Below are 57,671 nucleotides of genomic sequence, written 5' to 3' on the forward strand. Positions count from 1 at the left end.
CGAAGGTCGTAGGTTCAAATCCTGCTCTCGCAACCAACTCCTAGAACACCTCAAAATCAAAACATCTCCTATATAGAATCCATTTGTTTTTAATAAAACTACTGCAGTTAATTTATCTATTTGCTTTCAAGCAAAGCTCGTCGGGCTCAGTTCTTTATAAACACTGGCGAAGGTCGTAGGTTCAAATCCTGCTCTCGCAACCAATTGATTTAAAATCTAAAAAACACATTTCCTCTCGTATTCTCCTTTTAAAACCTCCTATAGATAATTTTTATTTCCCTTATTTATTTACTACTATGATTGTTTTTTGTCTTCCTTTATTATACCAATCACAATAAATTGCTGATCTATTTTTCTGGTTAAAATGACTTATTTATACGTTATAAGTTTCATTAAGGGAACAATCATTTAGATCAACTTAGGCCTTGAATTAAGCCATCTTTCCTATAAAAAATATAGATCATATTATTAATGTAACTGGTATTAAACTAGGTGTCGAAAATGCGAAATTAAAAAATTTGAATTAAATTACTGCAGAGTATCAATAATTTGTTTAATTTCTGTATAAAGCCACTCAGAGAGTGGATCCGCACTATTTCTTTGATTAGTAAAGAAAACGAGTGGTTTTTTGAAAAGCCTAGGATTCATTTCTGGTGGAAGGGGTTCACAGCGGATACCGCTTGGTAGAGCATTTTTATAAAGGCTGGAGGTTGTTCCAATAAACTCAGAGGTGCTGAGTAATTTAAACATTGAGTTCATATCACTTAACCTCGCATTCACTTGTTTATCCATTTTGTATCGTTTAATCAGCATTTCCATTCTAGACCCTTCTGTAAATCCGGGAATAATGGTGACACAGACTGGATAATTGAGTACTTTATTTAAGTGATTAGAGGTAAGCGGGTGATCTTTCCCCATGATAAACATGAAGTTATCTTCATATAGATGCTTTTCAAGTAAATTTTTGCTTGAGCTCACTGGTAAATAGCTGACGCCCCAAGAGTGCTTATCTTGTTCTAGTGCTTGAATGGTATCTGATGTCCAATTTGCACACTCTACGGTTAAATTAGGAGCATGTGTACAGAGTTTGTTTATAAGAAGGGGGGCAATAATGTCGATCAAAGGGGCGGGTAGATAAAGCTGAATTTCACCCGAAAGGTTCGCGATACTCCAATCTGCTCTAGAAGAATATAAAGCTGATATCTGGTCGAAAATACCGGGAAGCTGCAATAAAATTTCTTCGCATTTTGGCGTGGGTTCAAGGTGGTTTTTATTGCGAAGAAAAAGCTCGTCATTAAATTCAATACGTAATTTTTTTAACATTGCACTGATTGTTGGTTGGCTTAATCGAAGGTATTTTGCGGCTAGTTTAGTTTGACGCTGTTCATTTAAAACCATCAATAAACGCAAGAGATTTAAATCTTTATCAACCACAATGATGCCCTAATTTATGACTCAAAAAAGCAGTATAACATTCCCCTAATAAGATTTTTAATCGAATTTAATGACAGGCGTCATTACAAACTGTACTAACCACTTGTTCGTCTTGAACGATTATATCAAAGGAACGGATATAGAAAATATTATCGACACTATATGAATTTAGCTGCAAAACGGCCATCGCATTATTGCTACTGAGGATTCGATATGTTTTATCTATTATCAACCCTCTAACCAGTTCTTTCGTTGACATGGACATTATTGATATTACATGTCCTTCTCTTAGCCATTCATCTAACTGTTTTTTTAACTGCGGAGTAGTAAAGACAGGTTTTTCTTCGCCTAATCTAGCTTCAATGGCGTTTGTAATACATTGGCTTCCATTCCCTGTTTCAGCTGCTAGACATGTTTCTATTTGCATCTCAAATTCACTGATAAACTGATAACCCGTTGCCATCACTGTCACTGAATAAGTCATTGTGAGCAATACCATTATTAATTTATGAAAACTCATATTTGCTTACCTAAACTGGGAAAAATAGGTGCACTAAATATTGAGTGCACCTTATTAACAATGAAACTAAAAAGGTGTTCATCCTTGCTGGTTAAAACTGCCCTTAGCTGCATTGTTCGTTTTGAAGTGAAAGCATCGACCTCCTGCAGCTCACGACTTGCTAGCCATTATTTAACAGGGACTTCGTAAATAATGGTTGGTTTCATTGTATCTATTTCTCTTACATCCTGTGGTGGACGCCAGGTATACACTGAACAAGTCAGTTTATCTGGAGTAATATCAATAATAGTAAAGCCATTTTTTTCAGTAGGATCTAATGCACTGTCTATACCAATCAACCCAGAAGACTGACTTTCGATACTACGCTGGAAAGAAGGGTATCCGAGATCACCCGTTCCTAACGCACCCGATGTAATGACATGTACAGGGTTATCTGACAGATCTAAGCTTCCACTACGATGTATTTTACCGGCGGCACTTGCATGAAAATCCCCCTGTACGATTAGTGGTGTTCTTTGTTTTTGCTTGCTCATTGCTTCAATGAGACGTTGGTGTTGAGCAAACCAACCCGACTGCCAGCCCATTTTTTGTTTATACAGAACTAGGCGGTTTGCTTGGGCATCTAATACGTCAGGGTACCAATCACCAAGCTTGCCACTTGAATAAGCGAAAGGTAAAGAGGGGCAATGCATAAAGTGCTTCGTGTCTTCTGCCAGTGTTCTATTAATCAGCCAGTCTTCCGTCCATTGCGGTAACAGCTTGGCATGGTTTCCTTTGTAATCAGCGTAGCGGCGACAATCATAGAGAACCGCTTCTATTAGGTCGCCATAGCGAATGGTGCCGCACACGGTATTCGCGCCCCTCACTGTATGTGCGTCATTACCGCCTTGAAGCCATTCTGGGCGGTTAGTATCAGGCAAAAATTCAGGGTAATACAACGATTGTGTTTCCATCATGCCACGTAAACCATAATCATCTGGTGGCATCACGGCGAGATCATTTGTATATTCATCATTTTCAAAATAATCATGGTCATCAGTAATAAAGAACGAGGGGGTAGAGCGCAAAGAGACGCCGTAGAGTTCACAGATCTGATAATCACATATTGCTAAAAAGGTATCTCTATTCTCTTCGGCTAACATTGGTTTTGAGTAATCAATCGGTGCACCGTATGTAGGCCAAAACTCTTTTTGTAAATAGTTAGCTGCAAACTCTTTATTTAAAAAGGTTTTAAGATCCCAATATATATGGTCACCGTTGGCGATGACAACATCGGGGTTGAACGACATGCCTCTGTCTAAGAGCTGACGACGTGCCCCCATATCCAGCCAACTTGTTTTACCTGGAATAGGTGACATTTTTTCATCTCCCCCAGCACATGTATAAGCCAAGATAGTCATTTTTTTAGGAAGAGTACCTGCTGCTGGGAATGTCTTTAACGGCCAAGCATCGCATAGAACGCTGCCGTCTCCGTCAATAAGCTGCAGATTATAACGGGTATCTGGTGTTAATCCCTGCACATCAAAACGCCAGAATCGGCCAATGGGATCTGTTTGCTCACCTAAGATTCGACGGCCTCCAACACTCAGTTCAGGCACGCTTTTACGGCGACTATTAAACGATACTTTGATTAAAAAACGATTATGATTAGAGGTTGGAATAATATGTGCGATATCGCCTTCATTCCAGTTTTCATTACCTTTGACAGCATTGCTTGCTTCTGCTTGATTTGGTAATGCAGCACCAATGACAGCACTACCCGCAGCTAGCCCTGCTAGTTTCAATATTGAACGTCTACTCGTATTGATATTTTCATGTTCTTTCATTACTTATGTCTCCGATTTTTTGTACAAAATTGCTCAACCGTCAGCAGAGCAGTTTTAAAAATGCCATTATGCAAATATTAGAAGCGTATATTGCTGCGAATTCCCATCAGAATATTTGTATCATCGTGGTTAACAGCTGGTTTTATAAACTGAATATCAGTCGTGATGCTTACAGCAGGTGTTAAGGCATAGCTGTAATAAGCTTCAACACCTTGTTCGTCAGCAAGCTCAAAATTAGCGTTCTGCTGCTTAATCGCGCTTTGAAAATCATCAGAAATATCATTATAGAAATACCCCACTCCCCATTGATCATTCGCTCTAGAAGCAAGTAGGGCATTACCACCAATACCGGCGCTAAACGTGCCGTTTAGTGCATTCGGATTACCATCAGCGACCGCCGCCCGCATATAGACACCCCAAGCCAAACTTGGATCTGTTTCCGATTGATAAATATTGTGTGAAGCTTGTACACGAAGGTTGTATTTACCGGATGAAATCGCTTGTGTATCGGTAGGGTTACTTAAGTCTCGCCCTTCAGAGGTACTGTATGTCCCGCTTAAAGATATGTTACTTTTACGGCCTGCGATGTCCCTTGTATGTGAAGCGGTTAATGACATATTTAGGCCATTAGCGAAAGGATCGGAAAACCCGCTATCGGTATAGCGGTCTTTAGGGTCAAAAAGCATAAACGTCCAGTTTATGCTCTCTGAACGCCAGTTAACTAAAGCACCTAAAAAAGCAGGGGGAACAACGCCGCTAGGAGGAGCCGCCAAGGCTAGATTCATGAAGCCATATCGTCCTGCACCACCGTAGAAGTCCGCATTTTTTAATAGTTCAAATGCATCTATTTTACCAATCATGAGTCCTGCGCTTTCAAACTGATGCAGGTAATAAAGTGATGATAAAAACAGGTCTTCACCCATAAACCCTGCTGTGTTAGGGGCAATATACGGGGTGCCTAGGTAGTCAAAATCATTACTTTGACCATGGTGTGCTTGCATTTGAGTATGAAAAGAACCGCCTTTCCAAAGTCCGAGCTTTTCCGTATCAAAACTTGCAAAAATATCAAAGCGGCCAAAGTTGTCACCACTTTCATCAGTTGATGCAGCACCTTGGTAAACAGAAGTGTATTCAGCGTCTAGTTTAATACCTTTATTCTCAGCAGCAGATCTGTGCCCATTTACATCACCAAGCAATTTACCCCTTTCTAAAAATGACTCTTCCTGAGCTGTGACAAATGGAGCAATCAGCAAAGAGGCTAATATGCTTTGTTTTAATTTCACTATTTAGTATTCCAGTTGAACAGATTTTAATTAGGGAATAATGCTAGCATTAAGCTGGTGAAATTAAGCAAATACAGAGAATCAGGTTACTTGATACAGAAGTGAAGGACTGTTAACTTTTCTCCTCAGTTTGGCAGAGTCGCCATTGGACTCTGCTCTTAATAAACACTAGCAAAGGTCATCGGTATAAATTCTGCTTTCGTAACCAATTTATAGAATACCTTCAAAATCAAAAACTTTGCCATGCAGAGTTTATTAGTTCAGTTTTTAGAAAGCTGATTTAGTAAATCGATCTCTTTGCTTTCAAGTAAAGCTCGTCGATTTATTATTAATGGTCTTAAACTACGAAGGGGAAATGAATAAGAGCAAGACGTCTGATTGAGCGATAAGCAAAGCGTTAGTTTGTTTTGCACCACGTACTGTTAGTCAAATAGAATCGCTGGTTATTGAGATTGAAAATAACGAAACGAGCATTAATTTTAAGCAGTAAGGCTGAGCAGATATTTAAGCGGGCTGATATTATTTCACATGCGGGTCAGAATAGCGAAAAGCATGCTTAATGAACTTTTCTATCTCTAATGGACTGGTTTTTGAGGTGACCAGTTTAAACTCACCGGAATAGACCACTGGAACTAACTCTTCTTTTTTCTCAAGTACAAGTTTGACAGCTTCTGCCATCGCGACGCCGTTGTCATCATTCATGCGCATTACTGTGACATCTAATTCTCCTTTAGCTAACGCTTGTAATTCCATTGAGCCGCCTCCCCAGCCGTTAACTTTAATATCTTCTCTGCCGAGTCTCTGCAGCGCTTTGCTTGTGCCGATAGCAATATCGGTTGCGCTGGCGTAAATAAAATTAAGTTTCGGGTAAAGATCGACCAAATTCAAAGCATTACTGCGCGCTGAGCCCTGAGTAGCATCTGTGTAAACGTGGCTTAGCAGTTCGAAACGGGAATTTTTCTCCAGCATGGTAATAAAACTATGTCCGCGTACATCACTGATATAACCAGGATAGAAATTGTTAACGGCATATTTAGTTTTGCCGGGAAAGGTTTTTTTAAAGTATTCTGCAAGTATTTTGGTGCCGCTTTCATGGTCAAACCCGACATAAAGCAGCGGTGGATTTTCATGCCAGGATTTTACTGGATTAGTCACATTCTGAACGATTATACGCGTCTTTTTCTGGTTTAGAATCCTGCGGATAAAGTCATGCTCCGGAGCCGTATCCAGCGTCAAAATAAGAAAGTCAGGGTTCTCTGCCAGGGCCCGCTGCATTAGCTTACGTTTTTGCGCTTCCTGACTGGTTGCTTTTGTATCATAACTTTTTATTTTGTATTTTATGCTTAGCTCGTCCAGACGCTCTGTAAAAGCCGTTCTGCTTCGGCGCCAGTAATCGGAAAGCTGACGACTGGGAGTGATAAAGTAGATAAAAACCGGGTTATCTTGTGTAAAAGATAAAGGAGTAGGGGGATTTTCGACTATATTTGAAAATGATTCGCTGAGTTCCTGTTGATATGGGTATTTCTGCCAGTATTCTTCAAGGCGCCAGAAATCAGAACGGGAATGAGCTTGTGCAGTGCACAAGAAGAACAGAGATAATATAGTAATACGCAGCATATTCAGCACCTTATCTATTATTCATCAGATCATAGCTTAATATGGGACTGTTGCCATCGTAGAGTTAGTATACTTTGAAAATTAAGAGTCCGTTCCTGGGTGTAAAGGTTATGTGATAAATTTGTATTTAAAATGACTGTGTATGGATTACAGTAATGGTATCACCTGTTTCAGGTGTTAAAAGGGGGATGGTTAATTACTTTTGGAAATTAATACTGTCTGGACAAGATAAGCAGTGGAAAGGGAATTACCATATCAGAAAGGGCGACTGTGTATGATGATAATTACCCTGAAAATAAGCCAGATTAATATTAGAATTAACCCGGCTTATTATATTCTTTTATTACTAAGCAGGTTTAGCGTCTGCTTTTAAGCTGCCTGATTCATTACCAATGGTTGCTAGGTAAGCTTCCATATCTGTTTTTAAGTTATCAGACTTAGTACCGAAGATTGCCTGAACACCGTTACCAGAGATAACAACACCAGCTGCACCTAGTTTCTTCAGCTCAGCTTTATCAACTAAGGCAATATTGTGAACACTGATACGTAGACGTGTAATACATGCATCTAAGTTTTCAATGTTGGCTTTACCGCCGAATGCCGCAACAAGAAGAACCGGGATTTCAGAGCTGCCTAGTTGTACAGCTTCTTCAGCTTCTTCTTCTTCACGGCCTGGCGTTTTAAGGTCTAGCGCTTTAATGACAACACGGAATACTGTGTAGTAAACAGCTGCGTAAATAAGGCCGATAACAACGAAGTAAATCATTTTTTCAGCGTTTGCAGAAAGCACTAAGAAATCAATTAAACCATGTGAGAAAGAAGTACCGTGAACCATACCCAGCATGTTAGTTACAACAAATGCAGAGCCTGCAAGTAGAGCGTGCACTGCGTATAACACTGGTGCTACGAATAAGAATGCAAATTCAATCGGCTCAGTAATACCTGTCAGGAATGAAGTTAACGCGGCAGATGCCATGATACCCATTACTTTAGCGCGGTTTTCCGGCTTAGCTGCGTGCGCAATTGCGATTGCAGCGGCAGGAAGACCAAACATTTTGAACATGTAACCACCGGCTAGTTGACCGAAACCGTTACCCGCAGCACGGGTTGTATCATCAGCAGACAGGTAACAAGTTAAAATACCGTTAAGCTGTTCGCCTGTTGCACTTGTACAAGAGCCTGCTTCAAAGAAGAAAGGTACGTTCCAGATATGGTGAAGACCAAATGGGATTAATGAACGCTCAACTACGCCGTAAATACCAAATGCAACCGTTGGGTTCTGATGTGCAGCCCAGTCAGAGAATGATGCAATAGCAGAACCGATTGGAGGCCAGATAACAGCAAGAACAGCACCCATAATGATAGCTGATAAGCCGGTCATGATTGGAACCGCACGTTTACCAGCAAAGAAACCTAAGTAATCAGGTAATGTGATGTTGTAGAAACGGTTGAACATGGCAGCCGCGATACCACCAGCGATAATACCGCCTAGTACACCTGTGTTTGCACCTGGTGCAAGTGTTTCAACTGTCTGCATCATGATGTAGTAACCTACCGCAGCAGCAAGACCGGCAACACCGTCATTTTTTGTAAAACCTAAAGCAACACCAATGGCGAATAATAATGCCATGTTACCAAATACAGCACCGCCGGCTTGTTCCATTAGTTGTGAAACAACGTCCGGTAATACGCTGAATTTAGCAGCACCTACACCCAGCAGAATACCAGCTATCGGTAGTACTGATACAGGAAGCATTAATGACTTCCCTACTTTTTGCAAACTTCCAAATATGTTCATAACAACTCTCCAGTTAGTTTTTTTAGTAAAATTGAACGTCTATAAATTTAGTGGGGCAAGTATATCGGAGCTAAAAACAGTTTTTTGATGGAGTTATCATGTTATTCATTAAGTTACAATTGTTTACATACTCGGGGGCTTTGTTACTTTTTCTTACGAACTTATGGTTGAAAATTAATCATTCCTGTTCTATGGACAGCAGCTAAATAATGAAAACTCATTATTTAGCTGCTGTTGTCCTACTTTATTATTCTGCTTAGATTTCAGTATTTATAGTCTTGCTGATTTTTGTATATTGAGACCGCCTGGTTATAAACCTTCCCATGCTTGTTTTTTTCGATAGATTGTCGACGGGCTGACATCAAGCAGGGCGGCTGCTTTTGGGATATTCCCGTCACAAAAATTAATTGCATTTTCTATTGCATCTTTTTCTACATCCGCCAGCGGTTTGACTGCTGAAAACGAATTATCATCGCTAATTTCACTTTTATCGTAGGACCGCGAGATTTTATTGACAATGCCCTTATCCTGCACCGTATTTAAAGGTGCGGGCAGGTGTCTTAAATTAACCATCTGATCGTTATGTAAAACGACAATATTGCGAATGACATTCTGCAGCTGCCGGACGTTACCCGGCCAATCGTATTGATGGACTAGGAAGTTTTTGACTTCAGGTGAAAAAGCAGCAAATGCTTTGCCTTCCTCTTGTGCATAGTCAGTCAGGAAGCTGGATGCAATTTCAATAATATCATTACCGCGCTCTCGTAAAGGGGGAAGCTGCAGTGGCAGTACATGCAGGCGGTAGTATAGATCTTCCCTAAAGCGTCCGCTGCTGACATCATCCAGAGGATTACGGTTAGTGGCGCAGATAAAGCGTGCATCCACTGTTTCTAGTTTATTGCTGCCGACTTTTTTAAAAGTGCCGGTTTGTACAAAGCGTAATAGTTTGGTCTGCAGATCTAAATCCATTTCGCAGATTTCATCTAAAAACAGACTTCCTCCATCCGCCTGCGATGCTGCTCCCTGGCGATCTGAAAATGCACCGGTAAACGCGCCTTTTACATGGCCGAATATTTCGCTTTCCATCAAGTCGCGTGGAATTGCACCGCAGTTTAATGCAACAAACGGTTTTTTAGCCCGCGGCCCTTGTGCATGAATAGCTTCAGCGCAAACCTCTTTACCACTGCCGCTTTCGCCTGTGATAAATACCGTGGCTTTACTTGGCGCCGCCGCATCAATGATTCGATATACGGCCTGCATCGGCAGGCTGGAACCGATAAAGCCGTGATAATTCTTACGTTCAAATGTACTCTGATAGTTATTCAGCAGACTCTGCAGACGCGCCTGTTCAAGCAGATTTTTCACGGAGGTTTTCAGTCTGCCGGCAGTGACCGGTTTTTCCAGAAAGTCATCGGCTCCGCTGCGCATCATATCGACAGCGACATCAACAGAGCTGTGTGCAGTGATAACAATGACAAAGCAGGAAAATTTTTCCTGCTTCATCCATTTGAGAATATCCAGCCCGTCCATGTCGGGCAGTTTATAATCAAGCAGTATTAGATCCGGCGGTGTTTCTTTAATAAACTCCTGCATCAATAGACCGGTACACACTACCGACAGTTCAATGTTCTCGTTTTTTAAATATTGTTCATACAGCCTTGCCTGGGGAGCCGAGTCCTCTACGATTAATACTTTAGGTTTATCATTCATTAATACCGCCTGTATGCTTAAGTTATTTTAAAATCCCTGCCGGGCACACTCTGCCAGCCGGCTGAATGATTTATCTGCCGTCTCTGACAACAGCATTGCCTGCTCAACTGCCTGCTGGTAATCCTGGTTCCTGCAAAGTTGTTCAACGTTTCGACACAACGAGTGCAGCTTCGTATTGCCGTGTGCGGCTGCACTGCTGCCGACGGTATGTGTTTCAAATTCTAAGGTGCTGAAATCTTGTTTACTGAGAGCTTCCAGGATCAGCTTCATTCTTATCTGGCTGTCTTCTATATACATTTTTATTAATTCCGGCACTATCTCTGCACTGGTATCCTGCACCAGCTGCTCCAGTACGGCTTGATCCACATAATCATTTTGCTTATCCTGCATGGATGTCTCGCTGTCAGAGCCGCTTTGCTGCTGTGCTGCTATGCTCTCGGTCCAGTGTGCAATACAACTTAAGACCGCGGCTCTGTCTATCGGTTTGCTTAGATAGTCATTCATGCCGGCCTGTAAAAAACGATCTTTATCGCCGCTTAAGGTGTGTGCAGTGAGTGCGACGATAGGAATACTGCATGCGTCACATTTTAGTTTGCGGATCCCTGCTGTTGCTGTCATGCCGTCCATTTCCGGCATAGAGATGTCCATTAAAACAATATCGTAAGGCAGGTTTTGTACCGCCTCTACAGCTTCATAGCCGTTAGAGACAACATCGACCTGAAGATCAGCAAACTCAAGAATACTCTTAATGACCATCTGGTTAGCCGGGTTGTCTTCGGCCAGCAGGATGCGGGTATTGGCCCGCGGCTGTATCTGCGTTTGTATTAATGTATCTTTACTGTCGTCTTTATCGGCGCTTTGTAGTTCGATAGTAAATTCAAAGGTACTGCCTTTTCCAAGCTCACTGCTGACTTTAATATGGCCGTTCATCAGTGTTACTAGCCGTCTGCAGATAGCCAGACCTAAGCCTGTTCCTTCATACTTTCTGGAATGGGTCTGATCAACCATGGTGAACTCGTCAAATAACGCGGCCTGGTTTTCTTCCCGGATACCAATGCCGGTATCAGTTACCTGAAAGCGTAGAATGATTACTTCGGCGCAGATTGAATCAACAGAGGCGGCAACACTGATGCTGCCTCTGACGGTGAATTTAATCGCATTATTAATCAGATTGATTAGAATTTGTCTTATCCGGTCCGGATCGCCTTTTACAAACTGTGGAAGATCTGCAGACTGCTGCAGGGTCAGCTGCAATGACTTTTTATCTGCAAGGTGCTGGAGCAGTTCATTGCAGTTTGCCAGTAACAGATGTAAATCAAATCCGCTATTTTCCAGCTGCAGTTTATCAATATCCATTTTAGTGAAATCGAGAATATCATTAATAATGGTTAGTAACAGCTCGCCGGAGTCGCGTGCTGTTGTAACCAGCTCTAGCTGTCTGCCGCTCAGACTTGTATCTTTGAGCAGTCCAAGAATACCCAGCACGGCATTCATAGGGGTGCGAATTTCATGGCTCATCGCCGCTAGAAAGCGGCTTTTGGATTCATTACTTGCTTCTGCTTCAAGGCGCGCTTTACGTAAATTTTCTTCGTTTTGCTTTTGTTCACTGATATCCATAAAGTGAGCAATATAGTGAGTGAGTGTACCTGCTGTATTTTTTACTGAAGAAATGTTCAGGTACTCTGGATATATTTCACCGTTTTTACGTTTATTATAAATCTCGCCGCTCCATTTACCCTGTTCAGCTAAGGTAGCCCACATTTTTTGATAATACTCTGGCGGGTGCTGGCCGGAGGATAAAATGCGCGGATTTTTACCTACAACATCTGCATTGTCATAACCGGTTATACGGGTAAAAGCATGGTTGGTGCGGATAATACTGCCGGCAGCATCACAGATAAAGATCGCTTCACTGGATTCAAAGGTTTGAGCCGCCAGGCGTAATTCTGTTTCAGCTTGTAAACGTCTGCTGATATCGCGAATAAAGGCGGTAAACATAGTACCCTGATCGGTTTCGATGGGGGAAATATTAATTTCAATGGGAAAACAGTGACCGAACTTATGTAGTGCTGTCAGCTCTAATCGTTGATTTAGAATCGATGAGTTTTTAGTAATAAGGTAGCGCTCCATACCTTTATGGTGAGCATGGCGCTTGTCAGCGGGAATAATGAAGTCCGCTAAATTTTGTCCGAATATTTCATCATAAGACCAGCCGAAAATATGTTCAGCGACTTTATTGTAGTCAGACACTTTACCTTGTTCATTAATGGTTATTAAGGCATCCAGAGAAGCTCTGAGAATAGCATTGTTTTTTGCTTGATTGCTGTTGGCTATCGTGCTCATTTTTCTTTCTGCCTCGATACTTCTGGACAGTTCTGAGTAACTTACAGCCAGGGTTGACGACATACTGTTAAAGGCATGAGCAACTTCGGCTATTTCATCTCTGCCGGCGACCTTTATCTGATGACCGGGACCTGACTGGGCAATGGTTTCTGATGCTTTTCTTAACTGCAGCAGCTGCCGGGTCAGATAGGTACCCAGTACAAATGAGAAGATGGCAACCAGTGCAACTTCGAGGCTGGCAATTGCGACAGCCCAGCGCTGCGCTTTTGACAGGGTACGTTCAATAGGTTTAGTGGACAGTCCTATTTCAACAATACCGTAGACGCTACTGCCTTCTGTTATTTCAATACTGATATCAAAGACTCCGTCCGTGACATCGGCAAGTCGATTGTCGGGATCATGTAGGCGGTACAGGGATTCTGGGTCACCGCCTTCTGCTAATATATGCTTGTTGCTGCTGATCCTGGTATAGACAATATCAGGTGTATTGAGGATATCTTCAACAAAGCTCTCCAGTGTCGCAAGGTCGGTAGAAAGAACCGCATTTTTAACTGCTTTGCTGAACAGTATCGAGGTTGTTTCTGCACGTTGTATTAACTGCTCTTCGTTAGAGACGCTGAGGAAGTTCAGGCCGCTAAAAACTAATACAATAAGCAGCATTGATTCGATCAATGCTATGCCGAGAATTGTTTTTAAGCGGAAGCTCATATTAATAACTTAACAGGCTAAGTTTCAGGGCGCGGATATCATTCCAGTCGGAATCCTCTGCGCTTTCAAAACCTTTTATATTAATAGTGTTTAATAATTTTTTACCCGTTTCCTGCTGCTCCATTGCTGTTAAAGCCTGCTGGATTTTTTGTGCATTTTCGGCTTTTACTCTAGGATGAATCGCGACTGCATGCGGTGTATAACCCTTAGTTGTCCATATAACTCTTAACTGCTCGCGTATTTCCGGCGCAACATTTTTAAATGTCCGTACAACACCGCCGCCTGCGGGGTAAATACCTTTAGCAACGGTGCGGTAAACAGAATCATGTGAAGAAACATATTTTGCAGTGAAAGTGACTTGATCTGCAGCCAGGTCAGACTGAGTCAGTATTGTGGCTGCAAAAGCTGCCGGTGCCGGGAAGGCTAAGGTGCTTTTTTGTAAATCATTGAGTGTTTTGATGTCACTGTTTTTAGCGACAACAATGATGCCCTTGATCGATTTATCTCGTGCTTTTGCTAATGCCTGATAACCAAAAGATTTATTAAAAACAACATAATGATAAGGATTCATATAGGCAATATCATACTCACCGGCTGCCAGGCGTTTTTCAAAGGTGGGAATATCCGGCGCAGTGGCAAAATGTATTTTTACACCGCTTTTACGGCTGATTTCTTCAAAAATCGGGTTCCAAAGCTGCGCCAGTTTACTGGCTGACTGCTGCGGTACTATACCGAAGGTAAGGCTTTGCTGTGCGCTAATGAAGGCCGAATAAAGCAGCAGAAAAAAGGGTAAAATAATCTTTTTCATGGTGACATCCTTTTATGGCTTATTTTTTAATCTATTGGAAGTTCCTGTTATTTCATTAATCCTTTTGATTTTTCACCCAGCTTCTGTAATGAGAAGGGTTTGTACATATAAGCGTCGGCGCCTCGTGCGAAGGCATCTTCTACGTCACCGATTTTGTTGTGCCCGGTGAGCATCAGAATAGGAATGTTTTTGGTCTTTGGTGCTTTTTTAAGCGTAATTAACAGATCGATTCCCTGAATATCCGGTAGTGTCCAGTCGAGAATAATCAAATCTGGACGCTGCTTGACAGCTTCAAGTAACCCGTCTTCACCATTATCTGAAATGACGATATCGAACCCTTTGTACTTTTTCAAGTGGAAAGCAATCTGTCTTAGCAGAGTGCGATCATCATCAATGATAAGTACTTTTTTGTTATTATTTCTAAACAGCATAGTTGCTCCTTAACCATTGGTAAACACTTGATCTATATTTAATATTTAAGACTCAATGGGTTCGATTAAAAGTAACAGGGCATCGTCGCAGGGCTGCGAATCTGTTATCTGGTCAAATAATTTCATTACCTGCTGCAGCGCCTGTGCAATAGGAATATGAAGTGTATCTAACAGAGCCTCGGTTATTCGAGCCTGCAGTCTGTTCCGTGTTTCACTGCTGTCTGCTGATTCAAAAAGGCCGTCTGTATACAGGGCAATACGTTCGCCCGGATTAATGGTCAGCTCGGTATTTTTATAATGAACATCTGCAAGTAATCCCGGTAAGATGCCCGCTGTTTTCAGTACAGTGATCTTTTGCGGCGAGATAAGCAGCGGGGCAGGGTGTCCTGCACTGGCGACACTTATACTGCCTCCTGCAGAAAGTTGTACCGAGCAGCAGGTTAATGTCACCTGTGAGAGCAGCTGATCGCGCATCGCACAGTTAGACAGTTGTTCAAGCAGGCGCGCCGGACCATTGCTGCTGTGCATCGCCTGGATTAACCCGTGCATATAACCGCCGTATGCATGAGAAAAGAATTTTGCGCTGTCGTCATGTCCCATAATATCGGTTAACAGCAGCTGAGTTTTACTTTCAAAGCGCTTATGCAGGAGCAGATCTCCACCACCGGAACCGGTGTCGCGGCTTGCCGCCTGTAAGCGCCAGCCGTGAGAACTCTCGGGCAGGCAGGGTTTTAATGAAGCGCTGATGCGTTCATCAATACGCTCGGTCAGGCGCTGATAGACCTGTGTTGACCGTCCTAGAATCCGCTGAATAACTTTCATCAACTGCGGTTTATTGACCGGCTTTATCAGGTAATCATCAATACCCAGTTCAGCAGCCTGCTCTTGAATCATTTCATCCTCTTCCCCGGTAAGAAAAATAAAAGGAATTAATTCACAGCGGCTCTGCTGATTAATTTTCTTACGTAAAGATAATCCGTTCATCTGCGGCATTTTTATATCGGATAATACTAAGTCTATTTGTTGGGTATTCAGCTGTTCAATAGCCTGATAACCGTTAGCGGCAGTCAGCACATTGAACTTATCTGCAAGGTAAGCGCTATAGAGTGAACGCAGGCTGTTATTGTCTTCTACTATCAGAATAGTCTGCTGTTTATTTTGTCTAGGATATTTCCACAGCAGGCGCAGCTGATTGGGTTGATTGCCGTCACCTTGAACATACCGCCCTGGAATGTAGCTGATTTTATCACTCTGAGCATGGATCAGAGCAATGCCCCGGCCTTGCTCTACTTCACTAAATTCGGTTAGAAGAGCATCATTGAGGTTTTCTGTCGGATCCCATGCCCGGCTGTCATCAAAAATATCCAGCACCCAGCCTTTAGTATTACTGCTGAAAGTCATGCTGATTTTAGAGGGGATCGGCTGTGCATGAAACAGCAGGTTTGTTACGTGTTCAGAAAGGCACAGCAGCATATGCTGACCGATTGAGGCATGTGCAACAGACTCTTTTATTACCGCTTCCAGGGCATGACGAAGCTGACGCGGTGTTTCCCGGGTAACGGATGTCTGCATTTCTAATAGAAGATTATCCATAGAGTTAGATTTCCAGCGTTAATAGACGGTTGTTAACAATAAATTTTTTCAAACGGCATCGCAGTCCGCGGAACAGTGCCGGCAGCCGCTGAGTTTCACGCAGTAATTCATTTTTTAATGACGGATTATCACGGTCATTAAGCACGCATCCCAGCAGCTGTGCACCTGCTGTATTGAGCTTATTCACTGCGCTGCTTACCGCTGCTTCATTAGTATTGCCGGCAAGTACAATTAAAACGGCGCCGTCACAGGCGGCTGCCGCGCGCTCTGCGGGAATGTTTTGTGCGTTAATGCGGTTAATTGGAGAGGTATCAAGGATCACCGTATCGTAGTGTTCCAGCCAGGCGCTGATACATTGTTCAAGCGCACCCGTCTGGCGTAGTTTAATAATATTCTCACGTTTCAGCGGTGCAGTAATACCAGTCAGAACAACAGGGCTTTGACTGGTGCTGATAAGCTGCGGCGCCGTTAACAGTGTTGTATTTATCGGCTGAGTTGATATTTCCCGACTGTCAGAGAGGTTTAACGGGCTGTTTTCAATGCCCAGCAGGCTTTGCAGCGCAGGACGATAGAGGTTGAGATCCACCAGTAGTGTTGAATGTCCAGCCAGCAGATTACGCTGTGCTAATGCGCAGGCAAGGCTGGTTACTCCTTCTCCTGATTCCGCAGAGCAGACCGCAATAGAGCGTCTGCAAGTGCCGAGAACCTGCGAGTAAATCTGTTCTATTTCAATGTTCTGGTAAGGTATATTCATTTTAGCACTCCTGCTGCCGGCTCTGAGCCGCTAGTAAATGCTGAGTAAATCAGTGCTGCTTCCGAATTTTTTATATTCCGGCATTGTATATTCATTACAGAAGTCCTATTAATGCACCGAGTGCAACAACCTGGATCACGTCAGTCAGGCCGTTACGGATTTTTTCATAAGTACTTTGGCTGCGGTAAGGAATATATACTGTGTCTCCTGCGCGTAGAACAGGCAGATCAGCAAAGGCGGCGCTGCGGCTGAATTCACCGAGATCAAAGCTGCGTGCCTGATCCTTACAGCAGGACAAATTAACCACGGTAATATTTTCAATATGTGCATCTTCCACTGTACCGCCGGCTTCTGCGAGCAGATCCAGCAGGGTCATTGTGTCATCGAAACGGTAGCGGCCCGGTTTATTAACCGCACCGAGTACCCGTACCGTGCTCTCCTTTGACTGATCTAACCAGATACGGTTTTTTTCCGGGATATAGATGGTATCGCCGGTTTTCACGACAGGCAGTAAGTGGTCATCACCGGTTTCAAAATACAGTGCCAGGTCTAGTTTACTCACCCCTTTTTGCATATCATCACGATGATTGATACGAATATTGCGCAGATCGGCCTGGTCAGTGGGGCCGTCTGCCGCAGCGAGAATATCCAGAAAGTTCATTTCATTGGAAAACATATAGCGGCCCGGTGCACCGACCTGACCGAAGATATAAATCGATTTTTCAGATGACTGGCGGACCCACTGAGATTTGTTGTTGCTCGGGTCCTGCGGCAGCTCCTGGATCATGATAGTGCTGCCGGCCTTGATAACAGGCAGATCCTGATCACTTTGTCCTTGTTTAAGAAATGCGTTTAAGTCAAAGTTATAAACTTTACTGCCGCCGTTATTTTGTGGAATAACAATCTCAATATTATTAGTATCCGCACGTGGTGTCGGGCCTCCAACGTGGGCGAGCAGATCCAGCAGCGACATTTCATCGGACCACTCAATGCGGCCTGGACGAACAACTGCCCCGAGCACTCTGACTGCACGGTTGGGAGTTACTTTCAGCCAGGATTTTTCATTCATATCGGTTTTTTCGGGAACAAATATCGCATCACCAGGAGAAATCGCTGGTGGTTTGCTGCCCCTGCCGCCTTCGGTATAAGCGCTAAGGTCAAAAGCAACAATGCTGGTGTCTGCTTTAATAATGCGGATCTGGCGGGATTCGGCAAAGCGAGTCGGGCCACCTGCATTCGCCAGAATATCCATAAATGTAGCGCCGTTTTTACTTTCGTAAGCGCCTGGTTTAGCGACTTCGCCCATCACATAAACCATATGTGCACCGCTTTTAATCTCTTCCTGCTGTTTAGGCACAAAGATAGTGGCGCCTGCCGTAATCTTAGGCAGGTGCTGTTGATCGCCTGTATCAAGATATTTTCTAAGATTAAACAGAGCTGGTCTGCCCTGGGTAATAACGCGAATCTGTTCAACACCGGCGTAACGTGTAACGCCGCCGGATCCCATCAGCAGATCAACAATATCCATTGATTCGCGATAAGCAAAACTACCTGGCCGGTTAACTTCGCCGAACACTTTAATCGCATCACTGTTATTGGCGGAGTCTCCGGCATTAGCCATGTCTGCCGGATTAAACTCAACTTCCACATTGCCGGTCATCGGAGAAGCGGGAATAAACAGGGCATCCATCGATTTAAGCTCCGGAAGCAGTGTTCTGTCCCCGCTGTCCAGATATTGTTTATAGTTAAATACCGTGGTGTTTTGACCGCGTATTAACTGTATGCGGTCCAGCTGGGCGCCGCTGCGCAGTCCGCCGGCCGCATAAATTGCTAACTGTATCGAGGCATCGGACTGCAGTGTGAATTCTCCGGGTTGAATCACATAGCCGCGTACATTAATTATTAACTGCTTTTTAAGCAGATAGATATTGAGGTTGTCTAAATCCAGAAACAGCTTATCTAATTTACTACTGACCAGAGAGGTGATCTCTTTGATCGACAAACCGCCAACCTGTAGTGCACCAACTTCAGGCAGGATAATTCGTCCCTGCCTGTCCACCTGAAAAGGTGTTTGTAATGTCTCTTCTCCGGGCAGGGAAATCTGCAGCAGATCGCCGTTCTGAATTTTGTAATCCAGTGTCTCGGCCGATGCGCTCTGCTGCAGAATAAGCACAGCAATCAGCAGTAAGCAGCTTTTTAGCTTCAGAATAATCATTGTTGAATCTCCTGCTGTGAGTTATTTGTATTGATTAACTCAATACTGACTCGTCTGTTAACCAGTCTTACTTGTGGTTCACTGCCGGCAAACAACGGATCCGCCGCGCCGCTGCCGTCAACCAGGATATTACCGGGGGCCAGTCCGAATATCTGCAGATAACGCTCTACCTGGCTGGCACGTTCCAGGGACAGTTTCAGGTTGGCGGATTTACTGCCTTGTGAATCTGCATGACCGGTGAGTTTAAGGTGATATTGCGGGTGAGCGCGAAGCATCAGTGTCACTTCGGCCAGTTGAGCAATGTATCTTGGGTTAAGCTGTGATGAATTAAAGACGAACTGATTGTTATTATTCAATAATGACATTATCAGCTCCAACTGCTCTTTACTTAGGGCTTGTGCCTGTACAAAATCCGTTGTCTCCTGAGGCTGCTTTTGGTTCGGCAGGCAGGTTTCCTGCATCTGCACGTAATTAAGGCGGCGCTCCAGACGGTTCAGCTTATCGCGCTGTATAATCAAATCGTCGGCGGCATCGCTGTCTAGCCCTCCCTGTAGTTCTCGTGCAATACGCGTCTGGCGTATCTGTGCGGTGCGCACCGCTGCCGGAAAGCAGATATTTGCGCCGGCTGCCAGCAGTGCATCTAAATGTCTGCGGCTTAACTGCTGTTCAAAATACAGTGCGCTTTCTAAACCAACCGGATGCTCAGGCATATTACTCAAATTATGCTCCGCAAAACCTCCCTGTCCTTTCGGGGGGCTGCTTGTACAGCCTGAGACCGCCAGTAATGCAGCCATAGATAAAACGGTCATTAATGCGCGCATCTTATGCTCTCCTGCTGTGCATTGGCCAGTGATAGAGGGATTGCAGAATCAATACGCAGCAACTTCATTAATTCCTGCGGCTGGCCCTGCACGCCGATGATTTCCATTGAACGCTGTTGTTCTTTAAGGCGTTTAAACAGAAATACAATGGCGCCGATACCCGAGGAGTCGATAAAGCTGATGCTGCTGATATCGAGAATTATATGGCGATGCGCCAGAGTGGTTATCTCTTCCAGATTCGGACGTATTTTACTGCATCCGAGGGCATCCATTTCACCGCTTAACTTAATCATGAGATTATTTTTAGTTGTATCAAACTGTTCAATATTCATAATTCCATCCATTTTCAGAGAAGATATATGAGTTATTGCAGAGTTCGTGCCTAATTTGTTTTATTTAATTAAAACAAGTTGTTACCTGTTTTTCTATGTGTGTTTGTGGTGTTTTTTTTAAAGTTTTTTGCATAATGCAAATCCTTTTGCAAAGTGCTCAGTGATATACCCGTTATCATTCAAGATGCAAAAATCAGCAAGCCGTGAGGTGAACAGTTTCTAGGCGTGAAGGTGAAGATCTAACGGGTTAAATCAATACTTCACAACAACGAAAATGTTTGCCTCACGGCTTGCCCCGTGGGTCACTAGCTCGAAAACCAATACTGCGTTGCAACATTCGATAAGGGCTAGCCATTGTCATCATGTTACGCCTTGTCTTGGTGTCCGAGCTAGCGACTGATAAATGCATTTTGATTGGTAACGGGTATAGCTAATTCAGTCAGCAGCAGCAGGTGATCTGAACCCTGGATCGTTTTATATTGTTTGTTTAAAACTATAAATGCATTACTGATCAGGCAGTGATCGATATATGCGCTGCTAAGCATGTGCATCACATAATTATCCTTGCTGTAGGACCAGCTGGCAATGTAGCCGAATCCTTCGGCGCTGTTTTTTAAACGACTGTTTTGCTGTAAAGATTTAAATTCACCGGACCAGGGCGTACTGTTGAAATCGCCTATAACAATTTTATAGGGTAAAGAGGAAGCGGAGACCTGCTCAGCTGCATAAGTAAGCACGGCATTTCTTAGCCGCCATAGTTTTTCTGTGCGCGGGGAGGCCGGATGCAGCGCATAGATCTGCACAGGTGCGGCATCTTTCGGGCTTTGGATAATAACTTCAAGAATATGACCGCCTTTATAACCTAAATTATGAATCTTTTTTTCAACAATCGGCCACCTTGAGAAAAGTGCCAGACCGGAAGGCGTGGACTCTAAAGGGTCTATGCCGAACGAGTAGGGATAATATTGTGACAGAGCCTTTATCTGCTTATGCTGATGATCTGCTGCTTCCTGAACTACCAGCAGATCAAAATCAGGATCGCTTAATGTTGATATCAGCATATCCAGATGCGGATTTTCATAGCGGAGATTTAACTGCGCAATTGTTAACGCTGTCATTTTAGATAACAGTTGATTCTGCTGCTGTGCTTTAGATGACAGGTATAACGGCAGCTGGTTATAGGCGATTATCATTAAATATAAAACTGCACAGGGCAGTGTAGAACTGTGCATATATTGGATATTTATTAGTATTAATACTATCGCCAGTAAGGACCACTGCAGCTGCAGACTGATCTAACCACCACAGTGAAATATCGGCTGACAGGGCCGGCATCAGGAGCAGGATAAAAACGCTAAGGTTAAGCAGGTAAAAAGCATAACGGACCGCTAGAGACCGGCTAACCTCTGCGTCTTTAACCATTGCACTTTATTACCGTTAATATCGTCTTTAAAAAAATCTGCGCATCTGTTTTCAGCCATGATAAAGGTGTGCTTATTGCCAGGGAATAAGCATGATCAAAGGCGAGCTTTTGATCGAGATTATTAACACTGCCTAAATAGCTCTGGTTAATCTGCGCAAGCCCGGTTAGGCCGGGTAATACCTGATAGGTTCTTTCGCTGAAAAACGGCATTTTCTTTTCTATTTCGCTGGTTAATTCTGGCCTTTCTGGTCTCGGGCCGATAAGCGACATATCACCAGATAAAATATTAATCAGCTGCGGTGTTTCATCAAATCTTGTTTTGCGTAAAAATTTACCGACCCGGGTGATGCGTGGATCTGACTTTGCGGCTAACAGTGCGACGCCGTCAATTTCAGCATCTGTATACATGCTGCGAAATTTGAAAATACTGAACTGATGGCGAAAACCGAGCCGGGATTTACCTAAGCGCTGCTGCTGGTAGAAAACCGGGCCTTTACTGTCTATTTTTATCAGCAGCGCAATAAACGGCAGTAAAGGCAGCAGCGCAAACATTGCGCTTAATGAGAAAACTACATCAAATAAACGTTTTCCATATTTTACCGTCGGGTGAATATAACCGCCGGCATTGCTTTTATAACTGTTATTTACAGTTGTTTCAGAGATATTTGCAGACATGATCTGTTCCTTATTTAATTGATTTTTGTCCAGCGGCCTTTATCCAGACGTAAGGCGTAGCGCAGTGTGCCGATCAGTCCGGCGATATGTCCGCCGACTAAATAGGCGAGTAGTTTACTGATCTTGTTAGTTCGTTGTGGTTTGTATAAAAGCTCCCATGATGCCAGTAAATAAGCGAGCAGCTGCAGGCCCGCCAGAAGTGTAAAAAGAACATAATCTGCCGCCAGCAGCAGACTGCCCAGCAGCGCACTGATCATTAAAAACGGCATTAAAACCCGCAGTCCTTTCCCGGAAATAAAAGCAAATGCGACGCCGCCGTAACGTGGTAAAAACAGTTGTTTTAATCTCAGCAGCTGTTGAAAATTACCGGCTGCAATACGACGGCGGCGCAGATGGTCCTGACTGCTGCTGGATTTTTCTAGTTCAAGCGCATTAATGTTGTTTTCATAATCAGCGCGGTAACCTGCCGCCACAATTTTCATCGGTAAGATAAAATCATCATTAATAGTGTCGGGTGCTAACGGCTCAAACAAGGCTCGTCGGAAAAGATAGAAAGCGCCATGTGCGCCAAGCGTCGAGCCCAGTGCTGCTTCGCTGGCTTTTATGCTGCTTTGATAATTCCAGTAAGCAGCTTCTCCAGCTGAACCGGGTGAGAGCAGGCGGTAGTGTCCGTTAAGCACGCCGATATCAGGATCTTCAAAACGCTGTGCGGCAATCAGAAGAGAATCAATGGAGAGCAGGGCAGAGGTATCACTCAATGCGATTAACTCACTGTCGAGTGAGGCTATCAGCTCGTTAAGCACTGCAACTTTGCCTCGGTTGCCGCTGAAATTAATTATTTTAACTCTCAGGTGAGCGCACTCCGGCTCTTTAACGGCAGCGGATGCGGCTGCAAAAGTCTGATCGCTGCAGCCGTCACAGCCGATAATTATCTGTACACGGTTACTCGGATAATCGAGCGCAGCCAGGTTACGGATTTTCTCTGCAATCCACTGCTCTTCGTTATAAGCCGGTATTACAATCGCGATTGACGGCAGGGAGCTGTCTTGCGGCGAACTTGTATAATGGCGCAGAGCGGTTGGCTGCGTATTTTTCGGCTGCTGTTTATGAAAGGCGCGTAATATCAGCGGGTATCCGAAGTGATGATAGATAATTAAAAAGCCGCTGAGCAGGGTGATGCTGATCACAATGATATCATTCATAGTATTCTCCTGAAGTGACCAACGGCCCGCGTAATCCAGCATAGGATCTGGCCATTGCGCGCACATCGCCATGCTGTTTAACAAAAGCACGAGGTTTGTTATTACTGGGGTTGTGGAGCATTTTCAACAGTGTTTCAGCCATGCTGGTGCAGTCATCGGCGGCTATAAATTCACCGCTGTCCGGGCAGAGTGTTTCTTTTGCGCCGCCGACATCGGTGACTAAAGCCGCAATATTGCAGGATTGTGCTTCTAGTGGAGAAAGCGGCAGCCCCTCATTTAATGAAGGCAGACAAAACAGATCTAATGCCTGATAAAAGGTCGGCATATTATCAATATGACCAAGGAAATGGACGCGGTTATTAAGCCTAAGCAGATCAACTAAGGTCCGCAAAGCGGTTTCCGTACTGCCGCTGCCGGCAAGGGCAAGATGAACAGTCAGGGGTAATTTACTCAGAGCATGAATCAGTACACTTTGTCCTTTTACTTTTTCCATTCGCCCGCTGCAGCCGATCAGCTGTACATCTGCCGGTAAGCTGAAAAAAGCTCTAGCCATTATTTTATTGCCGGGAGTAAAGTATTTACTGTCAATACCGTTGCGGATAATGGTTATTTCATTCTTATATTGAAGAAAAACTCTCATATTATCAGCCACGTTTTGCGCGTCGGCGACCAGTATCGGGCGTAGAAGATTAACTGCGCAGCGCTGCACAAAACGGCGTTTACTGTTTTTAAGATGCCAGGCATCATGTTCGGTGTGAATCAGATGTTTAACACCTGCCAGACGAGCCGCTAGACCCGCATATAAAAGCGGGCCGATATGATGAGTGTGCACGGCGTCCGCCCCGGTTTTGCTGATGATACGGAGCAGCTGCATCACCAGTATCGGTCTTAAGCCTGGCTGTTTATTAAGAAATATCAGCTGCCTGGCAAAGGGTTTTAATTTAGGCCATGCCGCGACTGCGCTTTTTAGATCACCTTCGAGGCTGATAATGATGGTTTTTTCGTCTGCCTGCGCAAAAGAAGCCAGATCCAGGGCGATAATCTCGATGCCGCCGGGGCGCAGGTGCTGTACAACTTGTATCACTGTTTTCATAAAGCGTCTCCTGAACTTGTCGGGTATAGAATGTAGGGAATGCGGCTTAAAACCGGAACGCCGCTCAGTGCTGCCAGGTGGTCACGTCTGCGTAGTGTGCTGTCGCAGACTTCCTGGATAACTGCCAGTCCGCATCCTAGCAGCAGCCCGCCTAACAGACCGCTGATTAGAAATAGAATTAAAGGTTTGTTGGAAGGTGAGCTGGGAGTAAAGGGGCGATCAATCACCTTAACGCGTTTGTCGCGCTCAAAAACGCCTAATGAGGCGGTAATACTGGCTTTTTCATAGCGCAGTAAAATGTCGTCATAGAGATCCCGTTTTACGGCAAGATCGCGTTCAAGTTTGGATAACACACTGGCATTCGCACCGTATCCGGACATCTGTGCTTCTAACTCATTAATCATGCTCTGCAGACTGTTAACCTCTTCGCGCAGTCCGTCGACTTTACCGCTGGTCCGCTGCATATTTTCAAGCTGGGAAATTAACAGCGGCTGCTTCTTCGGGTCACTGCTCAGCTGGTAATTACTGCCGATAGCCCAGAGTTTTTCGATACTTAAATTTTCATCGCTGCTGCCGAGCAGGCTTTGTCTCTCCTCTTCCAGGCGTTCAAGGTTTTTCAGTGCGCCGAGCACTAGACTGTGCTGATCGGTGTAACGGGCTCTAAGTAACGCCAGTTCGCCCTGTAGTCTAATAATTTTCTGTTCGATAAGTCCGACAACCGGATTCGTTTTTGACAGCTGCTGATTTATGCCTCCTAGACTGCGGCTGGCACCGGCCATTTCCGCCTGCCGTTCTGAAAGGCGCTGTTTCATCTGCGCCAGACGAGAAATATTAGTAAGGTGCATTTCAGGTAATTCCGATGCGTACCTGTCTTTAAAATCGGCCATCGCTAATTCTGCTTTATCTAGTTCTATCTGACGACTGCGCAGGTGCTTAGATAAAAAATTACTTGAATCGGTCATGGATGAACGTTCGGGAGCCAGAACTTGTTCAACAAACTGCTTACTGACCGATTCAAGCATCTCCTTCATGCCCGCAGGATTATTTGCTTTGTAGTCAATACGGATAAGATCTTTGCCGAGCATCACAATGGTCAGTGCGCCGGACAGCTGATTTATGACCTGATCATGCTTTTCTGCTGTTGTGCTGCTGTTAACTAAGCCGCGTTCCTGTGCAACCGCCCCTAAAATATGACGGCTGTGAAGCAGTATTTTCAGAGAGTTGATACGCTCATTGAGCATTGAAGATACCGCTAGATCTTCTAGAAACGGGTTTAGTTTGGCTGTTTCCTGAATCAGCATACTGGTATGAGATGCATAATTTTTTGCACTCAGCATGCTCATTAATACAGCAAAAACAGGCAGTATTAATACCGGTATCAGAATGGTGTAGCGTCTGCGCCACGTGCCTGCCAGTATAATGTAAAAGCGCTGCTGCAGGCTGTTCATAATGCTTCCAGCCATGTTGACACTTCTGCTGCGCGTGCTTCCCAGCTTTTTGTGATCACAGTACTGCGCAGCACATCTGGGAAAAGGGCAAGGTCGTGAAGGTGTTCACTTGCTGATAAAGCTTCAACCATAGCGTCGCTGTTATTGGCTGTCTGTACTAAACCGCGGTAAGGCTCAACGGCAGCAAATGAGGTGCAGATAATTGGACTGCCGGCTGCCAGGTACTCGGTTAATTTGAGCGGATTACATGCCTGAATCTGCGCGTTGTCGATAAAAGGTAATAATGAGGCTGTCCAGTGCTGACTGTAGGACGGCAGCTGCTGATGAGGGCGCTCACCTAAAAAACTGACATTGTCAAAACAGCTTATTCTGCTGACATCTACAACTACTTTACCGATAAATACGAAATGCCAGTCGGGCATTTTCCTTATGGTGTTGCGCAGTAATTCAATATTTAACCACTCGGAAATACTGCCGTAAAAACCAGCAATATTACGACCGTCGTCGGGCAGATCCGGCGCGCGTTGTACCGGGGCTGAAAACAGTGAGTAATCAACACCGTGAGTGAGCAGGTGTGTGCGAGATACTGGAAAACTATATTCCAGGTGTCTGCTGGCCGCCATTATTAAATCGGCTTTATCACGCAGTTCATTTTCGCGTTTAACGACGGTATCGTGATCCACGCCGGCCAGCCCGGAAAAATCATCGCCGCAGTAGTAAACAAGTGCAGCTTCATCTAAATGACCCGCTAGGTCAACCGCAGTTGGTAGAGATGTCCAAAGTATGGGGGAGTTTAACCCTGCTTTTTTTATCACTGGTTTAATCTGTGAAAGCAGCAGCTGCACTGCAATATATCGTGCCGTCCGGCTGCGCGGTGCAGGCAGTGTGCGCGGATTAATAATATGAAAGCCGCTGTTTTCAGGCGCGCTGGTCAGCTCCGTTTTATCGTAACAGACCTTAGGGGCGGTTAATTTATGCCACAGACGTTTTAGATCATGCAGGCTTAAAGTAGGGCGGCGTAAACCAATTGAATTAACCCAGACAACTTTACGGGTTTTAGACAGCTGTTTTATCAGGTGCTGAGTACTGCTGGGTAATCCACCCCAGTCTTCAGCAAATACAATCAGATCATGAGTCATTTTATTTATCCTCCAGGTCAGGTGTGTCTGCCTGCTCAATAGAGCGGATCACGCAGGCGGGAATACCGCCGGCCAGCACCAGCGGAGGCAGGTCATGTGTTACTACGCTGCCGGCCGCCACGATACAGCCGTGACCAATGCGGACCCCTGCCATGACAGAGACGCCGGTTGCCAGCCAGACATCTTTTTCAAGAATGATCTCTCCAACCTGGTCATCACTCTCCGGCAGACCCTGAGCACGCGCCTGCGGGTCTAACGGGTGGCCGGGATAACCCGCTAATAAAGCCCGCCCGGCAATACGCACGTTATCACCAATTTCAACACGGGAGCCTGCGGCTATGGTAGTCATCCAGCCGATATCGACGTTATTGCCGACCACTAAAACCGGGGCCGTCTGCGCGCAGCTGCGTCCGCTGAAAGTCGATTGTCCTGAGACTCGGCAGTTATCTCCAATACTGATGACTAGCGGGCCGCTGATATAGGGCAGTCCGCCGTACAGGTTAAGATTACGCCCGACGCTTTGTAAGCGGCCTTTTAATAAAGGTGTCCAGCACAGGATGCGCATCAGTGTCGACAGCAGTGTGCGCAGCAGCAGGTACAAAGAATAAAAAATACGGAGCAGAAATTTAGGCGCCGGCAGCTCAAAACTAAGCAGAGTTTTAAGCTGCCTGAAGAGAATTTTAGCCAGTGGATTATCACTGGTTTTCAGCCATTGCTTAGTCTGGTTTAAAGTGAATGTTTTCATAAAATAGCACTCCACAGTTTTTAACTTATTAATAAAAACGTCATCTGTATCAGTGTGTTTGCAGAGATCAAGCCAAGTTTTTATATTGATAAAAATCAGTGGGTTAGTTGTTTTTTAAGTGCTGTTAACGCGTGCAGTTTAAGATGATTTGCAAAGTGCATTCGCAGAATGCGAATTGAGTATTATTTAACAGTCAGCGTTTGCGGCAGGTTGTTGTCACACCACTGTGCAATCGCGACGACCAGCGCAGCTAGAATATAAATCGGCCAGGTGAACCCCTGAGTTAAAAAAGTGGCTGAAACAATTGTCCCGACCAGACCCGCAAATACTGCTTGAGCCGCCACATGTACAGCAGGATTTACCTCACTGATATTTTGTTCAATTCTATTAAGGCTGCGCATTGCTGTTTTAATCAGCTGAGTCATGGTGATTATGAAGACCAGCAGGCCGACAAATCCGGTCTCTGCAAGCACGCCGAACCAGGTGCTGTGTACCGCATGATTGAGTCCGTCCCAGTGTGGACTGTAGTAATAATAATTAGAGTAAAAATTATTGATGCCGACTCCGCTGAACGGGTTGTGCACTGCCATACCGAATGCGGCTTCCCATGCATATAAACGGCCCATAGCGGAAGCGTCGATACCCGCTTCAGCTGCGCCCCCTGAAGCGCGGTCGGAAATGCCGGCAAAGACAAAAAGTGCGCAGGCGGCAATAACTGCAATAGTAATAAACAGTATTTTAGAGTGCATGCGCCGGTAGCCGTAAACTGCGAAGATAGCCATCATGCCGAGCAGACCGCCGCGGCTTTGGGTGGCGATAATCGCGAAAAACAGGATCAGCACACTGACCCCTCCTAACAGTTTTGCTCCGTGTCCGACGTTTGCGGTCATTATTAAGCTGGCGGCAAATGCAACGGGAAACATCAGTACCAGTGCGAGATCATTAGGGTCGCCCAGAACAGATCCTATATCCCGGCCGATGGTGACACGTGTCCCTTCGACTAAACCAATCGCATTAATCTGGTTGGAGATAGCGACTAGTCCAACCAGCATGCCGAAAAAGGTGATCAGCTTTGAGGCTAAAGCAAAATCTTTTTCACTGCGCGAAAGCCAGGCAATCGCAAAAGTCATAATGATTATTTTCCAGTAAATACCTTTAAAATATTCAATAGCGACAGGGCGGTTGCTTGCCAGTAATACCCCGACTACAACCAGCGTAAAAAACACACTGATAACGGTTAGTTCCGAACGCCAGTAAATATCCACCTTACGGGTTAACCCGACATGCCATAACAGGGCCCCGAGTGAAGCCATCGATAATAATAACGGGATTTTAAAATTATAGATTTGCGGAAAGACTTCATGAATACGGAAAAAGGAGAAAATAACAAATAACAGCACAAAAAAGAAAGGCTGGCGCAGCACTATTAACACTGCAAGCGGCACCAGTCCGATAACTATCATGATCAACGGATTCGGTATAAACCGCCATGCCAGACTAATCAGCACACAAACTGACAGGCACACAAACAGCGGCATTACTATCTGCCTGCTGTGGTTATTGCGCTCCGGATTCATTGCTCTGCTGCCTTGGCAAATAAGCTGATCGGCAGGTTGATTAATTTAAGCAGCTGCGCGCTAAGCACAATCGTTATGAATGCGCTGAACAAGGCTAGAATCAACTGCCACAAAGCATTTGTTTGTGAGCCGATAAGCAGCCACAGCATACTAATAGTAAAGAGCACCATAAGCGGCCTGACGGGGTAGTTGAGAGGCAGAAAATACTGACTTATTTTATAAAAAAGCACCAGACGAATAAACTGCGCTAACAGCAGAGAAAAAATAATTCCCCATACCTGATAGTCGGGGGTTAACCACAGCATGGCGGCGATGCCGGCGGCTGCACCGGTTAAATTAATCAGCAGCTGGCTGTTTGTGGTCTCACCGCTGAAACAGCCTATATTGAATAGTTCTACCAGCTCTTTTAATAACATAACCAGCACTAGAGCAAGTGCATATTTTCCCGCTTCCTGGTAGCTTGGCGGCAGTAAAGCACTGATCAATGCGGGAGCAAGTAAACCGACTACAACAGCTGTCAGCAGCGCCAGACTGGCACCCATTGCAATAAAATCAGCCGCTTTCTGTCTGCCGTTAGCTTCATTGATTACCTCAAATCTGCGCGGGGACCACCACATACCGAATGGCTGGAATATCAGTACGGCAGCCAGAGCAAATTTGGCTGCAATAGCGAATTCCGCGACATCGGTTAAGGAGGCATTATCTGCTAAAATCCAGCGGTCCAGTCCGTTCAGCGTAAAGGCGACCAGACCGCTGCCGACTATCGGAAGGCTGTAAATAAATGCGCGTCTGCCGGTTCTTAGGCTGAAACTGAGCCTCGTATCTCGGATCTGCAGATAACTGAGTATTAGTGTTTGGGCCGCCGCTGCCGCCAGTCCTGCTTCTAAGATGCCCGCTACACCTCTGCCGGAATAAAGTAAAATAACAACCAGCAGCGCCTGCAGCAGTGCGCGTCCGGTGGTGGCAAAGAAAAAGCTTATTGCGCGGTTATTCATACGCAGCCAGCCTAGCGGAACAGCAATACAGCCCTCTAATGCCAGTACGGCTAAAACTAAGCGCAGTTCATAAACCTGTACATTTCCCGGCATCCAGGCTGCAACAAAAGGTGCTGCAAACCATCCGCCAATAAGTGCAGCTAAGGCGATTATCAGGGTTAAACTGAAAATTTCAGATGCTATGCTGCGTTTCTGCTGCTCTGTCTGAGCCGGGCCTGCAAAACGAAACAAGGTATCTTCGAGTCCCATGCCGACCAGAATGCTGCCGATTACTGCGATTGTGCTGATCACTTCAAGGCGTCCGAATTCCTGGGCTGATATTTGATTAGCAACAAAGGGCAGTACCAGTAATGAAACACCTTTCATTAAGGCAATGCTGGCGCCGTAGAGAATGCTTTGTTTAATTCCGTTATTAAGCTGCAGTTTCATAGTCTTGATCTCCTAACCAGACTTTTTTTATCTAGCTGTGTATCTATTTGTTCAATGCTGTTTTTAATATTTGCGTATTGTTTTTCAGCTCGGTAATCCTGTGCGATTTCTGCCGCACGTCTCCCCAGTTCAATGACTTGACGCATATTACGGCTGATCATTAACAGTTTATCTTTGAGATCTTCAGGATCATCTGCCTGATACTTAATACAATCGCTATTGTTTTTTAATGTGCGGTCCCAATACGCTCCGTCGGCAGGGATCACGATACAATGTGCGGCCGCCATCGCTTCGAGAATTGACAGGCCGAAGGGTTCGTTTTTGCTGGTGGAGACAAAAATATTAGCGCTGGCCCGCAGCTGATCAATATTGACCGGGTTTTCATACCAGTCGACCTGCTGTATAGCAACGGGTGCCTGACTGACCGGCAGTTGAGTGCCCTGCGGTTTGATATAACAGATATGAGTCAGCGGGCGCATCTCTGGTTCGATCTGGATTAATGCATTAAGCAGTGTTTCCAGTCCTTTCCATTTTAAAAGTGATGCTGCCCAGAAAATAACCGGGTATTGAGACTGACAAGGTGTCGGCCATTGCTGATCACAAAGACCATTGTGCAGTAAATAAAAATGAGCGGGTATTTCGGTCTGTGCCGGACTGATGGTTGACAGAGCCTGCAGTAACGAAGCGTGGCTGCTGCTTAGATAATGAACCTGATCAGCTGCATTCAGGCAGCGGGCAATGGTACGGGAGCGGGCAACCGGGCCATGAATGAGCTGAATAATTTTCATCGTCAACAGCGGTCTGAGCAGATAAAGTGCTAAATCAACCCCTGGTCCAGAGGCCCCTAAAGCAATATCAAAACGTCCGAAACGTAAACGAGTAATCAGTAAATTAAGGGCAATAAGCGCATGACGGAAAAAATAGCTCAAACCCTGCTCTTTTTCAGTAAGCCATTTAGGCTCATATAAGCGTACGCGTTTTAACGCAGAATATTTCCATGAATGTTTGTCTGCTGTCAGTACGGTAATACGGATCTGCTTTTTATCAAGCTGACGCAGTATGCTTTCGGTGGCAGTTTTAGATCCGCCGCAAAATGCAGTAGGGTCTATAACGATAAGGTGGCGTTTATCTGTCATGAATTAATCCTCTTTCAATGAACCGTTTATACCCGTTACTTAAAGAGGCATAGATAGAATCGTTTTTATACCAGGGTTGATAGACGGTAGGCGTTTCAATTAGTTTGTCGTACAGCAGTTCAAACTGTCTGGTGTTCTTTTCTATGGTGAAGTTCTTTAATACATGCTTGCGGCCGGCTTTTCCCATTTTGCTGCTCAGTGTCGGATTGAGATAGAGTTTATGAACGGCAGCCGCAAGTGCATCGACATCTTCTGAGGGCACTAACAGCCCAGTCCTGCCGTCGACAACAGCATCGGCAATGCCGCCTGTTTTAGGGCCGACTACCGCAAGCCCGGCAAGGCCGGCTTCAGTAAATACCAGGCCGAATGCTTCTTCTCTGGCTGCGGAGACAAACAAGTCTGTGCTGCCTCGCAGTATGCCGATAACATTATCCTGTTCGCCGAGCAGTGTTACCTGACGCTGCAGGCCGAGCTGCTCAATCTGCAGTTTTAAATTATGGGATTCGGGACCCTGACCTATCACAAGAAGATGAACCGGCACCTGTTTTTCTAATAATTTAACAACTGCTTGAATAATCAGATCTACTCCTTTACGGCGGATCAGGGAGCCGACGACGGCCAGAACAAAATCACCAGCGCCTATTTTTAAAGAATCACGAAGATTAATGATTTTCTGACTCAGCAGGCGCTGCGTATCAATGCCGTTGGCAATAACAGCGGTACGGGTGTTGGGCATTTTATCTTTAACTAAAGGCTCGATAACATAGCTGCTGACACCAACCGCCATGGTGACCTGATAGAGGCCAAGCGTCAGTCTGTCGCGCAGCTGGTAAATTGAGTGCATATGGCATAATAATGGGACGCCGCATCTGCGCGCTGCAAAATTGAGCCACTGACAGGGAGCTGCACTGTTTGCATGAAGCAGTTTGATATTGTGTAGTTGTATTAGTTTAACGGCCTGCTTGATCAGACCGATAAAAGCGCTTGTATGAAAGTGCGGGCTGCGCCAGCCAAGCAGTAAAGGGAAATCTGAACAGTAAACTGTGATGCCGAGTGCTTTAGCCTGATCTGCCATTACCTGCTGGTTGCACCACAAAACCGCAGTGAATCTGTTTTTATCGAGATGCTGAATAAGATCCAGCAGGCAGCGTTCACTGCCGCGTATCCAGTTATCGCCGTAATGGGTAAAGAGAATGGTATCTGCTTCCTGGTTCATTTTAAGTTTATGCATGGCTGTTATGCTCTTATTGCTGAATCGGTATGCTGAGTACTGCAAGAGCTGAACCAGACTTGTTAATAGATTGAAATTTAAGGGAATGTAGCTGTAAATAGAGGTGAAAAGTGTATTTTGAAGATGTTGTTATAGCGCTTATTATTATCCTGCATTGCAGATTGCAACTATTACAGGCTGCGCCTTACTGCCGCCGCCTGTTTAACAACAGGCCGCTTTCATTTACAGCTCGATATTTTCCTGTAAGCGGCGATAAGTTTCGGTATGGCTGTTTCACTGGAAAAGTTATCTGCGATGGTATTCTTAGCTACAGACTGTAGAGCTGTTTTTTTCTGTTCGCTGATATTATTCCATAAGCTGATATGCCGGCTTAAATCTGCAAAATTTTCCGGTTCAACTAACCAGCCGTTACTGCCCGATGTGATTAACTTATCAAGCGCACCGACCTGAAAAGCCAGCACCGGAATACCTCTTGCCATTGCTTCTAATGCGGCCATAGGCAAACCTTCGTATCGTGAAGGAATGACCAGTAAAGCAATCTGTGACCAGACCGCGTTCATATCGTCCTGCTGGCCATGAAGATGCAGATTAGCGGGGCTGGATTCTTGTAGTTGCGGCAGCTGCGGACCGTCGCCGTAGAGATGGAAGTCTAATACTGGAAAGCGCCTCGCCAGAGCCATAAAATGATCTGGACCTTTTTCTATACTTACCCGCCCTACAAATGCAGTCTGTCCGCCATTTGAATGATTTATGCCGGCGGTATTCACGAAATTATTAAAAACTTCAGCTTTTTTCGATAGACGCTGCGCTATCTGCGGGCTGACTGCGTAAACATGGTCGGCAAAGACCGAGGTGAGTCTGTCTAGGTAATCGTATAATGCAAGTCTGCCACTGCTGATTTCGCCGGCGTGATAGGTGCTTATGACCGGAATCTTAGTTAACCAGGCAGAGAGCCGGCCGAATATTCCGGCTTTATAACCATGGGTATGCAGTACAGAAGGGCGCTCACGCCGCAGTCTTTTGTAAAGTGTAATAAAAGAGCCGTCTAGGGTTTTAGTGGTTATACCCTGTTTGAGTAACAAGTCCCGCATCGGATGTCTGCCGTAGTCAGTCAGGAAAAAAACGACTATTTCCTGACCATGTTGATGCAGACCTTCAGCCAGCTGCAGAACATGAGATTCTATTCCGCCTGCTTTACTACTGTCTAGAAGTAACCATATTGTCTGTTTTTTCATTACAGCCTCATTTTATAAACGAATTTTAACTGTGCCTGGTGCAATTTTGGTGCCTGTTAGGTTTTTGATGGTTTTATCAAAGTCAGCGACGGGCGCTGTTTCTAGCGCGGCCGAGGTAAGCAGGACGCCGAGTGAGTTTAAAAAGCTGCGCTTATTAGAAAGTATGCGGTGCAGTGCGCATTGCAGATTGCAATTATTATGCAAAAGCATCTGTACATAGAGTGCTTTTAGAAAAGAAAAAACATCTCCCGTACCTACAGCGGGTATCTGCCAGTCCAGCTCTGGCCTGCTCTGCACAGGATAATGACTGTTTTTTATCTGAATTGGCACAGGAATTGAAATAGTCAGTCTAGCTGTTACTGCAATAAGTCAGTGGAGCTGTTACTGCATAAACCCTATAAGTTCACTTTTATAAAGCGGGACTGTGACGGGTTAAATTTCGTTTAAGGGAGTCATATTATGAAGCGTACAAGTTGTACAGATAACATCCGTGATAACCGACATAATGAGCGTCTTTGTTTGCCATTCCAGATAAAAAACAGCCGTATCTTTTATGTCCTGTTACTGCTGTTGAGTTATACGGCAGAGCCGCTTTATGCTGCGCCGTTCAGCACTTGTCCAAGTAAAGCTTTTTTATTTCAAGGTAAACCGGTGGCGAGCTACGGCGTAAACCTGGTTACCGGAAGTTACCAGTTAATTGAAGATAATCCGGGCATTGACGCTAATATTAACGGCCTGGGTTTTGATCAACAGGACAGGTACCTGTACGGTTTTAATACCACACATTTACAAATGGTGCGCATGGGAGGGGATTTTCAAGTTGAAACACTGAATCTTAGCGGACTGCCGCAAAACACTTCATTTTTTGTGGGTGATGTGGCTGAGCATTATTATTATCTATACCGCAAAGGGGCTGGTTTATATAAAGTGGACCTTAGTCCTTTAGATCAGTCTGTCGATGCACAGCTTAATGCTCAGTTAATTACCTCCAGCAGTAGTATCCGCTTAACCGATTTCGCTTTTCATCCGAATACTAACAAGCTCTATGGCGTTGATAACAGCAGCGGTATTTTGTACCAAATCGATCCTGATACGGGGGCTTCCCTGGCAATGGGAGATAGTGGTGAAACGGGAACATTCGGGGCTATGTACTTTGATGTTAATGGTTATTTCTACCTCTCCCGCAATCAGGATGGAAAGATTTATCGTATCGATCTGTCTTCTCTAGATTCAAACAGCAGCATCGAGCAGTTAACCTCTATTGACGTCAGTGCGGTGAAATTTTCTGACGGACCCAGCTCAAGCCAGAATGACGGTGCGCGTTGTGCGAGTGCGCCTTTAATTGATGAGGATACACCCTCAAATATTGATTTTGGGGATGCGCCGGCAAGTTACGCTACAACTCTCGCAGATAACGGCCCGCGCCACCTGCTTGATGGTGAAACCTATTTAGGACTAACGCCGCCGGATGGTGATTACGACGGATACACTGGTGCCGACTCCGATGACAGTAGTTTAGTTAATCTGCAAAGTTATGATGATGAAGACGGCATTAATTTTGTAACGGCTTTTGAAATTGGTCTGGATTCCGTGGTTAGTGTTTATGCATCGGGCGATGGTGTTTTAAGTGCCTGGTTTGACTGGAATCGTGACGGTGATTTTGATGATGCTGGTGAACAAAGTGTTAAAGATGTCCACTTAAGCGGCGGTTTTAATAGCGTCTCTTTACGTGTGCCGCAAAATGCAGTCGCAGGTAACAGCTGGAGTCGTTTTCGTTTTAGTAAACAGAGCGGGCTTGATTACAGCGGCGGCAGCAGCAGTGGTGAAGTTGAAGATCACGCGATTACTATCAGCGAGTCCGGTTTAACCTATCGTTATTATCCCGGAGTAAACAGCTGGCTGACACTGGCTTATGAAGACCAATGGCCGGTAAGTGATGATTACGATATGAACGATGTGGTTATGCACTATCGTACGGTGGAAGTTATCCGTGACGACAAAATTGTTCGTATTGATATTCTCGGCGAACTGCTGGCTTTAGGGGGAGATTATCATAATGGTTTTGCTGTGCAGTTGAAAAATATTGCTTCAGAAAATGTCAACAGCCAGACACTTCGTTTACTGCATAACAATATCAAGCAGCAGTACAGTGGTTCTAACGGGGCGACAACTTATGAGATCCTTGAAAGTGGTAACAGCAGTGCGGTTATTATGATAAGTCAGGATTTATGGAAAGAGGTCTCCAGTGTGTGCCTTTATTACCGCAGTGAAACCGGCTGTGCTCAAGAGCAGGTTTTTGATTTTGAAGTGAGTATTCCATTTATAACGCCAGTTGATTTAGAAAGTGCAGGTGCTGCTCCTTACGATCCCTTTATATTTGCCACAGAAGGACTTTATCATGGCGACATTTTTAGCTCTCATCCTGGGCGTGGATTAGAAATTCATCTAGTTGACCATGCTCCGACGGAGAAATTCAACAGCAGTTATTACGGCTTAGCCGATGACAGCAGCGATCCTCAGTCCGGGCGCTACTTTCGAAACAGTAACAATTTACCCTGGGCTTTAGAAATTGTCGAACAGTGGCAATGGCCCAGTGAAAGGAAGGATCTGCTGCAGGCGTATCCCTATTTTCAATCCTTTGTTGAATCCCAAGGGCAGGAAAGCAGTGACTGGTTTGAACCGGACCAGGCTGTACAGCAGAGCCTATTTTAAAGTTATACCCGTTACCAATCAAAATGCATTTATCAGTCGCCAGCTTGGACACCAAGACAAGGCGCAGCATGATGACAATGGTCAGCCCTTATCGAATGCTGCAACGCGGTATTGGTTTTCGAGGTGGCGACCCGCAGGGCAAGGCGTAAGGTAATCATCTTCGTTGTTGTGAAGTCTCGATTTAACCCGTTAGATCTTCACCTTCACGCCTAGAATCTGTTTACCTTACGACTTGCTGATTTTTGCATCTTGAATGATAACGGGTATCAATCATTAATTGAATTATTAGAGGTGATCATATGTTTAATATAGAGGTAAAAACTACGCTTGGTTTAGTTGTTTCCTTTGTCCTTTTGGGCTGTGGTGGTTCCGGTGGCGGGGAAACAAATGCCGCTGTGCCTGCTGTAGCTTCCGCTAGCAACGTGCAGGCTGCTAGCGCAGATACATCTGTTGAAGTGGAAGTTGAAAAAACAGCAATGCAGATGAGCTCTCTGGTTGCGGATCCCGGTTTTAATTTCACCAGCAAGAAGCAGATTCAGGTGGCGCTGAACTTAAGTGAACATCAGGATCAACGTGCATATGTTTCTGTTTATCGAAAATATAAGCGGCTGGAGTCCGGCAGTTATTATCCGGATGCGGCAAGCCGCGTGCTTGGCGGCGTTTTACAGGACGGTTTGTTTAACAGTTCATTTGTCGGACTGAATAAACAATCTGCTTACCTTATTGAAGTGTGGTTTTATGACGGTACTGAGCCGCTGCAGAAAGAGTGGTTAGTGAATGGTGCCGCTTTGACATGGTGAGCATAATTGCAATGCCGGGCTGGAGGGGATTGCGCATCGTACCAGTCTAGTGTTTTAGTTATTAAGTGATAATTAAAGGAGATGAAAATAGATACTTTATTTGTTCTTTTAACTAGTCAGAAATTAACGTAGGGATAATAGAGGTTAAGGGGTATAATACGCCTCATTTTATTTTCTATTAATCGTTTGAGAGCCAATATGTTAAGTTACTTTATTCCAACCGCCAAAGGTTTAGCCCCTCTACTTGAAGTTGAGTTGAAGGAGATGGGTATTGAAAATACCAAACAAATGAATGGTGGTGTGACTTTCGACGGCACATTAGAAGCGGGCTATAAAGTTTGTTTATGGTCGCGTTTTGCTTCTCGTGTACTGTTAAAGCTGAGTGAGTTTAAAGTAATAGACTCACTGGACTTGTATTTAGGCTGCAGCAATATTCCCTGGGAAGAGCATTTTGATGTAAACAGCACCTTCTCGATCGATTTCTCCGGCACTAACGATGAAATTCGTAATACCCAGTTTGGCGCCCTAAAAATCAAAGATGCAATTGTGGATCGCTTCCGCAAGAAATGTGATGACCGTCCAAGCGTTGAAAAGCGTGATGCTGATATCCGTTTTAACGGACGCTTATGGAAAGATAAAGCAACTATCTATTTAGATCTTTCCGGCTCTCCGCTGCATCTGCGAGGTTACCGCACCATTGCCGGTGAAGCGCCGATGCGTGAAACCTTAGCCGCCGGTATTGTTAAACGCAGCGGCTGGAAAGGCGAAGCACTTTTAGATCCTATGTGTGGTTCAGGTACGATTGTGATTGAAGCTGCTATGATGGCGCTGAATATTGCACCGGGTTCACTGCGTCAGACTTTTGGTTTTGAAAAGTGGAAAAAACATGACTTGGAGTGCTGGCAGACATTAAAAACTTCTGCTCAGGTTTATGGTAAACGCGCAGTTAATCAGTGTGAAACACGTTTTTACGCTTCTGATTTAAGCAAAGATATGATTGAAATTGCCCGCAAAAATGCACAGCGTGCGGGTGTTGCCGAGTTAATTGAGTTTTCCGTTGCCGATGCGAAAAAAGTACTGCCGCCGGTAGAGTTAGAGACCGGCATGGTGGTGACTAACCCGCCTTACGGTGAACGTTTAGGCGGTTTCAGCGACACTATTACCCTGTACACTGAACTTGGTTACCATTTCAAAGATGCGTTTGCCGGCTGGAATCTGTCAATGTTTGCTATGGATACTGAACTGCTTAGTTGTTTAGGAATGCGTGCAGGCAAGAGTTTTAAATTCTTTAATGGTCCGATTGAGTGTGTCCTTAAAAATTACCGTATTTCTCCTAAACGAAATGTAGTTCAGGTTGAAGAAGTCGCGCCGGTTGTTGAATCGAAAAAGTCAGAGCCGCTTAACCCATGGACAATGGGTCGTGATGATGATCCGCTGAAAATGGGCGAAGAAACAGAATCAGAACTGGTATTTAAAGAAGTTAAACAGATTAAACCTGCTATCTATTCTGAAGCATTTGCTAACCGTTTAACTAAAAATCTGAAGAAGTTAGAGAAATGGGCAAAACGCGAAAATGTTGAATGTTACCGCATGTATGATGCCGATCTGCCTGAATATAATGTAGCGATTGACCGTTACGGTGAATACATCATTATTCAGGAATACCGTGCGCCGAAAGAGATTGAAGCAGGTAAAGTACGCCGTCGCTTCTTAGATGTTGTTTCTACCGTGCGTTATATGCTGGATCTTTCCGATGACAAGCTGGTGATTAAAGTACGTGAGCGTCAGAAAGGGCGCCAGCAGTACGAAAAACTCGACACTAAAAAACAGTCTTTAGTGGTACGTGAAGGTCAGGCTAAGTTATTAGTTAACCTGCAGGATTATTTAGATACCGGTCTGTTTTTAGATCACCGTCCAACCCGTTTACGCATCTCGAAAATGGCGCAGGGCAAAGATTTCTTAAACCTGTTCTGTTACACCGCAACGGCCTCTGTGCACGCTGCATTAGGCGGCGCTAAGTCAACAACCAGTGTTGATATGTCGAAAACCTATTTAGCCTGGGGTGAAGATAACTTTGCAGAAAACGGCATTAAAGGTAAACATGAGTTTATCCAGCAGGACTGTATAAAATGGCTGCAGCATGCTCATGAGATGTTTGATCTGATCTTTATCGATCCGCCGACATTCTCAAATTCAAAACGCATGAAAGATGTGTTTGATGTCCAGGATGATCATGTTGAACTGTTAACTTCTGCAAGTAAGCGTTTGAATGCCGGTGGCGAGATTATTTTCTCCAATAATAAACGCGGCTTTAAATTAGATAACGATGCGGTTAAAGCATTAGGTTTTTATGTTAAAGATATCAGCCAGTCATCTATTCCTGAAGACTTTAAACGTAACAGCAAAATCCATCAGTGCTGGATTTTAACTAAGCATGATAAGTAATAACGAGATAAAATAATGGCGGATAAAAATCTGTTGTTATATTTCACTGACGGCTGTCATTTGTGTGATGATGCCGTCAAATTATTACAACAAACAAACTGTTCATATTCCAAAGTCGATATTATCCACGATCAGAGATTAGTGGATTTATACGGTTATTCTATTCCTGTTATTGAAGATAATAACGGGAATACCATTAACTGGCCATTCAGCCTGCAGGAGCTGAACGATTTTATTCATATTCACACCCAATAAAAAAGAGTATTTACGTGGCATTATTAACTTTACATAACGCAGAACTCGCCTTTGGTGACAGTGCATTATTAGATAAATCCAACCTGGTGATTGAACCTAACGAACGTGTTTGTTTAGTAGGGCGCAACGGTGCAGGAAAATCAACTTTATTAAAAGTGTTAGACGGCCGTATTCAGCTTGATGACGGCAGTCTTCTGATTAATACCGATGTAAAAGTGGCGCGTTTAGAGCAGGATCCGCCTACCGCAAATACGATGAGTGCCTACGATTTTGTTGCGTCGGGTATGGAAAATGCGGGTGAAGTATTAAAAGAGTATCACCATCAGCTGCATGTTATTGCTGAAGACTGCAGTGAGAAACAGTTAAATAAATTAACCAAACTCCAAGAGCAGATAGATCAGCTAGATGCATGGCAGTTAGACAGTAAAATCAATCAGATTTTAGATCGTTTAGCGATCGATCCGGATACCATGCTGGATCAATTGTCGGGCGGCTGGTTACGTAAAGTTGCGCTGGCTAAAGCATTAGTAAATGACCCGGATCTGCTCCTGCTTGATGAGCCTACCAACCACCTGGATGTCGGTACAATCGAGTGGTTAGAGCAGTTTTTAATAAGTTTTCAGGGTTCAATTGTCTTTATTAGTCATGACCGTGAATTTATCCGCCGTTTATCAACGCGAATTATCGATATTGACCGTGGTAATTTAAGTTCATGGCCGGGCGGTTATGATGATTACCTGATTGCTAAAGAAGAAGCATTACGTGTTGAGGAAGAGCAGAATTCAGAATTTGACCGTAAATTAGCGATTGAAGAAAAATGGATCCGTCAGGGGATTAAAGCGCGTCGTACGCGTAACGAAGGGCGTGTTCGTGCACTTAAATCTCTGCGTAATGAACGCGCTGCCCGTCAGAATGTGCAGGGCAAAGCTAAAATTAATATTGATGTTGCCAGCCGCAGCGGAAAAATCATTTTTGAAGCTGAAAATGTCGCTTACAGTTACGATGATTTATGTATTGTGCGCAACTTCTCTACCACTATTATGCGCGGTGATAAAATTGCCTTAGTGGGACGTAACGGCTGTGGTAAGAGTACTTTACTCAAACTATTTTTAGATCAGCTGCAGCCTGACAGCGGCAGTGTGAAATGTGGTACTAAATTAGAAGTTGCATACTTTGACCAGTATCGCGATACCCTGGACCCTGAAAAATCTGTGATGGACAACCTTGCTGAAGGTAAACAGGAAGTTGAGGTTAATGGTTTAAAACGTCATGTGCTTGGTTATCTGCAGGACTTCTTATTCCACCCGGTACGTGCGCGTACACCGGTAAAAGCTTTATCTGGCGGTGAAAAAAATCGTCTTTTACTTGCCAAAATTTTCTTAAAACCGAACAATTTATTAATCCTCGATGAACCTACCAATGATCTCGATGTCGAAACGTTGGAATTATTAGAAGAGCTTCTGTCAAATTATCAGGGAACTCTGCTGCTGGTAAGTCATGACCGTAGTTTTGTTGATAATACTGTTACCCATACTTGGTTCTTTGACGGTAATGGTAATGTTGAACAGTTTGTCGGTGGCTACAGCGATGCCGTTCGTCATAAAACACAAAGCGAAGCTGCGCGTCAGCCTGTTATTACTGAAGCTAAAGCTCAAGTTAAAAAAGACAAAGCACCAGTAAAAGCAGCTGCAAAGAAAAAGTTATCATACAAACTGCAGCTCGAACTTGACGGTTTACCGCGCGTTTTAGAAGAGTTAGAAACAAAAGTTTCCGATCTTCAGAAAAGCATAAATACGCCTGAGTTCTTTACTAAAGATAAAACTGAAGCGGATAAATTCTTAGCGGAGCTTGCTGATACAGAAGCGCAGCTGGATGAGGCATTTATGCGCTGGGAAGAGTTAGAAGAATTACAAAATGGAGAAAACAGTTAAATGAATTATAAAGTTACAATAGCCGGCATGGCAGTATTGTTTGCTGCTAACAGCTGGGCTGCCGATCAGGCCGCTTATTATACAGTAGAGAAAATCACTGAAGCCCCCGCCGATGGTGCCAGCTTTGGTGCATTTCCGTCTGCACTTTCAGCTGATAATGAATTTATCGGTACTTACTCACTAAAAGCTAACCTTTCCCGTGATATTGATATCGGTCTTCCTCTGACTTTTAACCGTGAATGTCAGTACGATGATGTTTATTGTGACCTTGATTATTATGGGTCAGAAAATGCGGGTGACTTAAGCTATGAAAACGGCTATCAGGCATGGCGAAATGCTCAGTCTGATGTTTCATTAAACAGAACAAATAGTTACAGCAGTTATTTTATGGGTAATACGTTGTTAAGCGGCAGCGACCAGGCGCAGAACCCGTACACCGAAACAACGGGGACTGATACTACCGATGTGAAAGTAACTGATACCAGCGATGAAATTTCTGGGGATCGTTTTTTGACCGGTTACTCTTCTGCACCCTATGACAGCAGCGGTAACCGCGAGTTTGTCCGCCGTGCATTTATCAAATCATCAAGCGGCGGCAGTGTAACTTCTTTACTGCCAGAGTTTCTTGGTGATAGTAACGGTGAGTTTGCTCATCTGGGCAGTAAAGGCGGCTTTACTAGTGCTTATAAATTAAAGGAAGTTACCTATTCAGGCGGCACGACTAAGACCTTAGTTGTTGGTGCAGCCAGTGTTTCTTACCCTAAAGGTAACACTGATATTTTTAGACGTTGTTATGCCAGCGAGACTGAAGAGGATCGTTATAACAATAATGAATTAGACAACTGCCCTGGATTTGATACTCAGGCATTTGCCTGGGATGTGAGTACATTAGTCGCTGGTGGTTCTGAAGCGGAATTGACAGGATTTAAACTAGCTACTACCTGGCTGCATGGCAATACGACCAATGAAAATAGAAATGTCGTTTTCGCAGGCAGCGCGTTAGATATCAACAGTTCGGGTATTGCAGTCGGTGTATCTACGACTGAAGATGAAAGATACAATTATGCCGGACGTCAGCGCGCAATTATTATGGTACCTGATGCAGATGGTAATTATGGCGAGCCGATTACTTTAACAGCGGCGACTGCTGATATCGGTGATGATGATGATCAAAAGACGGGTATATATAATACCTGGGCATCAGCGGTTAATGACAGCAGTATAATTATGGGTAACCGTGAGTATAATAATGCCAAAGGCAGCAATAAACCCACTGAACTTTTTGTTTATGACAATACAAGTGCCGCGATTAAGTTCCCTCTCCTAGACAAAAAGGTACTGACTACCAAGCAGCGTTTAGCGGGCGAAAGTAACTATAAGTATGGTGCTAACAGCCGTGGTTTTGATATGAATAATGCCGGTTTAGTGGTTGGTGAAGCCGATGATTACGATCAGGATAAACCTGTTGTTGACGGCTCTCCGCGTGGTCAAACTGCTTTTTTATATGATAATACCAGTGGAGAAAGCTGGAGAGTTAATGATCTCATCTGTAGTCAAACGGCTGATGTTGTTACTTCGCCTTATTACCGCATTAGAAGTGCGCGTGTGATTAATGAAAGCGGTGTAGTATTAGCGGAAGGTTTTGAGTATCCGAATGCCAGTGACTATAAGAATATGGTTAATGCACAGCAGGTATCGTTTAAACTGACACCTACTGCTGGTATGTCTCCAAATGACAGTCCGAACTGCTGGAACTCTGATCTGTTAAACGCAGAAGAAGAAACTTATGACCGTCAAGGTGGAGCAGGTTTCTGGTTATGGTTATTTGCACTGCCGTTATTATTGGTTCGTCGCTTCTGTAAATAAGAAACCGGGCTGAAAATAAAAAGGCTTGTTATGGTTATTCATAACAAGCCTTTTTTGTATGTCATTATTTTTCCTGCGGAGGATAAGTACTCAGCATTAATTCAACCTGGGTCTTAATAAATTCTGCTCGTTTTTCCGGTCCCATTGTCTCACCTAACTGGCTTTGAGAAATAGAATGCCATACGACAGAGCTGCTTAATGGATTTAAAAACTCAATGACTATCTTGCCGTATTTGCGCTCGCGATAATGGCTGGGCGTACTCATGCCAATAGTGCCTACTCCTCTGCCTCTACCTCGAGATACGCCAATACCTATGCTGCTGCCGTATGATTCCAGTTCAGTCGCACTGTCGATACGATAATCCACTAACAAATCTGCCTGCTGTCGACCTGTCTGTTTAATGCCTTTTCGGCTTAGTTGTAGTGCAACTGCTTTTTCTATGCGTGAACCGTCAATACTGACAGTTTCGTCTTCAAGCGGGGCTGCAAATGCAAAGTTTTTATACTGAGAAAAATCATGACCTATAACATAGTCAGTAGCAGGTTTTATGGTACAAGCTGATATTGATAAAACTAATAAAAAAGCGGTAAAAATACGTAACATTAAATACTCCAATGGTAATGAAAGACGTTATAACAGATGCTATGACAAGAATAGTTGAGAAACAGCTGAATGTTTGTAGCCAGGTTTAAAATACTTTTTATTGTGTATCATAATGTATAGCAACAGCTGGTTATCGCTTACTATGTAATAGTGTTCTACACTAGCTGTCATTAAAGTGTCATATTGTTAGTGCATATTATAGCAAACTCACTAATTTCCTATTCATTTACGCTTGTTAAAACGGCCGCTAGCTTCGTTCTTGATTTTGTAATTAGAAGAACTAGTTACTGCAGTCAACGCCTTGCTCTCATCCATTTTTTCTACGCCTAAATAGAGCATCAAATTAATGGAATTGGTATTACCTTAAGTATAAGCAAGTATTATAAAGATTGGAGTTCGGCATGAAATTTAAGACCTTAGCTGCAGCCGCATTTAGCGCAGCTTCACTATTCACAGCTAGCGCTGCAGCCGAGATGACTCTGCCAAGTTATGAAAAAGTGAGAGGTGTTTCAGGAAATTTTTCCTCTGTCGGCTCTGATACATTAGCAAATATGATGACATTCTGGGCTGAGGAGTTTAAACGTAATTACCCGAATATTAATATTCAGATTCAGGCTGCTGGTTCGTCAACTGCTCCTCCGTCATTAACCGAAGCTACCTCGCAGTTCGGCCCTATGAGCCGCAAAATGAAGTCCAAAGAGATTGAAGCTTTTGAAAAACGCTACGGTTATAAACCTACCCCGGTCCGTGTTGCTATTGATGCATTAGCAGTATTTGTTAATAAAGACAATCCGATTGAAGGGCTGACCATTAAACAGCTTGATGCGATTTTCTCGGTAACTCATAAATGCGGTGTGCCTAAAAATGTACTGCGCTGGGCTGACGTTGGTTTAACCGGCCGCTGGTCAGGCAGAGATATGCAGCTGTTCGGACGTAATTCGGTTTCTGGTACCTATGGTTTCTTTAAGAAAAAAGCCTTATGTAAGGGAGATTTTAAGAATTCTGTAAATGAACAGCCGGGATCGGCATCTGTGGTTCAGTCGGTTGCATCATCTCTTAATTCAATTGGTTATTCAGGTATTGGTTACCAGGTAGCAGGCGTTAAAGCTGTTGCACTGTCTAAGAAAGGAGGGCCTTTTGTTGAAGCTTCTCTGGAAAATGCAGTATCAGGAAAATATCCGTTATCTCGTTTTTTATACGTTTATGTTAATAAGCACCCGAATAAACCTTTATCACCGCTGCAGGCTGAATTTTTAAAAATGATACTGTCACAACAGGGGCAGGCAATTGTAAAAAAAGATGGTTATATTCCATTGCCGGGAAGCATAGCAGCCAAAGAGTTAGCTAAATTAGGTTTGAATTAATTTATCGAACAACAAAAAAACAGCGCTTAAAAGCGCTGTTTTTTTGTTACTTAGTTTATCAACTATGATTGAAAGTTAATGCTCACTAAATTTGGTCGGCTACAGCCTAAATATTTAGCTATGTACAGGCTGAATTATCGGTGCAGTTTTAATGTTCACTAATTCCTATCTGGTTACGCCCAGAATCTTTCGATATATATAGGCTGAATTATCGGTGCAGTTTTAATGTTCACTAATTCCTATCTGGTTACGCCCAGAATCTTTCGCTATATATAGGCTGAATTATCGGTGCAGTTTTAATGTTCACTAATTCCTATCTGGTTACGCCCAGAATCTTTCGCTATATACAGTCCTAAATCAGCAGTCTTAATCCATGTCTGATAATCTGGAATATTACCTGTGATATGTGCAATGCCGATGCTTGCTGTGATTTTTACCTCTTTGCCCTGATATTGGAACTCAGATGACTCTATTGATTCACGAACACGCTCGGCAACCAGTTGGGCACTTTTAAGATCTGTGTCTACTAGAATTAGGGTGAACTCTTCACCGCCGTAGCGTCCGGCAATATCGGTTTCACGCATGTTTTTACGTAAACAGTTAGCAACTTCGCGTATCACTTCATCACCGAACGGGTGACCGTAAGTATCGTTAACCTGCTTAAAGTGATCAATATCCAGCATAATTAATGATGACGGCTGCTGTGTTCTAGTATGGCGTTTATATTCCTGCTGGCAGCATTCACGCCAGTAACCCTGATTGTTTAACTGTGTCAGCGTGTCTGTATGGCTGAGATGCTCTAACTTTCTATTCGCCTCCTCGAAGGCCTGTCTGTTTATTGCGACATCTGTGACATCGTAAATGATCATGCAGATTTGTGTTACTTTGCCGACGATGTCTGTTAACGGCAGGAAGGTGACGTTCTGGTACATAAATTCAGCACTGCTGGTAATCGGCCGGTAGCTTTTAAATTTAAACAGATACGGACGCTGTTCCCAGGTTGTGAATGCTTTGTTTTTTAACAGACAAACACTGTTAATCTTCTGCTGCAGCCAGTCACTGGGAATATCACCAAACAGGTCTACTAATTTTCGATCCACCACATGGCTGGTTAATAACCCGGAATGATTTTCCATAAAACCATTCCAGACCTTAACATTCATATCAAGGTCGATAATCACCAGTCCCACATCGATATTCTGAACCATATCAATAAGCCAATGGATATCTTTAAGCTCTATACTAGTACTCATTATTTCAACAGGTATCCTATTTTGTTAGTGAGAGTGTCGATCGAATCTTCAGTAAATAAAAGTAATAAATCACACTTAATATTGTAATTATCAATTCTGTAATTAACTTCAATGGCTAAGGTTTTCTGCCAGTGGTCCTGTCTGTTTTTAATCAGTTCTTCAACCCGGCGGTGTTGTCCGAGTACACTTGGCTGTCCCTGACTGAAGCTGATATCAAGCTGCTCTGCAAGCCCGTTTAAAAATGCGCCGATTAGAATGTTTGAAATATCGTTCATTACTTCAATTTCAATATGATCATTGAGTGTTTCGTTGTACTTAAGCAGTTTGGCCATGTCATTGAAGCTGGAGTCATGGAAAATCATAATAGCTTCACCGCTGATACCCGAGCTGATAAATCCCTGACAGACCGCTGACACATTATCGCTGCTGGCAATTGACGTTAATGCCATGTGCAGCTCACTGGTTTCCAGCGTGTTTACATTAGGAATCGGCAGTAAAACAAACACATCAAGTAGACGCGCAAGTAAGTCACCTGCTCGGCCCATAGCGATATTTGAAACCTCCTGCAGTGCGTCGCGCAGGCCGATATTTTCCGAACTTTCGGCCTCAGCAAGTGAATGATGACTGCCGGCTTTATAAATGCCGTATGAGGCAAGTAATGTGGTAAGTACTTCCTGATTGATTGGTTTCTGGATAAAGTCAATGGCACCCATTTCGCGCACTTTTTTATGCGCTTCGGGCTGAATATCACCAGATATAACAATAACAATTGCCGGAAGGTCTTCTTTACAAATTGCTTCGAGTACCTCATAACCGTCCATTACCGGCATGTTGAGATCTAAAAAGACTATATCGCCTTTTCCCTCTCGGATAGCGTCAATGCCTAAGGCTCCGTTTTCGGCAAAGCTGATAGTGATATCCCAGTCTTTGGGCAGGGAGCGTGCAATTGATTTGCGGGCAAGCTTTGAGTCGTCACAAATTAAAACGGGTAATGACATAATGTTCCTAGAATATATCTTTGTTTCGCGTAATGTTTCGTCCGTGAAATCATGTAGTGAATGTAATAATATTAATAGCGTAAGGATAGGCCATCTGTGGGGTTTAGCGCTATTATTTTTTAGTGTAAAGGATAATTATTACTTATTATTCGATAAAAATGTGAACTCTAATTCCGCAAAGTTTTTATTTGCAGTGATAATGAATATCTTTAGTTATTAATAAATTGGAAATAATAGTGACTTCATTACATAAAAAATCATTTGTGGTTGCCTTAATTGTCGGCACTGTTTTAAATCTGATTAACCAGTACCCGCAGTTGTTTTCTGATTTATCTGTTAACTGGCTTCAGGTTGCAACAACTTATTTAGTTCCTTATTTAGTCTCGTTCTTTAGTTCAAAAAGTGCTGTTAATCAACACCAGACAGCAGCTGCAGATGTACAGAATCAGCAGCCGGAACATTGTGAGAAACTGCTCGAAATCACTGGAAATGCGAATGTCAAAGTAACTGAAATTGCAGAGAATGCTAATGATGTAAATCAACGTTCTAAAGCCCGGGTCAGATTTGTTGATGAGACTCTGAATGAGGTTAAATCAATGGCTGATGAATCCCACTCGGTTGTAGATCTGTCACAGGAATCATTACTGGGAATCGAGATGGTGAATAAAAGCTTTTCACAGCTTGAGCAGCAGCAGGCGCAGTTTATGAATGAATTTAGACAGTCGGGAAGCTGGGCTGAAGACTTATTATCTGAAACACAGGCGTTTACTGAGGAATTCATGAAAATTGAAGAGATGGCAAAAACCATTACTGCGATCTCTTCACAGACAAATTTATTAGCTTTAAATGCCTCAATTGAAGCCGCGCGTGCGGGAGAGGCCGGGCGGGGCTTTGCAGTTGTTGCTGACGAAGTTAAGAATCTGGCCAATAAATCCGGCGAACATGCAGGTGAGATTAATCAGTTAGTCGCCTCATTATCGGAAGCGAGCAGCTGTTTATCTGCTAAGGTGAATAGTTTTTCTAAGCAGATGACTGCGTTGCTCGGTCAACAGGATAACGCAGCTAGCGAAGTGGTTATGCAGTCAATTGCCGCATTACTTGATAATATTAACCAGATGTCCGGCAGTGCAGGCAGTCAGTTAGGCCTGGTTGACGGTATGGTGCCGAAATTTGAGCAGATAGCTGAAGATACAAGAGCCGCTGTTGCGGGCTCGCAGCGGAATATAGAGTTAAGCAGTGCCATCTTAGCTGATCTTGCTAAAATAAATAAATAATTATCGGCCGTTTACTAAAGGCTTTAAATTCATACTGATAATAACCGTATTTCCTATGCGTTTATCCCCAGCCCATTTTATCCGCTTGTGAGAATAATTTATGTTATCGAATTGACTAGCAGCAGTTATACTGCGCACCAAAAGGTGCTGATGCCTTTACAGCAAATCCAATAATTTTCTATTCATTTATGCTGGTTAAAATGAATCCTAGTTAGACATAAAACTATGTTTTAGTCTTTGTTATTGACTTTGTAATTAGAACAACTAGTTACTACAGTCAATGCCTTGCTTTCATTCATTTTTCCTACGCCTAAATAGATCACCTAATTAATGGAATTGGTATTAATCAAGTTAAAGGAAATGTTTGTGAGAGTCATACTAGCACCTATGGAAGGTGTTGCTGACGCCTTTATGCGTAATCTGCTGACTGATATCGGTGGTTATGATATGTGCGTTAGTGAGTTTATTCGTATTGTTGATCAGTTATTACCGCGAAAAGTATTCCGCCGCATGTGCCCGGAACTGCATAACGGCAGTAAAACAGAAGCTGGTGTACCGGTAAGGGTGCAGCTTTTGGGACAGGATCCTAACTGGATGGCTGAAAATGCCTACCGGGCTGTGTCCATGGGCTCGCAGGGCTTAGATCTGAATTTCGGCTGCCCGGCACGAACAGTGAATAAAAACCTTGGCGGTGCTTTATTGCTGAAAGAGCCGGAGCTTATCTACCAGATTGTCAAACAGGTCAGTGAAGCCATTCCCGATGATCAGGTTTTGTCCGCTAAAATTCGCCTCGGCTGGGACTGTAAAAGTCAGTGTGTAGAGATTGCACAGGCGATTCGTGATGCCGGTGCTAAAGAACTGACGGTTCACGCCAGAACCAAAGAAGAGGGTTATAAGCCGCCTGCACACTGGCAGTATATTAAGCTGATTAAAGACTCCATTGATATTCCTGTTATCGCTAATGGTGAAATATGGACCAAGGCTGATTACATAAAGTGTAAAGAGATAAGCGGCTGCGAAGACGTGATGATCGGCCGCGGCGCAGTGGCTGTCCCGAATTTAGCTAAAGTGTTAAAAGGCGAAATTAAGATGCCGTGGCATGAGGTTAAACAGCAGCTGCTTAAATACAGTGATTTTGAAACAACGGGGTCAAAAGAAAGATATTATCCGCAGCGGATTAAGCAGTGGCTGCGCTACATTGCTATGCAGTACAGCGAAGGTGAAGAGTTGTTTGTTCAAGTCCGATCTATCAAGTCTACTACTGACATTATCAAGGTGTTAAGTACCTAAGTTGAGCTGGCCTGCAGTATTTTAGCCGTTGTGTTTTGATTCGTAGTGCCATATTTTTGTGTGATATGTTTCACGGTTTTTGTTTCTGCTGTTGAAGTGAAAATATGACATTTACGGATAAATTAGGAAAGTGCCTAACAATCAATAAGATGCACAAACCTCTCTTGTAAGAACATGTTTTTTTTAGAAAGTTGGCTTTTAATTGATGCTTGGCTAAGGTTGTAAAGACTTACAGATAAGAATGCATATTACTTCTCTGTAAGTGCTGATTAGCATCAACGGCTATTTTTAAACAAATATGAGCAGAGAGGAAACCATGAGTATAGAGCAGATAGAGCTGACATTACATGACGTTTTTGATCATATGGTATTGAACAAGCATTTGCGGGAACTTGCACGGAAAGCATCAAAAAATTATGTCATGAAAAAAGGTTTTTCATTACGCGTCGCCGATCAGGTTGTTGAACACATTTTCCACTAAAGTGCTTATTGTGAATAATCACAACACTTTTACCCCCTCCTATTTTCCTCTGTCATTTATGTAAAAATCAATTTACATAGAAAATAGAGGAAAATTTCTGATTTTAACCTGCTCAACGGCGAATAGTTGAGACAACTGCTTGCACATAATCATGCAACTATTTACCCTTAGCGGATACAATTTCAATAAGAGTAATAACTGATGACCTCAAGCACACTGCAGCTAATAAAAAACAACATAAAAAGTATCCCCGATTACCCGCTTCCCGGCATTATTTTCAGAGATGTCACCAGTTTAATTGAAAATGGTGATGCGTTTGCAGCAACCATTGATCTATTTGTTGAGCGTTATAAAGGTAAGGGCATCGATAAAGTCGTCGGAACAGAAGCCCGTGGTTTTATTTTCGGCGCGCCGCTGGCTGCTGCAATTGGTGCAGGGTTTGTTCCGGTGCGTAAGCCTGGAAAACTGCCTCGTGATACGATCCAGGAAAGCTACGCACTTGAATATGGAACGGATACTTTACAAATCCACCATGATGCGATTAAAGAAGGGGATACAGTGGTTCTCGTTGATGATTTGTTAGCAACCGGCGGAACAGCTGAAGCTTCAGTGAAGTTAATCCAGCGTTCAGGCGGGATCGTCATTGAATCAGCTTTTGTGATTGAATTACCTGGATTAAAGGGTGCTAAAAAATTAGACACGCTGGATGTCCCGCATTTTTCTTTAGTAGAATTTGAAGGCGAGTAAATTTAGTGAGTTATCAAGTTTTAGCACGGAAATGGCGGCCTCGTAACTTCCAGGAAGTGGTCGGTCAGCAGCATGTATTAACGGCTTTATCAAATGGTTTGGCGCAAAACAGATTACACCATGCCTACCTGTTTAGCGGTACCCGAGGTGTTGGTAAAACGACGATTGCTCGAATTCTGGCAAAAAGTCTTAATTGTGAACAGGGGGTTACTGCAACGCCTTGCGGGCAGTGTGCAAACTGTCAGGCAATTGACCAGGGGCGTTTTGTTGATTTACTGGAAATCGATGCGGCTTCGCGTACAAAAGTCGATGATACGCGTGAATTACTTGATAACGTACAGTACAAACCGGCGCAGGGGCGTTATAAGGTTTATCTAATCGATGAAGTACATATGCTTTCTAAGCATAGTTTTAATGCTCTGTTAAAAACCTTAGAAGAACCGCCTGAATACGTGAAGTTTTTGCTGGCAACAACGGATCCGCAAAAACTGCCGATCACGGTTTTATCTCGTTGTTTACAATTTCATTTAAAAGCGATTTTACCGCAGGAAATTGAAAATCAGCTGGTGCATATCCTGCAGCATGAGCAAGCAACTTTTGAACATGCCGCCCTGGCGGTTATTGCCAAAGCCGCTGACGGCAGTATGCGTGATGCTTTGAGCCTGACAGATCAGGCGTTAGCATTCGGCTCTGGAAATATTGAACATCAGTCGGTATTAAAGATGCTCGGCACAATAGATCACAGTCATCTGTATTATCTGCTGCATTTTATCGCCTCGGGCAACGTGCAGAAAGTATTTCAAAAAATCGAAGAGTTTGTCCATCTGGGCGCAGACTTTGCCAGCCTTCATCAGGAACTGGCAGGCTTATGTCATGAAATCGCACTTGAGCAGCTGCAGAATGCCGCTAATATCAGCGAAAAGACTGCAGTACAGTTATTAGCTGAGCGCCTGAGCCCGGAAGAAGTACAGCTTTATTATCAGATAGCGGTGCAGGGTTATAAAGATTATGAATTTGCACCTAACGGTAAAATCGCGCTGGAAATGACAGTGATGCGTCTGCTTGCTTTTAAGCCGGCAAATTATATTACATTGGATGAAAATCAGCTTGAACCGGCTGAACTTCCTGCCGTCTCAACAGCTGCACCTCAACAGGTGCCGGTGAATCCCGCTGTCGTTGAGCCGTTAACAGCCGAGCCTGTCAATCCAGCTCCGCTATCGCAGCTAATGCCTGAACCGGTGCCGATGGAGCCTGCTGCTGCGCCGCTTGAACAGAGTCAGGTTAACCCGGTTACGACGTCATCAACAATGCCGCCAATGCCCGAACCGGTGCCGGTGGAACACAGCACGCTGACAACTCCACTCGAACAGCCTGAAGTATCTTCTGTAACGGCTCCGCCACAGTTTGAACAGCTACCCGCCGGTATCGTACCGCCGTCAGCCACCGAATCTGAACAGTCCGAGCCGCATACGCAGGAAACGACAAGCCCTGTGGCCGAGTCTCTCCAAAGTGCGCCGCTACAAAATATTACCCATTCTCGAAATATGCTTCGCAGTCACAGGTTAAAGCGAGAAGAAGTAAAAAAGTTACAGGCGACAACAAGTAATCCGGAAACCTCTATTAGGCAGGAGGTAAGCGTAGAACAGACGCCTAAACCACTTGAACAGAGTACCCCACATGTTGTCGCAGAAAAAACAGCCACAGTAGAAGTGTCGCCGAAAGTTCAGACTCCTGCGCCGGCCGCTAAACCTGCTTCTCAGGAGAAGCAAAGTGAAGACAGCTGGATGAATAGTGATCAGCTGCCGCCGCTTGATACTTATCAGGATGAGATGAGCGCTGCATCCAGCCATTTTGCAGACTCAGCGCCGCCCTTTGCTGCTGATATGCCTGAACAGCAGATGCCGATTCCAGTTCCTGCAGTGTCCAGCATTCCGCCTGTGCCGATAGACAACAGCTCGGCGGCCGACTTTTCTGAAACTCCGTTTTTTACTGATGAGCAGATTGAACTACCTGAAATTGATGTTGCCAAATATGTTGAAGATAAATTAACAGACCCCTGGTCTTTGGCTATTCAGCAGATGCAGCTGTTCGGACTGGTTAAGTTGTTAGCTAAAAATAGTGTGATGAAGAAAGTTGATCAGCAGATCATTTTAACCTTAAAAGCCGATCAGCAGCACCTTCTTAATGACAGCAATTTGTGCGAACAATTACAGGCTAAACTCAAGGCTCATTTTGGGGAACAGGTCAGTATGTATATTGAAGTAGGGGATGTGCCTGGACAACTGACCGCATTTGAATCTGAACTGGCAATTTTTCAGCAGTATTTAGATAATGCTAAACGCTCAATAAAAGAAGATGTGAATATACAAACTTTCGTACGTGATTATGGTGCAAAGATCTATGAAAATAGCATCATACCGTTATAATCAGACCACACTCGTAAATAGTTATTTTTAAGATAAAGAGAGACAATATGTTTAATAAAGCTGGAATGGGCGACTTAATGAAAAAAGCCCAAGAGATGCAGGAAAATATGCAGAAAGCACAAGCAGAGATCGCGAATACAGAAGTCGTAGGTGAGTCTGGTGCCGGTCTTGTAAAAATCACCTTATTAGGCAATCACAATGTACGTAAAGTTGAAATTGACGAAAGCTTAATGGAAGATGACAAAGAGATGATTGAAGATCTTATTGCCGCTGCAATGAACGATGCAGTGCGTCGCGTTGAAGAAGTTAACAAAAGTAAAATGAGCGGTTTAACAGGTGGTATGGACTTACCGCCTGGTTTCAAAATGCCTTTCTAGAGGTATTTTACTTTAAAGCGATACGTTGCTTTTTTAGTTTTAAAGGGGCCTGATTAAGCCCCTTTATTTTTTCTGGCTTATAGCTGCTCTTACAGTTCAATTTAACCTAATAAATATTGGTGCAATAATTCTAAAATAAGCGTAAAGCCTTATCATTCATTGTGGGAAATGTTTCCACTCATTCAGTCCTTTTAGGGTGTTAACTTCTCCATAAACTTAGACGGTACAAGTTGGTGGAAACATCACTCTGCTACTCCCCCCTATAAAACGATAATGCTGCAGGTAACATTTTCCATTATATCCGATAGCATCTGGAACTCTATTTTGTGAGCGTATTAAATTTAGCTTCTCTTGAAGAAATTTATCTGCCTCCGCTTTGAAATTGTTTGTTTTTGATATTGTGTTTATTTGTCACAAAAGCATCTGGTAAAATATGTGGTATCTAATGTATTATTATTTTTTGGAAATGACTTTAGATACAAGGAATTACTTTCATGGGAATGTATGAGAGCAGGAAAAATAGAAAAAAATCTGCTAAGGATACAGAAGATGCGATGTTAATTGCTTCTGGTGATTGGTTTGCTGTCAGATCAGCTCAAGAAATCGCAAAATCCTGGAAGCGAATAGTTGTCATATCTGTGTTAGCATTTTTCATTCTTTGTGCACCAGCCATAGGGCCGTTAATTCGGCTAGTAAGTTCATATCTATAATATATGGCATGTTGAACCATTAAAGTGTGGACAGATATCCTTTTTTTGATTTCACTACTTGAGTAGAATTTATTATTGGTGAGCACAGAGCAACAGAATAAATTCAGTTGATCTTACTTTTTAGTTTGGAAGCCCGTTTTTCAGCATACATACTTTGATCTGCTTGATGGAGTAGTAAATCTGGAGATAAGTAATCAGATTCTCCTGTCTGAGCATAACCAATGCTCAGTGAAAGATCTTTCTCATTATTATGCAGTTCATCGCTTAGGCGTCGTCCAAAAATGCTTTTCGCCTGGTCTATTGCACAATTAGTTAAAATGATGCAAAACTCGTCGCCACCATAGCGAAAGGGGTAATCTTCTAATCTGGTAACGCTTTTAATCGCTTTTGCCACAATAATCAGAATTTCATTGCCGCGTTGATGACCTTGAATGTCGTTGATTGCTTTGAAGTCATTGATATCGATGTAAACAATCGTTACAGGTTGTGAACATTGTTTCGCGTTTTGTAAGACATAAGTGAGTGTTTGGGTTAGAGTTCGAACATTTAATAATCCCGTTAGTGGATCCTTTGCTGCCATGATCTGTAAACGGCCAACTACGATTTCACGTTTAGATTCATAAATATGGGCCATTGTCCAGATCGCTATTGCGCAGAAGCCAAAGTTAGCCAGTGCAATCCAGTGTACTTCTGGATCCTGCCGCCATACCCGCCACCCAATAATGCCTAATCCCCCCAAAAGACCCACTGTCGTTATCTGCATTCCAGCTCTGCGTCCTAACAGCAGGTAGGATAAAATTGGAAAAATTAAAATCCATGCAAATAACCCGGTTCGAAAACTTGTATGAGAAATACCAAGCAGAATAATACAATAAGCGCTAAGCAGGTAGACAAAAGAGCATTGCTGCAGGTATCGGGTCGTTTTAACAATACTTAGTATGACAATCCACTGGAAAACAACGGCTGCTTCAATCAATGCATAAGTTTTATACCCGGCCATCCAATTAACAACACTGAAAAAGCTTACAAACAAAATGGTGATGATAAGTAATACCCGTAATAATAAGTGGCGGTATTCATATTCATCTGATAACAGCATTGGATATTCCTTTCTTTCATTGACTTAATCTGTCTGTAGATACAGTACTGTAGTAATCATCGAATAGTCGTCAAAAACTTCCATGCTTACGTCATTAAGTTCGAAATAATATACCAGGCCGCTGAAAAAAATAGCGCTTCTCATCACGTTGTCACTGAAAGGTGAATTGTTGGCGAGGTTAACTGCTTTTATTGGTTCATGAAACTCTATTCAAGCCGGGCCGTGTAGCGAAGTTAAGAGTTTGCTTTTTAATATATATTTTCTAACTTGATTCGAGGAAGATAAGGTCTTGAATAATTTGCAGACAGCTCTAATAACATAGCCAAATTTACGGTACAGTAGCATTCTAATTCGATAAGAAAAAAGAAACCTCTGCTGTTTGTTTTTTCTGCATACCAATATGGACACAACTATGATTCAGAGCATAGAGCAAAAACTTCACGCTATTCGCCAGTACATGCAGGCCGCAAATCTTGACGCATTCATTGTCCCCCGCGCCGATGAGTATCTGGGGGAAT

45 protein-coding genes (1 of these 45 running past the window's edge) are annotated in these 57,671 nt (G+C 43.8%); 14 read left to right on the top strand and 31 right to left on the bottom strand.

From position 1 onward, the window contains the following. Positions 1-528: 528 nt before the first annotated feature. From G327_RS0107220 to G327_RS0107365, 27 genes are all read right to left on the bottom strand, one after another. Positions 529-1,434 carry a LysR family transcriptional regulator gene (locus tag G327_RS0107220; protein WP_019614089.1) on the bottom strand — a complete coding sequence of 302 codons (906 nt, stop codon included), beginning with the start codon at positions 1,432-1,434 and terminating at the stop codon, positions 529-531. A 67-nt stretch (positions 1,435-1,501) separates the two neighbouring features. Further along, positions 1,502-1,954 carry a hypothetical protein gene (locus tag G327_RS0107225; RefSeq protein WP_019614090.1) on the bottom strand — a complete coding sequence of 151 codons (453 nt, stop codon included), beginning with the start codon at positions 1,952-1,954 and terminating at the stop codon, positions 1,502-1,504. Positions 1,955-2,121: 167 nt separating this feature from the next. Then, positions 2,122-3,780 carry an alkaline phosphatase D family protein gene (locus tag G327_RS0107230; RefSeq protein ID WP_019614092.1) on the bottom strand — a complete coding sequence of 553 codons (1,659 nt, stop codon included), beginning with the start codon at positions 3,778-3,780 and terminating at the stop codon, positions 2,122-2,124. A 77-nt stretch (positions 3,781-3,857) separates the two neighbouring features. Then, complete coding sequence (locus tag G327_RS0107235) at positions 3,858-5,063, bottom strand: carbohydrate porin (protein ID WP_019614093.1); 1,206 nt, start codon at positions 5,061-5,063, stop codon at positions 3,858-3,860. A 519-nt stretch (positions 5,064-5,582) separates the two neighbouring features. Further along, positions 5,583-6,680, bottom strand: coding sequence for a substrate-binding domain-containing protein (locus G327_RS0107240; RefSeq protein ID WP_019614094.1), 1,098 nt, complete (start codon positions 6,678-6,680; stop codon positions 5,583-5,585). 346 nt (positions 6,681-7,026) lie between these two features. Then, positions 7,027-8,478, bottom strand: coding sequence for a PTS glucose transporter subunit IIBC (gene ptsG, locus G327_RS0107245; protein ID WP_019614095.1), 1,452 nt, complete (start codon positions 8,476-8,478; stop codon positions 7,027-7,029). Between the two features lie 309 nt (positions 8,479-8,787). Then, entirely contained in the window at positions 8,788-10,188 is a 1,401-nt protein-coding gene (locus G327_RS0107250; RefSeq protein ID WP_019614096.1) for a sigma-54-dependent transcriptional regulator, read from the bottom strand. Positions 10,189-10,215: 27 nt separating this feature from the next. Next, positions 10,216-13,239, bottom strand: a complete 3,024-nt coding sequence (locus tag G327_RS25970) for a PAS domain S-box protein (RefSeq protein ID WP_019614097.1) — start codon at positions 13,237-13,239, stop codon at positions 10,216-10,218. 1 nt (position 13,240) lies between these two features. Further along, positions 13,241-14,047, bottom strand: a complete 807-nt coding sequence (locus tag G327_RS0107260) for a phosphate/phosphite/phosphonate ABC transporter substrate-binding protein (protein WP_019614098.1) — start codon at positions 14,045-14,047, stop codon at positions 13,241-13,243. A 47-nt stretch (positions 14,048-14,094) separates the two neighbouring features. After that, positions 14,095-14,478: a response regulator gene (locus tag G327_RS0107265; RefSeq protein WP_019614099.1), complete on the bottom strand. Its 384-nt coding sequence runs from the start codon at positions 14,476-14,478 to the stop codon at positions 14,095-14,097. A 45-nt stretch (positions 14,479-14,523) separates the two neighbouring features. Continuing rightward, positions 14,524-16,071, bottom strand: coding sequence for a SpoIIE family protein phosphatase (locus G327_RS0107270; protein ID WP_019614100.1), 1,548 nt, complete (start codon positions 16,069-16,071; stop codon positions 14,524-14,526). A gap of 4 nt (positions 16,072-16,075) precedes the next feature. After that, on the bottom strand, positions 16,076-16,825 hold the full coding sequence (locus G327_RS0107275) for a tyrosine-protein kinase family protein (RefSeq protein ID WP_019614101.1): 750 nt from the start codon (positions 16,823-16,825) through the stop codon (positions 16,076-16,078). Between the two features lie 94 nt (positions 16,826-16,919). Continuing rightward, entirely contained in the window at positions 16,920-19,040 is a 2,121-nt protein-coding gene (locus G327_RS0107285) for an SLBB domain-containing protein (protein WP_019614103.1), read from the bottom strand. Continuing rightward, positions 19,037-19,861, bottom strand: a complete 825-nt coding sequence (locus G327_RS0107290) for an OmpA family protein (RefSeq protein ID WP_019614104.1) — start codon at positions 19,859-19,861, stop codon at positions 19,037-19,039. Before G327_RS0107290 ends, G327_RS0107285 begins: the two co-directional genes overlap by 4 nt. Beyond that, positions 19,849-20,193 (bottom strand): anti-sigma factor antagonist, encoded by a 345-nt coding sequence (locus G327_RS24160; protein ID WP_019614105.1) that lies wholly within the window; start codon positions 20,191-20,193, stop codon positions 19,849-19,851. The genes G327_RS0107290 and G327_RS24160 overlap by 13 nt, the downstream gene beginning before the upstream one ends. Before the next feature lie 389 nt (positions 20,194-20,582). Further along, entirely contained in the window at positions 20,583-21,425 is an 843-nt protein-coding gene (locus G327_RS0107305) for an endonuclease/exonuclease/phosphatase family protein (RefSeq protein WP_083938449.1), read from the bottom strand. Positions 21,426-21,607: 182 nt separating this feature from the next. Then, positions 21,608-22,291 carry a sugar transferase gene (locus tag G327_RS0107315; RefSeq protein ID WP_019614108.1) on the bottom strand — a complete coding sequence of 228 codons (684 nt, stop codon included), beginning with the start codon at positions 22,289-22,291 and terminating at the stop codon, positions 21,608-21,610. A 14-nt stretch (positions 22,292-22,305) separates the two neighbouring features. Beyond that, a complete protein-coding gene (locus G327_RS0107320) occupies positions 22,306-23,493 on the bottom strand; it encodes a glycosyltransferase family 2 protein (protein ID WP_019614109.1) in 1,188 nt (395 codons plus the stop codon). Next, positions 23,486-24,586, bottom strand: coding sequence for a glycosyltransferase (locus G327_RS0107325; RefSeq protein ID WP_019614110.1), 1,101 nt, complete (start codon positions 24,584-24,586; stop codon positions 23,486-23,488). The genes G327_RS0107320 and G327_RS0107325 overlap by 8 nt, the downstream gene beginning before the upstream one ends. Beyond that, positions 24,583-26,049, bottom strand: a complete 1,467-nt coding sequence (locus G327_RS0107330) for a GumC family protein (protein WP_245542679.1) — start codon at positions 26,047-26,049, stop codon at positions 24,583-24,585. The genes G327_RS0107325 and G327_RS0107330 overlap by 4 nt, the downstream gene beginning before the upstream one ends. After that, positions 26,031-27,173, bottom strand: a complete 1,143-nt coding sequence (locus G327_RS0107335; RefSeq protein WP_019614112.1) for a glycosyltransferase — start codon at positions 27,171-27,173, stop codon at positions 26,031-26,033. The genes G327_RS0107330 and G327_RS0107335 overlap by 19 nt, the downstream gene beginning before the upstream one ends. Position 27,174: 1 nt before the next feature. Further along, entirely contained in the window at positions 27,175-27,918 is a 744-nt protein-coding gene (locus G327_RS0107340) for an acyltransferase (RefSeq protein WP_019614113.1), read from the bottom strand. Positions 27,919-28,100: 182 nt separating this feature from the next. After that, positions 28,101-29,495, bottom strand: a complete 1,395-nt coding sequence (locus G327_RS0107345) for an O-antigen ligase family protein (protein ID WP_019614114.1) — start codon at positions 29,493-29,495, stop codon at positions 28,101-28,103. Then, positions 29,492-30,919, bottom strand: coding sequence for a lipopolysaccharide biosynthesis protein (locus G327_RS0107350; RefSeq protein ID WP_019614115.1), 1,428 nt, complete (start codon positions 30,917-30,919; stop codon positions 29,492-29,494). The genes G327_RS0107345 and G327_RS0107350 overlap by 4 nt, the downstream gene beginning before the upstream one ends. Then, a complete protein-coding gene (locus G327_RS0107355; RefSeq protein ID WP_019614116.1) occupies positions 30,916-32,055 on the bottom strand; it encodes a glycosyltransferase family 4 protein in 1,140 nt (379 codons plus the stop codon). The genes G327_RS0107350 and G327_RS0107355 overlap by 4 nt, the downstream gene beginning before the upstream one ends. After that, positions 32,045-33,286, bottom strand: a complete 1,242-nt coding sequence (locus G327_RS24165) for a glycosyltransferase family 4 protein (protein ID WP_019614117.1) — start codon at positions 33,284-33,286, stop codon at positions 32,045-32,047. The genes G327_RS0107355 and G327_RS24165 overlap by 11 nt, the downstream gene beginning before the upstream one ends. Positions 33,287-33,504: 218 nt before the next feature. After that, on the bottom strand, positions 33,505-34,521 hold the full coding sequence (locus tag G327_RS0107365) for a glycosyltransferase family 4 protein (protein ID WP_019614118.1): 1,017 nt from the start codon (positions 34,519-34,521) through the stop codon (positions 33,505-33,507). Between the two features lie 459 nt (positions 34,522-34,980). On the opposite strand from G327_RS0107365, the gene G327_RS0107375 reads away from it, so the two are divergent. From G327_RS0107375 to G327_RS0107400, 6 genes are all read left to right on the top strand, one after another. After that, complete coding sequence (locus G327_RS0107375; RefSeq protein WP_019614120.1) at positions 34,981-37,233, top strand: LruC domain-containing protein; 2,253 nt, start codon at positions 34,981-34,983, stop codon at positions 37,231-37,233. Between the two features lie 299 nt (positions 37,234-37,532). After that, positions 37,533-38,033, top strand: a complete 501-nt coding sequence (locus tag G327_RS0107380; protein ID WP_019614121.1) for a hypothetical protein — start codon at positions 37,533-37,535, stop codon at positions 38,031-38,033. 198 nt (positions 38,034-38,231) lie between these two features. Beyond that, positions 38,232-40,478: a bifunctional 23S rRNA (guanine(2069)-N(7))-methyltransferase RlmK/23S rRNA (guanine(2445)-N(2))-methyltransferase RlmL gene (gene rlmKL, locus G327_RS0107385; protein ID WP_019614122.1), complete on the top strand. Its 2,247-nt coding sequence runs from the start codon at positions 38,232-38,234 to the stop codon at positions 40,476-40,478. 15 nt (positions 40,479-40,493) lie between these two features. Continuing rightward, positions 40,494-40,733 (top strand): glutaredoxin family protein, encoded by a 240-nt coding sequence (locus tag G327_RS0107390; RefSeq protein WP_019614123.1) that lies wholly within the window; start codon positions 40,494-40,496, stop codon positions 40,731-40,733. 14 nt (positions 40,734-40,747) lie between these two features. After that, a complete protein-coding gene (gene uup, locus G327_RS0107395; protein WP_019614124.1) occupies positions 40,748-42,664 on the top strand; it encodes an ATP-binding cassette ATPase Uup in 1,917 nt (638 codons plus the stop codon). After that, the gene (locus G327_RS0107400) at positions 42,665-44,530 is read left to right on the top strand and encodes a DUF3466 family protein (RefSeq protein ID WP_019614125.1); all 1,866 of its coding nucleotides are present in this window, start codon (positions 42,665-42,667) and stop codon (positions 44,528-44,530) included. Between the two features lie 64 nt (positions 44,531-44,594). Here the strand turns inward: G327_RS0107400 and G327_RS0107405 are convergent, their stop codons facing one another. After that, positions 44,595-45,134, bottom strand: coding sequence for a DUF4136 domain-containing protein (locus G327_RS0107405; RefSeq protein WP_019614126.1), 540 nt, complete (start codon positions 45,132-45,134; stop codon positions 44,595-44,597). A gap of 401 nt (positions 45,135-45,535) precedes the next feature. Between G327_RS0107405 and G327_RS0107410 the strand changes: the two genes are divergently transcribed. Beyond that, positions 45,536-46,498 (top strand): PstS family phosphate ABC transporter substrate-binding protein, encoded by a 963-nt coding sequence (locus tag G327_RS0107410; RefSeq protein WP_019614127.1) that lies wholly within the window; start codon positions 45,536-45,538, stop codon positions 46,496-46,498. A gap of 296 nt (positions 46,499-46,794) precedes the next feature. On the opposite strand, the gene G327_RS0107415 is transcribed toward G327_RS0107410, so the two are convergent. Both G327_RS0107415 and G327_RS0107420 read right to left on the bottom strand, forming a co-directional pair. Next, positions 46,795-47,751, bottom strand: a complete 957-nt coding sequence (locus G327_RS0107415) for a sensor domain-containing diguanylate cyclase (protein WP_019614128.1) — start codon at positions 47,749-47,751, stop codon at positions 46,795-46,797. Then, positions 47,751-48,749, bottom strand: coding sequence for a response regulator (locus G327_RS0107420; RefSeq protein ID WP_019614129.1), 999 nt, complete (start codon positions 48,747-48,749; stop codon positions 47,751-47,753). Before G327_RS0107420 ends, G327_RS0107415 begins: the two co-directional genes overlap by 1 nt. 236 nt (positions 48,750-48,985) lie before the next feature. Here G327_RS0107420 and G327_RS0107425 point away from each other — a divergent pair, with 236 nt between their 5' ends. The 6 genes from G327_RS0107425 (at position 48,986) to G327_RS0107450 (ending at position 55,344) form a co-directional block, all read left to right on the top strand. Beyond that, complete coding sequence (locus G327_RS0107425; protein ID WP_019614130.1) at positions 48,986-50,023, top strand: methyl-accepting chemotaxis protein; 1,038 nt, start codon at positions 48,986-48,988, stop codon at positions 50,021-50,023. A 366-nt stretch (positions 50,024-50,389) separates the two neighbouring features. Next, positions 50,390-51,313 carry a tRNA-dihydrouridine synthase gene (locus G327_RS0107430; RefSeq protein ID WP_026339246.1) on the top strand — a complete coding sequence of 308 codons (924 nt, stop codon included), beginning with the start codon at positions 50,390-50,392 and terminating at the stop codon, positions 51,311-51,313. Between the two features lie 316 nt (positions 51,314-51,629). After that, positions 51,630-51,794 (top strand): hypothetical protein, encoded by a 165-nt coding sequence (locus tag G327_RS26800; RefSeq protein ID WP_019614132.1) that lies wholly within the window; start codon positions 51,630-51,632, stop codon positions 51,792-51,794. A gap of 201 nt (positions 51,795-51,995) precedes the next feature. Then, positions 51,996-52,541 carry an adenine phosphoribosyltransferase gene (gene apt / locus G327_RS0107440; RefSeq protein ID WP_019614133.1) on the top strand — a complete coding sequence of 182 codons (546 nt, stop codon included), beginning with the start codon at positions 51,996-51,998 and terminating at the stop codon, positions 52,539-52,541. A gap of 5 nt (positions 52,542-52,546) precedes the next feature. Next, a complete protein-coding gene (dnaX, locus tag G327_RS0107445) occupies positions 52,547-54,967 on the top strand; it encodes a DNA polymerase III subunit gamma/tau (protein ID WP_019614134.1) in 2,421 nt (806 codons plus the stop codon). A gap of 47 nt (positions 54,968-55,014) precedes the next feature. Beyond that, positions 55,015-55,344, top strand: coding sequence for a YbaB/EbfC family nucleoid-associated protein (locus tag G327_RS0107450; protein ID WP_019614135.1), 330 nt, complete (start codon positions 55,015-55,017; stop codon positions 55,342-55,344). Positions 55,345-56,157: 813 nt separating this feature from the next. Here G327_RS0107450 and G327_RS25975 read toward each other — a convergent pair. Continuing rightward, positions 56,158-57,153 (bottom strand): GGDEF domain-containing protein, encoded by a 996-nt coding sequence (locus G327_RS25975; protein ID WP_019614137.1) that lies wholly within the window; start codon positions 57,151-57,153, stop codon positions 56,158-56,160. 412 nt (positions 57,154-57,565) lie between these two features. On the opposite strand from G327_RS25975, the gene G327_RS0107465 reads away from it, so the two are divergent. After that, positions 57,566-57,671, top strand: the beginning of a protein-coding gene (locus tag G327_RS0107465) for an aminopeptidase P family protein (protein ID WP_019614138.1). The gene runs 1,685 nt beyond the window's last position; the window shows 106 of its 1,791 coding nt (coding positions 1-106); the start codon lies at positions 57,566-57,568; its stop codon lies off the right edge, out of view.

Source organism: Psychromonas ossibalaenae ATCC BAA-1528 (genome assembly GCF_000381745.1).
In the GTDB taxonomy this organism is placed as follows: domain Bacteria; phylum Pseudomonadota; class Gammaproteobacteria; order Enterobacterales; family Psychromonadaceae; genus Psychromonas; species Psychromonas ossibalaenae.

Bases quoted from the DNA above. Each gene is read 5' to 3' on its own strand.
- G327_RS0107340 (WP_019614113.1), bottom strand. From the start codon at position 27,918: ATGAAAACATTCACTTTAAACCAGACTAAGCAATGGCTGAAAACCAGT.
- G327_RS0107305 (WP_083938449.1), bottom strand. From the start codon at position 21,425: ATGCACAGTTCTACACTGCCCTGTGCAGTTTTATATTTAATGATAATC.
- G327_RS0107315 (WP_019614108.1), bottom strand. From the start codon at position 22,291: ATGTCTGCAAATATCTCTGAAACAACTGTAAATAACAGTTATAAAAGC.
- G327_RS25975 (WP_019614137.1), bottom strand. From the start codon at position 57,153: ATGCTGTTATCAGATGAATATGAATACCGCCACTTATTATTACGGGTA.
- G327_RS0107405 (WP_019614126.1), bottom strand. From the start codon at position 45,134: ATGTTACGTATTTTTACCGCTTTTTTATTAGTTTTATCAATATCAGCT.
- G327_RS0107225 (WP_019614090.1), bottom strand. From the start codon at position 1,954: ATGAGTTTTCATAAATTAATAATGGTATTGCTCACAATGACTTATTCA.
- G327_RS0107355 (WP_019614116.1), bottom strand. From the start codon at position 32,055: ATGACAGATAAACGCCACCTTATCGTTATAGACCCTACTGCATTTTGC.
- G327_RS0107320 (WP_019614109.1), bottom strand. From the start codon at position 23,493: ATGAATGATATCATTGTGATCAGCATCACCCTGCTCAGCGGCTTTTTA.
- G327_RS0107350 (WP_019614115.1), bottom strand. From the start codon at position 30,919: ATGAAACTGCAGCTTAATAACGGAATTAAACAAAGCATTCTCTACGGC.
- G327_RS24165 (WP_019614117.1), bottom strand. From the start codon at position 33,286: ATGCATAAACTTAAAATGAACCAGGAAGCAGATACCATTCTCTTTACC.
- G327_RS0107450 (WP_019614135.1), top strand. From the start codon at position 55,015: ATGTTTAATAAAGCTGGAATGGGCGACTTAATGAAAAAAGCCCAAGAG.
- G327_RS0107420 (WP_019614129.1), bottom strand. From the start codon at position 48,749: ATGTCATTACCCGTTTTAATTTGTGACGACTCAAAGCTTGCCCGCAAA.
- G327_RS24160 (WP_019614105.1), bottom strand. From the start codon at position 20,193: ATGAATATTGAACAGTTTGATACAACTAAAAATAATCTCATGATTAAG.
- G327_RS0107400 (WP_019614125.1), top strand. From the start codon at position 42,665: ATGAATTATAAAGTTACAATAGCCGGCATGGCAGTATTGTTTGCTGCT.
- apt (WP_019614133.1), top strand. From the start codon at position 51,996: ATGACCTCAAGCACACTGCAGCTAATAAAAAACAACATAAAAAGTATC.
- G327_RS0107375 (WP_019614120.1), top strand. From the start codon at position 34,981: ATGAAGCGTACAAGTTGTACAGATAACATCCGTGATAACCGACATAAT.
- G327_RS26800 (WP_019614132.1), top strand. From the start codon at position 51,630: ATGAGTATAGAGCAGATAGAGCTGACATTACATGACGTTTTTGATCAT.
- G327_RS0107325 (WP_019614110.1), bottom strand. From the start codon at position 24,586: ATGAAAACAGTGATACAAGTTGTACAGCACCTGCGCCCCGGCGGCATC.
- G327_RS0107275 (WP_019614101.1), bottom strand. From the start codon at position 16,825: ATGAATATACCTTACCAGAACATTGAAATAGAACAGATTTACTCGCAG.
- G327_RS0107240 (WP_019614094.1), bottom strand. From the start codon at position 6,680: ATGCTGCGTATTACTATATTATCTCTGTTCTTCTTGTGCACTGCACAA.
- G327_RS0107250 (WP_019614096.1), bottom strand. From the start codon at position 10,188: ATGAATGATAAACCTAAAGTATTAATCGTAGAGGACTCGGCTCCCCAG.
- G327_RS0107270 (WP_019614100.1), bottom strand. From the start codon at position 16,071: ATGGATAATCTTCTATTAGAAATGCAGACATCCGTTACCCGGGAAACA.
- G327_RS0107265 (WP_019614099.1), bottom strand. From the start codon at position 14,478: ATGCTGTTTAGAAATAATAACAAAAAAGTACTTATCATTGATGATGAT.
- G327_RS0107390 (WP_019614123.1), top strand. From the start codon at position 40,494: ATGGCGGATAAAAATCTGTTGTTATATTTCACTGACGGCTGTCATTTG.
- G327_RS0107290 (WP_019614104.1), bottom strand. From the start codon at position 19,861: ATGCGCGCATTAATGACCGTTTTATCTATGGCTGCATTACTGGCGGTC.
- G327_RS0107330 (WP_245542679.1), bottom strand. From the start codon at position 26,049: ATGGCTGGAAGCATTATGAACAGCCTGCAGCAGCGCTTTTACATTATA.
- G327_RS0107380 (WP_019614121.1), top strand. From the start codon at position 37,533: ATGTTTAATATAGAGGTAAAAACTACGCTTGGTTTAGTTGTTTCCTTT.
- G327_RS0107365 (WP_019614118.1), bottom strand. From the start codon at position 34,521: ATGAAAAAACAGACAATATGGTTACTTCTAGACAGTAGTAAAGCAGGC.
- G327_RS0107285 (WP_019614103.1), bottom strand. From the start codon at position 19,040: ATGATTATTCTGAAGCTAAAAAGCTGCTTACTGCTGATTGCTGTGCTT.
- G327_RS0107260 (WP_019614098.1), bottom strand. From the start codon at position 14,047: ATGAAAAAGATTATTTTACCCTTTTTTCTGCTGCTTTATTCGGCCTTC.
- G327_RS25970 (WP_019614097.1), bottom strand. From the start codon at position 13,239: ATGAGCTTCCGCTTAAAAACAATTCTCGGCATAGCATTGATCGAATCA.
- G327_RS0107410 (WP_019614127.1), top strand. From the start codon at position 45,536: ATGAAATTTAAGACCTTAGCTGCAGCCGCATTTAGCGCAGCTTCACTA.
- G327_RS0107345 (WP_019614114.1), bottom strand. From the start codon at position 29,495: ATGAATCCGGAGCGCAATAACCACAGCAGGCAGATAGTAATGCCGCTG.
- G327_RS0107415 (WP_019614128.1), bottom strand. From the start codon at position 47,751: ATGAGTACTAGTATAGAGCTTAAAGATATCCATTGGCTTATTGATATG.
- rlmKL (WP_019614122.1), top strand. From the start codon at position 38,232: ATGTTAAGTTACTTTATTCCAACCGCCAAAGGTTTAGCCCCTCTACTT.
- G327_RS0107230 (WP_019614092.1), bottom strand. From the start codon at position 3,780: ATGAAAGAACATGAAAATATCAATACGAGTAGACGTTCAATATTGAAA.
- G327_RS0107335 (WP_019614112.1), bottom strand. From the start codon at position 27,173: ATGACTCATGATCTGATTGTATTTGCTGAAGACTGGGGTGGATTACCC.
- ptsG (WP_019614095.1), bottom strand. From the start codon at position 8,478: ATGAACATATTTGGAAGTTTGCAAAAAGTAGGGAAGTCATTAATGCTT.